Origin of the sequence: Arthrobacter sp. yr096 (assembly GCF_900108925.1) — a bacterium.
In the GTDB taxonomy this organism is placed as follows: domain Bacteria; phylum Actinomycetota; class Actinomycetes; order Actinomycetales; family Micrococcaceae; genus Arthrobacter.
The window spans coordinates 57,064-112,816 of the sequence record NZ_FNYI01000010.1; the positions used below are offsets into that span (position 1 = coordinate 57,064).

The following is a 55,753-nucleotide window of genomic DNA, read 5'->3' on the forward strand; positions in this document are numbered from 1 at the left end:
ATCCATATGTGGCAACACTCCTGCCCCAGCGACCCCGCCACATCCGGCGCCCAGTGGGGCAAATATTGTCAAAACCCGCAGGCGTTGACAGAAGTCGGCAGTATGCCTTCCGGTTCGCACCATCATTGGGGTGCGGCAGCCCTGGAAGGCCGGCGCCCTTATTCTGAAACCCGTTGTTCTGCTGCCACAACCAGGTGCCGTCCATTGTCATGGCGGGCCTACCGAGGATCACGTAATCCAGGCATGCCCAGCTCATACTGGCGGTCTTGGGAACAAAGTCACCGGACCGGATTCCGAATGTGGATCGGCTTCCGGCCATGTTCATTCTCTCACACCCCTGCACATTCCCAAGGTAGGGCGCTGTGTCGCGCAATGCCAGAGCGCAGCCGCGCCAAGGAACATCAGTCCTGCCGCGAAGCTGAGGGTGCCATCCAGCCTGCGGCGTTACAATCCTCCCAAGAGCCGTTTCCGGCCAGGCCGGGCCACTTGTTGAAAAGGACTACATCCGCGATGCCGAGCACCGCCAGGGGAAACCTGGCCAACCAAGCCCCCAGCCATGTGGAGGACCTGTCCACCCAGCCGCTGATCGGCCCCCTCCCCGGAGCTGTCCGGGACAAACCGTTTGCCTGGCTCCTGCTGATCACCGGCGTCATCGGGTGGCTGGCCTCCGGTGCCCTGGTGCTGGAGAAACTTGAAGTACTCAAGGATCCCAACCATGTGACCGTGTGCGATGTGAACCCCTGGGTTTCGTGTGGTGCTGTGATGCAGACGCCCCAAAGCTCCGTGTTCGGCTTCCCCAATATGTTTATTGGCATTGTCGCTTTTGCCATCATCATCACCACCGCCATGGGTATCCTCGCGGGTGCAAAGTTCTCACGGGGTTACTGGTGGGGCCTACAGGCCGGCGTGACGCTCGGCTTTGCCTTCGTCGTCTGGCTGTGGTCGCAGGCCCTCTACTCAATCCATGTGCTTTGCCCCTTCTGCATGGTGGTTTGGGCAGTCATGATCCCCCTTTTCGTCTGGGTGACCATCCGGAACCTCACCCACGGCGTCATCAAAGCGCCCTCCGGACTGGTCAAGCTGGTGTCCGGTTCCGGCTGGATCATCGTGGCGCTGCTCTACGTGGCCGTCATCGCCACCATCTTCTTCGCCTTCATTCACGTATTCGCCGGGACGTCCGGCTACTAAGACCGCGGGATGACAGAAAAGGCCAATGTTCGTCATGAACATTGGCCTTTTCTGCTATTCCAGTGAGGCGTAACTAGCTGGCGAACCAGATCTTGATCTCGCGCTCGGCCGAATCAACGGAATCCGAACCGTGCACCAGGTTCTGTTGGACTTTCAGGCCCCAGTCGCGGCCGAAGTCGCCACGGATGGTGCCCGGAGCCGCCGTCGTGGGATCTGTGGTTCCAGCCAGCGAGCGGAAGCCTTCGATCACGCGGTGGCCCTCGAAGACAGCGGCGATGACAGGCCCACTCAGCATGAACTCAACCAGCGGTTCGTAGAACGGCTTTCCCACGTGTTCTTCGTAGTGCTGCTCCAGCAGCTCACGGGTTGCGTTGACCTTCTTCAGCTCGGCCAGGGTGTAGCCCTTGGCTTCGATCCGGGCGAGGATGGTTCCGCCCAGGTTGCGGGCGACGCCGTCAGGCTTGACCAGGACAAGAGTCCGTTCAATGCTCACAGATGCTCCAATGCGATGTGTTCAGTGACTTACGTTCGGTGGTTTTCCCAGCCAGTTTACGGGGTTTGAGTGCCGGCCTCGTCACCGTGGGCAGCGTTCCATTCCGCCTGTTCACGGTCCCGCTGCGCCACCTCGCGGTCAATCCTTATGCCAGCCCTGATCCCGTACCACCAGCAGATGGCGAACAGGATGCCAACAATGAACATCGTCGGCTCAACGAAGCCCGTCAGGATCAGCACCAACTGCAAACCCCAGCCAAGGGCGATGCCCCACGGCTTGGACAGCACGGCGCAGGCGAGTACCAACACCACACTCAGTGCAATACCCACCCCGAGGATGATGCCCGGATCAACCTGGCCGCGCCTCAAACCAAAGACCGCCAGAGTGCCGAAGAAGGCCACGAAGGCTTCGAGCAGGAGCACGGTGGATGCGAACATCACTTTGGTGGACCGGCGCTTCTTGGGCATGCCCGGCCGCCATTCGCGCTGCGCCTTGGTCATCTTCGCCATACTAGGCACTCGCCTTTCCGAGCAGGATTCGGGCCTCGGCCACTACGGTGATGGAGCCGGTCACCAGGACGCCCCCAGCGAGGTCGTCGTTGGATTCCGCGTGCTCCACGGCCCATTCAAGGGCGTCATCAAGCTTCTCCGCGACGTGAACGTTGTCCTCGCCAAAGCCGAGGTCGACGGCGAGTTCAGCCAGTTCCGCTGCAGGAACGGCTCGCGCCGAATTGGATTGGGTGAAGCAGAATTCCCCGGCGAGGCCGCCCAGCGACTCCTTGAGGGTTTTCAGGATTTCCTCGGCGTCCTTTTCCCTCAGCACCCCGACAACCACCACGAGCTTGCTGAAGCTGAAGGCCTCCTGGATCGCTTCCGCGGAGACCCGGATCCCTTCAGGATTGTGGGCAGCATCCACGACAACCGTCGGTGCAGTCCGCACTACTTCCAGCCGGCCCGGGGACGTGACCGTGCCGAACGCTTCCTTGAGCACCTCGGCGTCGAGTTCTTTCTCTCCCCCACCGAAGAATGCTTCCAAGGCAGCCACAGCCACCGCGGCATTCTCCGCCTGGTGGGCGCCATGCAAGGGAAGCAGCAGGTCTTCGTAGCGTCCAGCCAGACCCTGGATGGTCAGAACCTGGCCACCCACGGCTACGCTCCGCGACTCCACGCCGAATTCAACGCCCTCGAACCGGAAAGGCACCTCCACTTCGCGGGCCTTCTCCAGGAGAACCTGAGCCGCGTCCACAGGCTGGGCCGCACTCACCAGGAACCCGCCCGGCTTGATGATGCCGGCCTTCTCATAGGCGATGTCCTCAGTGGTATCGCCCAGGAGGTCGGTGTGATCCAGCGAGATGGGCGTGATCACGGAGACCTGGCCGTCGCCGACGTTGGTGGCGTCAGTGATGCCGCCGAGGCCAACCTCCATCACAGCAACGTCAACAGGCTGGTCGGCGAAAACCGCGAAGCCCAGGATGGTCAGGCACTCAAAGTACGTCAGGCGCGGCTGGTTGTCGGCCACAAGCTCGTTATCCACGATCTCCAGGTACGGGCGGATTTCATCCCAGATCCGGACGAAGGTGGCGTCCGGCACCGGCTCACCGTCGATGCTGATGCGCTCAGTCACCTTGGAGAGGTGCGGGCTGGTGTACCGGCCTGTGCTCAGTCCATGGGCGCGCAGCCCGGCCTCGATCATGCGGGCCGTGGAGGTCTTTCCGTTGGTCCCCGTGATGTGGATGATGGGAAAAGCCTTGTTGGGCTCCCCCAGCACGTCCATGGCCCGGAACAGCGGAGCCAGGCGGGGCTCCATCTTGTTTTCCGGTGCGCGGCCCAGGAGTTCGGCGTAGACGCTTTCAACCGAGAATTCGTCAGTCATAATTCAGGCTCCTGCCTTTGCAACGGTGACCTGCGGCTCGTCGACGCTGGCCAGCAGGACCTCAAGTTCCAGCGTCAGCGTTTCCGTCTTGACGAGTTCTGCATTGGCTTCGAGGGCGTCGACGACGTCCTGGGCAGCCTCCACCGAGGTATGGATTCGGTCGCTGACGTTCAGGCCGGCGTCCTTTCGTGCCTGCTGAATAGCCCGAACCATGTCGCGCGCCAGACCCTCCGCAGCGAGTTCCGGAGTAACTTCCGTGTTCAGCACCACGAATCCGCCGCCCGGAAGCACCGCGACTGCTTTCTTGGCGGCAGCACCGCCGTCGGCCGCTTCTGCCACCACCGTTTCCAGCGTGTATTCCTGTGGCTCCAGTTCCAGGCCACCAGCCACCACCACCCCAGCATCACTGACGGACCAGTCGCCGGACTTTGAGCCCTTGATGGCCTGCTGCACATTCTTGCCGAGGCGCGGGCCCGCAGCACGGGCGTTCACTACCAGCTTCTGCTCGATGCCGAACTCCTCCGGCGAGGCAGTCGCGGCGTCCAACAGACGGACTGACCGCAGGTTCAGTTCATCAGCGACGACGCCGGCAAAGCCTTCCAGCGCATCTGCACCGGGTGCCACCACAGTCAGTTCCTGCAGCGGCAGGCGAACGCGCAGGTTCGCGGCCTTGCGCAGGCTGGAACCAGTGGAGCAGATCTGCTGGACCCGGTCCATCGCTTCAACCAGTTCAGGGTTGGAGGGGAACAGCGCAGCGTCCGGCCAGTCAGCCAAGTGCACCGACCGGCCACCCGTCAGTCCGCGCCAGATCTCTTCCGAGACAAGCGGCAGCAAGGAAGCAGACACACGGCACACAGCTTCGAGGGCCGTGTACAGGGCGTCGAAGGCGTCAACGTTCTCATCGAAGAAGCGCTGGCGGCTGCGGCGAACGTACCAATTGGTCAGCATGTCAAGGTAGCTGCGCAGTTCATCGCAAGCACCGGAGATGTCGTAGTTATCCAGGCTTTCAGTGACGTTGCGGACAAGATCACCTGTGTTGGCCAGGAGGTACTGGTCCAGCGTGTCGGAGTAGTCGTTGTAGCGCAGCTTCGCGTCGTATCCCGCGCCTCCGTTGGCAGCGTTCGTGTACAGCGTGAAGAAGCTGTAGACGTTCCACAGCGGCAGGATGACCTGGCGGACGCCGTCGCGGATGCCCTGTTCGGTCACCACCAGGTTGCCGCCGCGAAGGATAGGGCTGGACATGAGGAACCATCGCATGGCGTCGGAACCGTCGCGGTCCAGGACCTCGGACACGTCAGGGTAGTTGCGCAGGCTCTTGGACATCTTCTGGCCGTCGGAGCCCAGCACAATGCCATGGCTGATTACGTTGCGGAACGCCGGTCGGTCAAAGAGCGCGGTGGAGAGGATGTGGAGCATGTAGAACCAGCCACGGGTCTGGCCGATGTACTCCACGATGAAGTCCGCGGGGTTGTGGGTGTCGAACCACTCCTCGTTCTGGAACGGGTAGTGCACCTGTCCGTAGGGCATGGACCCGGAGTCGAACCACACGTCCAACACGTCTTCCACACGGCGCATGGTGGACTTGCCCGTGGGGTCGTCCGGGTTGGGACGTGTCAGCTCATCAATGAACGGGCGGTGCAGGTCCACCTGTCCTTCGTTGTTGACGGGCAGGCGGCCGAAGTCGGCCTCCATCTCGGCCAGCGAACCGTAGACGTCCGTGCGCGGGTATTCCGGATCATCGGATTGCCACACCGGGATGGGTGAACCCCAGTAGCGGTTGCGGCTGATGGACCAGTCGCGGGCGTTGTCCAGCCACTTGCCGAACTGGCCGTCCTTGACGTTGCCCGGGATCCAGTTGATTTCCTGGTTCAGCTCGGACATGCGGTCCTTGAACTTGGTGACCTCAACGTACCAAGAGGACACCGCACGGTAGATCAGCGGGTTCCGGCAGCGCCAGCAGTGCGGGTAGCTGTGCTCGTAGCTGGCCTGGCGGACCAAGCGGCCATCGGCGCGGAGCACCTGGGTGATGGGCTTGTTGGCGTCGAAGACTTGCAGGCCGACGATTGAGGCGAGCTCGCCGTGCGCAAACAGCGGAAGGAACTTGGCGCCCTCGTCCACGGACAACACCACGGGGATGCCAGCGTCTTCACAGACCTTCTGGTCATCCTCACCGTAGGCCGGAGCCTGGTGAACGATGCCCGTACCGTCCGTGGTGGTGACATAGTCGGCCACCAGGAAGCGCCAGGCGTTTTCCGTGCCGTATTTCTCGGCATCGGCAAAGTCATTCCAGAGCGGTTCGTACTCGAGCCCGGCCAACTCGGCGCCCGTGTGGGTGGACACCACAGCGGCAGTTGCGGCAGCGGCGTCGTCGTACCCCAGATCCTTGGCGTAGGACCCCACCAGGTCAGCTGCGAGCAGGAAGCTGCCCGTTACCGGCGCCTCAGCGGACGCAGCCTTGACGCCGTTGGGTCCGGCGGGCAGGACGGCATAGGAGATCTCAGGCCCGACGGCGAGCGCCAGGTTGGTGGGCAACGTCCAGGGCGTGGTGGTCCAGGCGAGCGCCTGGACGCCCTCAAGTGCCTTGGAGAGTTCGGAGTCTCCCGCCTTGATGGGGAACGTGACCGTGACGGTCTGGTCCTGGCGGTTCTTGTAGACGTCGTCATCCATGCGGAGCTCATGGTTGGACAGAGGGGTCTCGTCCTTCCAGCAATACGGCAGAACGCGGTAACCGTTGTACGTCAGGCCCTTCTCATGCAGCTGTTTGAAGGCCCAGAGTACCGACTCCATGTACTCGACGTTGAGGGTCTTGTAGTCGTTCTCGAAGTCCACCCAGCGGGCCTGGCGGGTGACGTAGGCCTTCCACTCGTTGGCGTACTTCATCACCGAGGCGCGGCAGGCGTCGTTGAATTTATCGATGCCCATGGCTTCGATCTGGGTCTTGTCCGTCATGCCCAGCTGCTTCATGGCTTCGAGCTCAGCAGGAAGGCCGTGCGTGTCCCAGCCGAAACGGCGCTCCACACGCTTGCCACGCTGGGTCTGGTAGCGGCCTACGAGGTCCTTGGCGTAGCCGGTGAGCAGGTGGCCGTAGTGCGGGAGGCCATTGGCGAAGGGAGGGCCATCGTAGAAGACGAACTCGTTGCTGCCGTCCTTGCCCGCATCGCGTTGGTCGATGCTGGCTTGGAAGGTACCGTCTTCATCCCAGTATTTGAGGATGCGCTCTTCGATTTCCGGGAACTTCACGGAGGCGGACACGCCATGCGTGCCGGACGAAGACGCTGAGGCCTTGGGGTAGTGGGTCATCTCATATCCTGTGATAGCTGGTTGACTGTCAGGATGCGAGGACGGCTTCTGTGCTGCCTGTCGGCTGCGCAGGTACCGCGGTACCACCTCACTTACCGGAACACAGGGTCCCGGCCTCTCATTACTGCTGTGACGGGCTTACCCGTCCGGGTCTAATGGGCGTTTTCCGCCATGCAGACGGTCAATGCTGTTCTTCCGGAAGCTCACCGGTGATGGCCGGGTCAAAGCTGGTTCTTCAAGTCTAGCGGCTGGTACCCAGCTTGCTCTACTTGCGGGTTCATCCCCTGGGTGGAGTGCTGCGGCCTTGGCGGTGAATAGACTCGACCCCATGACGCACCCATCTCCCGCCGTTCCGGAGTTACGCCCGGCAGGACGCCGTGCTTCCCTGGCATGGTCGGTGGCGGCTTTGCTGATGGCATTGCCCGTGGCGGGGGCGTCGATGTTCCGGGCAATCCCTGCGGAGTGGCCCCTGATCGTGGTGCAACTGTTGTCCTTCACACCCTGGATGGCGCTTCCTGCACTCGTCGCGTTGGTCCTCGCCGTGGCGGGACGCCGCCTCTGGGTGATCATCACGACGGCGGCCCTGCTGGCCGTCCAGCTGTTCTGGCTGTTTCCGCTGGACGCCGGACGACACCAAGCGCTGCCCGCCGGGACTGCGACTGTTTCCGTTAAAGTGATGAGCCTCAATACCGAGTATGGGGAGGCGGACGCGGCCGCCATCGTGAGGCTCGTGCGTGACAACGGCATTCAACTGCTGACCCTTCAGGAACATACGCAAGTGCTCGAGGACCGGCTCCGTTCCGAGGGCTTGGAGAAGACGTTGCCCCACCGCGTGAGCGAACCCAACGACGACGCGTCCGGCGGCGCGGTCTATTCAGTATTTCCGCTGGAAGCCGCGGGCCTGTTGCCTGATACACCGTTCCGGATGGACGTCACGCGGGTACTCCTCACGGACGCCGCTGCTGGTTCCACGGCCACCTTGAACCTCACCAACGTCCATGCACTTCCGCCAGTTGATCAACGCATCGCCCAGTGGCGGAGCGACCTCGTCAAGATAGCCCGCCAGGCCTCACGCCCGGGCAACCACCTGCTCATGGGTGACTACAACTCGACCTTCGATCACTCCGAGTTCAGGGATGTCCTGGACACAGCGCTGCCGGACGCAGCGCCGGGTGGCTCGAAGCTCGTTGATGTAGGTGCTGCTTCAGGCGGACGTTTCTCCCCCACCTGGCCAATGGAGGGTTTGCCGCTGCCCGGGATTGTGATCGACCACATCGTGACATCACCGCTGATCAGCAGCAGCGACTACGCGGTCCACCGGATTCCCGGCAGCGATCATGCGGCCATCATGGCCCGGCTGGTCATTCCCGCCGGCTAACACGTTGCTTCTCCGCTGGACCGTCGCTGGCTTGCAACGGCCCAGCGGGTCAGCATCGGGTTCAGCCTTCCTTGCGGACCAGTTTGTGGTTGGCCGCCTGGGCCACGGGACGCACAACAATCTGGTCCAGGTTGATGTGATGCGGCAGCGAAACAGAGTACGCCACCACCCCCGCCACATCCTCCGCGGTCAGGGGCTTCTCCACCCCGGCATAAACTTTCGCAGCCGCGTCCTTGTCACCCAGGCGGTTAAGCGCGAACTCCTCAGTGTGGACAAGGCCCGGAGCTACCTCGATGACGCGGACGTTATTGCCCACCTCTTCCAAGCGCAAAGCGTTTGTCATGGCGTGCTGGGCAAACTTTGCTGCGTTGTAGCCCGCACCTCCTTCGTAGGCAGACAGTCCGGCAGTCGACGTGAGGTTCAGGACGGTTCCTTCGCCGTTCTCCCGGAGCATAGGCAGGAAGGCGCGGGTGATCTTCATGGTGCCCAATACGTTCACCTGGTACATCCAGTCCCAGTCTTCAGTATCGGCGTTCGCGATGGTGTCTGCGCCCCGAGCACCGCCGGCGATGTTGATGAGGGTGTCCGCACCTCCGGCCTTGGTGACGGCCGCGAGCAAGGCGGCAACGTCGTCGTCGTTGGTGATGTCCGCGGGGAACGGCACTGCGCCGGTTTCGGCGCCCAGGGCCCCCAGCCTGTCAGCCCGGCGCGCTACGGCGAAGACTTTCCATCCGGTGGAGACCAAAGCCCTGACGGTGGCCTCGCCGATGCCCGTACTGGCCCCGGTAACAACGGCCGTCTTGTTCTGTCCTGAATTCTGTCCTGAAGGGGTGCTGTGCGCTGCCAAAGTCATGCCACCACCATATCCGGGGTGCCTATTCCTACCGCGGCAGGCTGTAACGCCAGGCCATGAAACAATTGATCCATGGCTGAATCAACGCAGGGTACAGACACGCCCGCCACCGCCCCCATTAACGTTCCCGACAAGCCGGCCCTTGAAGGCCTTGAGGCTGCCTTGACGCAGCGCTGGCTTGAAGAAGGAACCTACAAGTTCAACCCGGACACCACCCGGGAGCAGGTCTACTCGATCGACACTCCCCCGCCCACGGCATCCGGCTCGCTCCACGTGGGCCACATGTTCTCCTTCACCCAGACGGACGTCCAGGCGCGCTACATGCGTATGACCGGCAAGAACGTCTTCTACCCCATGGGTTGGGACGATAACGGTTTGCCTACCGAGCGCCGCGTCCAGAACTACTACGGCGTCCGCTGCGATCCCGCCATCCCCTACAAGGCTGACTACACGCCCCCGGCACAGCCGGCCAAAAACCAACGCGATTTCGACGTCGTTTCGCGCCAGAACTTCATCGAACTGTGTGAGGAACTCGCCGTCGAGGACGAGAAAGTCTTCGAAAACCTTTTCCAGACCCTCGGCCTGTCCGTGGACTGGGACCTGACCTACCGCACCATCGACGACACGTCCCGTGCGGTATCCCAGCGCGCCTTCCTGGCCAACCTTTCCGCTGGTGACGCCTACATGGCCGAGGCACCCACCCTGTGGGACGTGACCTTCCGTACCGCTGTGGCCCAAGCTGAGCTTGAGGACCGCGAAGTCGCCGGCGCCTACTACCGCTACCCCTTCTTCACCGAAGACGGCGAAAAGATCTTCATCGAAACCACGCGGCCGGAACTGCTCGCGGCGTGCGCGGCTCTGGTGGCAAACCCCGACGACGAGCGGTACCAGCCGCTGTTCGGCAAGACCGTCAAGTCACCCCTGTTCGATGTGGAGCTCGAGGTCAAGGCCCACCCGCTCGCCAAGGCGGACAAGGGCTCGGGTATCGCCATGGTGTGTACGTTCGGTGACCTGACCGACGTCACGTGGTGGCGTGAACTCCAGCTGCCTACCCGCGCCATCATGGGCCGCGACGGCCGCATCATTGCTGACACCCCGGAGTGGATCACCACCGAGGCCGGCAAGGAAGCCTATGCAGCGATCGCCGGCAAGACTGCGTTTTCCGCCAAGGAAGCCGTGGTTGAACTGCTTAAGGCAGCAGACCTGCTGGACGGCGAACCGAAGAAGATCACCCACCCGGTGAACTTCTTCGAAAAGGGCGACAAGCCCCTTGAGGTTGTCACCTCCCGTCAGTGGTACATCCGCAACGGTGGCCGCGACGAGGAACGCCGCGAACGCCTCATCGGCCGAGGCCAGGAAATCACCTTCCACCCGGCCTTCATGCGCTCACGCTACGAGAACTGGATCGCCGGCCTGAACGGTGACTGGCTCGTATCCCGCCAGCGCTTCTTCGGTGTGCCGATTCCCGTCTGGTATCCCTTGGATGCCCAGGGCAACCCGGACTACGACCACCCGATTCTTCCGTCGGACGAGATGCTGCCGGTGGACCCTGCCGCTGACGCTGCTCCCGGCTTTGAGGAGTCGCAGCGCGATCAGGCCAACGGCTTCACCGGCGACGCCGACGTGTTGGACACGTGGGCAACGTCCTCCCTGACCCCGCAGATTGTGGGTGGCTGGAGCCGCGACGAGGACCTGTTCGCCAAGGTCTACCCCTTCGACCTCCGTCCTCAGGGCCACGACATCATTCGCACCTGGCTGTTCTCCTCGGCCGTGCGCGCGGATGCCCTGCAGAAGAGCGCCCCGTGGAAGCACGCGGCAATCTCCGGCTGGATCCTTGACCCGGACCGCAAGAAGATGTCCAAATCCAAGGGCAACGTTGTGGTGCCCACGGATGTGCTGAACGAGTACGGTTCAGATGCTGTGCGTTACTGGGCAGCTTCGGCAAAGCTCGGCGCCGACACGGCCTACGAAATCGCCCAGATGAAGATCGGCCGCCGCCTGGCCATCAAGCTGCTGAACGCTTCGAAGTTTGTACTGAACCTCGGCGCTACTGAGAACTCGGTGGTGTCCAGCGACCTCTCGGTGCTGACCAACCCGTTGGACCGTGCGCTGCTCGCACAACTGTCCGACGTCGTTGCCCAGTCCACCAAGGCATTCGAGAACTACGACTACGCCCGTGCGCTCCAGATCACCGAGTCCTTCTTCTGGCAGTTCACGGACGACTACGTGGAGCTCATCAAGGACCGTGCCTACGGTGCCGCTGGCGACACCGAGCAGGCATCCGTCCTGGCCGCCTTGGCCACCACGCTGGATGCGCTTCTGCGCCTCTTCGCGCCGTTCCTGCCGTTCGCCACTGAGGAAGTCTGGGGATGGTGGCGCACCGGATCCGTCCACCGTGCAGACTGGCCCGCCGCGTTGGAAATCACTGATGGCGATACCACCATGCTCGGCACTGTCGGCGTAGCCCTCAGCGGTATCCGCAAGGCAAAGTCCGAAGCCAAGGTCAAGCAACGGACCGAAGTGCTGTCCGCGTCCATCACAGCGTCCGAGGTATTGGTAGCGCAGTTGAAGGCCGGCCTGGGCGACTTGAAGGCTGCCGCAAACGCCCAGGAGATCACCCTCCAGTCGGGCGAAGGCGATCTGACGGTCAGCGATGTTGTCCTGGCGCCCGTCGAGGAGACACCCGCGTCCTAGCAAGCCGCAGCTAAGAGTGCCCGTTTGTTTTTGGGCAAAGGGGAAGCCCCATCAGCGTTTTGCCGTTGGTGGGGCTTCGACTTTTCGGCTGTCTGGTGACGTCTTGACAGTCTGGCGGAATCCTTGGAATTTCAGGTCTTCCTACCTCGTCACTGGTAGCTTGCTTCCAACTTTGCCAAAGGCTGCGTTGGTTGCATATCACTGAATCTTTGGTTTCCGTGTCCCTCTTCTTTCGAAGTGGGTAAGAACCATTGTTGTCCTGCCGCGAACGAAGCACAAGGCCTTCGAAAGAACTACAATCCTGTAGTTTTCCTGCCAGGAAAGAGCTTCCTGTGGCAAAGTAATGTCCATGCCGGAACTCCCCGAAGTGCACGGCCTGTGCATATATTTGGACACCCAACTCCATGGAGCTGTGCTGACCGAGGTCCGCATCAACTCCTTCTCAGCACTCAAGACGGCCGATCCTCCCTACACAGCCCTGGAGGGCCGGACCATACGTGGGGCCAAGCGCTTGGGGAAGTTCGTTTGCGTTGACGTTGATGGCCTCTATTTTGTGTTCCACCTGGCGAAGGCCGGGTGGGTCCGGTACACAGAACACCCGTCATCGGCCGGGTTGCGCATGGGAAAAAGCAACATCTCGGCCAGGCTACTGCTTCACCGGCCCGCCGACGACGCCCACATCGGGGTGGACCTGACCGAGGCCGGAACAAAGAAGAGCCTGGCCATCTATGTGGTCAGGGATCCGATGGATGTGCCCGGCATAGCAACCTTGGGCCCGGAACCGCTCAGCCCCGACTTTGACCTCGGCGCGCTGGCGAAAATCCTCGGTTCCAGTTCCCAGCAGATTAAGGGACTCCTCAGGAGCCAAGGAGTCATCGCGGGCATTGGCAACGCCTACAGCGACGAAATCCTGCACGCCGCCAAAATATCCCCGTTCGCCACCGCGAAGTCCTTGGACCAAGCCACCGTGGCGCGGCTCTACGAAGCCATGCAGGAAATCCTGGTGGGCGCCGTCAACGCCGCGGCAGGCAAGCCATCCAGTGAGCTCAAGGACACCAAACGAAGCAACTTCCGGGTGCACGCAAGGACTGGCCTGCCGTGCCCGGTGTGTGGGGACACCGTCCGTGAGGTGTCCTTTGCGGACACCTCACTCCAGTACTGCGCCACATGCCAGACCAACGGGAAAATCCTGGCCGACCGGAGGACCTCACGGTTCCTGAAGTAGCTCTGGCCGTCTAGTTGAATTCAGGGCGCTCTGTGCGGCTGCGCTTCAACTCGAAGAAGTGCGGGTAGCCCGCCAGGGTCACGGTGGCATCCCAGATATTCCCGGCTTCTTCTCCACGCGGAATGCGGGTGAGGACCGGACCGAAGAACGCCGTGCCGTTGACGGCGACCACAGGAGTCCCAACGTCCTGGCCCACCAGCGAGATGCCGGCCTCGTGGCTTGAACGCAACTGGGCATCGTACTCATCCGAGTCGGCAAAACGGGCCAGATCAGCCGGAAGGCCGGTCTCGGCGAGGGCCTTCTGGATCACCGAAGCGCGGTCCTTGTTGCCCTCGTGGTGGATCTGCTCCCCCATGGCGTCGTACAGCGGCTTGACGTAACTGCTGCCGTGGAGTTCCTGGGCGGCGATGATGACGCGGACAGGACCCCAACTCTGGTCCATCAACGCCCGGTACTCCTCCGGAAGATCACGGCCTTCATTCAGGACGGAAAGGCTCATCACGTGCCATTCCGTTTCGATGCCACGGACCTGCTCAACCTCGCCGATCCAACGTGACGTAATCCACGCAAACGGGCAGGCGGGATCGAACCAGAAATCGGCTTTGTTAACGGTCTGTTCGGGCACAGGGAACTCCTCGGGAAAGGGTGGAAAAGCGGCATGAGGGGCAGCCCCAGCGGAGGCGTCCTGTCTACGCCAACAGGAAGCTAGGCCGACTTATTCCGGCGCTTGGCAACGACATCGTGGGCGATCATGGTGGGCTGGGACTTCTTTGACACGACGTCGGCCGTGATCACCACTGTGGCAATGTCATCCCTGCTGGGGAGGTCGAACATGACAGGGAGCAACACTTCCTCCATGATGGCCCGAAGGCCACGGGCCCCAGTGCCGCGTTCAAGGGCTTGGTCTGCGATCGAATCAAGAGCGTCGTCTTCGAATTGCAGATCCACTCCGTCCAACTGGAACATCTTCTGGTACTGCTTGACCAGTGCGTTCTTCGGAGTCGACAGAATTTGGATCAACGCTGGACGATCCAGGCTGGATACCGTCGTAATGACAGGGAGGCGACCAATGAACTCCGGAATGAGACCGAACTTCAGCAAGTCCTCAGGCATGACTTCGCCGTAGGTATCCACGTTGTCGCGTGCCTCGTTCAGGGGTGCGCCGAAGCCGATGCCCTTGCGCCCCGAACGCGACCCGATGATGTCTTCCAGGCCGGCAAAAGCGCCGGCCACGATGAAGAGCACGTTGGTGGTGTCGATCTGGATGAATTCCTGGTGCGGGTGCTTCCGCCCACCCTGCGGCGGCACGGACGCCACAGTGCCCTCAAGGATTTTCAGGAGTGCCTGCTGAACACCCTCGCCGGATACATCACGGGTGATGGACGGGTTTTCGCTCTTACGCGAGATCTTGTCGATCTCATCGATGTAGATGATCCCTTGCTCGGCCTTCTTGACGTCATAGTCAGCTGCCTGGATGAGCTTGAGCAGGATGTTTTCGACGTCTTCACCGACGTAGCCGGCTTCCGTCAGCGCCGTGGCATCCGCGACGGCAAATGGCACGTTGAGTCGACGGGCCAGAGTTTGGGCCAGATACGTCTTACCGCAGCCCGTGGGGCCAATCAGCAGGATGTTGGACTTGGCGATCTCCACATCCTCGTGCTGCGATCCCTCGCCCAGGCTGCCCGTCTTGGGGGCGTGTCCGGCTTGAATACGCTTGTAGTGGTTGTAGACCGCCACTGCCAGTGAGCGCTTGGCCGGCTCTTGTCCGATCACGTATTCCTGCAGGAAATCGAAAATCTCACGGGGCTTGGGCAGCTCGAAACTCCCCAGATCCGAGACTTCCGCGAGTTCCTCTTCAATGATCTCGTTGCAAAGCTCGATGCACTCATCGCAGATGTACACACCGGGCCCGGCAATCAGCTTCCGTACCTGCTTTTGGCTCTTTCCGCAGAAAGAGCACTTCAGCAGATCGGTGCTCTCGCCAATCCGAGCCATGTGGGAATCCCTTCGTTGCATGCGGGTGATGCGGCTCCGCGCCGTACTCAAGTGTGCGGCCAAGCCGCGGGCGGCACCACCGTGACAACATCCACTCTAGGTCACAATGGGCTGCTTGGGTGGAAACAGAACGCCGGTGCGGTCCATATTTCGCGAACCGCACCGGCGTTGAATTCCGTGCGTTACCGGGCGATTGCCTGGGGCTTGATCTTGCGGGAGTCCAGAACCTGGTCGATAAGACCGTAGCTCAAGGCATCAGCCGCAGTCAGGATCTTGTCACGCTCGATGTCGTTGTTAACCTGCTCGGACGTACGGCCCGAGTGGTGGGCCAGCGTGTCCTCAAGCCAAGTGCGCATGCGCATCACTTCGGCCGCCTGGATCTCAAGGTCGGATGCCTGGCCACCCTGGCCACCGGAGAGGGCCGGCTGGTGGATCAGGACGCGTGCGTTCGGCAAGGCCAGACGCTTGCCGGGAGTACCGGCTGCGAGCAGGACTGCCGCGGCGCTGGCCGCCTGACCCAAGCACACCGTCTGGATCTCCGGGCGGATGTACTGCATGGTGTCGTAGATTGCCGTCATGGCAGTGAAGGAACCGCCGGGCGAGTTGATGTAAAGGGTGATGTCGCGGTCCGGATCCGTTGATTCAAGGACCAGCAGCTGGGCCATGATGTCATCGGCGGATGCGTCGTCAACCTGGACGCCAAGGAAGATGATGCGGTCCTCGAACAGCTTGGTGTACGGGTCCTGGCGCTTGAAGCCGTAGGGCGTGCGCTCTTCGAACTGGGGCAGGACGTAGCGGCTGGACGGGAGGTTACCGGCAGACCATCCGAAGTTGTAGTTCATGTTCTTTACTCCTGGGGTTTCAGTGGTTCTTGGTGCCGGTTAGTTGTCGGAGTTCGACTGGTTGGCTGTTCCGCCGCCACCAGCAACCGAACCCGCGTGCGCCGAGATCTTGTCGAAGAAGCCGTACTCCAAAGCCTCAGCGGCTGTGAACCACTTGTCGCGGTCATTGTCCTTGAGGATGGTTTCCACGGACTGGCCAGTCTGCTCTGCCGTGAGTTCCGCCATGACCTTCTTCATGTGCAGGATCAGTTCCGCCTGGATCTTGATGTCCGACGCCGTGCCGCCAATGCCGCCGGAAGGCTGGTGCATCAGGATACGGGCGTTGGGCGTCGCGTAACGCTTACCCTTGGTGCCCGAGGAAAGCAGGAACTGCCCCATGGACGCTGCCAGGCCGGTTGCCACGGTGACGACGTCGTTCGGGATGAACTGCATGGTGTCGTAGATGGCCATACCGGCCGTCACGGACCCGCCCGGCGAGTTGATGTACAGGTAGATGTCCTTCTCCGGGTCCTCGGCCGAGAGGAGGAGGAGCTGGGAGCAGATGGCGTTGGCGTTCTCGTCACGCACTTCAGAGCCGAGCCAAATAATGCGCTCTTTCAGCAGGCGGTTGTAGATGTAGTTGTCCTGGGCTGCGGGATCGACAGTTGCCATCCGGGGAGCCTCTGATTGCTGTGACATAAGTACTTACCTCTCGCTGGTGCCAGTGACCTCACTGAACTTCACTACTTGGACACTAACCGTTTTCATGGGCGATTTGTTCGCCGGAATCGCGCTGTTCGCTGACGGCGCACGTCTGCGTTCAGCACCCAGGTTCACCGTTAAAGCAAACCGACCCCGGATCAGGAGATCCGGGGTCGGTTGGAGTCGTTGACTAGAACTTCACTGCTGCGGGGTCGTCGCTCGCGACGGCATCCGCTTCATCCGTGGCTTCAACTGCTGCGGCTTCTTCGGCAGCTGCTTCGCCTGCGGGGCGGACGAAGTCGGTGAGGTCAACCTTGTTGCCCTCGGAGTCGACAACCTCGGCCTGGCCCAGGACAACTGCCAGGGCCTTACGACGGCGGACCTCGGAAACCATCATGGGTACCTGGCCGCTCTGGTCAATGATCTGAGCGAACTGGTTGGGATCCATGCCGTACTGGCTTGCCGTGGTGACGATGTAGTCGATCAGCTCGTTCTGGCTGACGTCCACTTCTTCCTTGTCCGCGATGGCGTCCAGGATGATTTCGTTCTGGAATGCACGCTCGGTGTTGGCCTTGACCTCGGCGCGGTGTTCCTCGGTGTCGTGGTCACCTTCGCCGTGTGCGTTCTCCGGGTTGAAGTGGGCTTCGATCTGCTCTTCAACCACCGAGTCCGGAACAGGAACCTCAACCAGCTCAACGAGCTTGTCCAGGACCTTGTCGCGGGCCTCAACACCCTGCTCAACGACCTTGGAGTCGGCAGCCTGCTTGGCGAGGTCCTCGCGGAGCTCGGTGAGGGTGTCGAACTCGGAAGCGAGCTGTGCGAAGTCGTCGTTCGCCTCGGGAAGTTCGCGCTCCTTGACGGCCTTGACGACAACCTTCACCTGAGCGGCTTCACCGGCGTGGTCGCCACCAACCAGCGTGGTGTCGAAAATGGCTTCTTCGTCGGCAGACAGGCCCGTTACGGCTTCGTCCAAGCCTTCGAGCATGGTGCCGGCGCCAACCTGGTAGGACAGGCCGGCAGCGGAATCGATTTCTTCGCCGTCGATCGTGGCGGTGATGTCGATGGTCAGGAAGTCATCGTTCTTCGCAGGACGCTCAACGGACTTCAGCGTGCCGAAACGGCCGCGCAGTTCATCAAGGGCCTTATCGACGTCAGCTTCGGAAGATTCCGCAGCTGCAACCTCAACCTTGATGCCGGCGTAGTCCGGCAGTTCGATCTCGGGACGAACGTCAATCTCAACCTGGAACTTGAGTTCGCCGTCGGTTGCGGACGGGTCCGGAACCTCGGTGATTTCAACTTCAGGACGGCTCAGGGGGCGAACGCCGGTTTCCTGAACTGCAGCCTGGTACCAGCCGTTGAGGCCATCATTGATGGCGGTCTCCAGAACGTAGCCACGGCCAACGCGCTGGTCGATGAGCTTGGAGGGAACTTTGCCCTTGCGGAATCCGGGAACCTGGATCTGCGAAGCAACGGTCTTGTACGCGGCATCGATGCTCGGCTTCAGTTCCTCAAAGGGAACCTCAACGTTGAGCTTGACCCGCGTTGCGGTGAGGTTCTCGACAGCGCTCTTCACAGTCTAAGTACTCCTGATTTTGTGGGTATGGGGTTCTGTCGCGTCCCTGAAGCGGACACAAACACAGAGTCGGGGTGACAGGATTTGAACCTGCGACTTCCTGCTCCCAAAGCAGGCGCTCTAGCCAAGCTGAGCTACACCCCGAATGCACAGGACAGTCTACGGGCAAGCGAGCCAGGAATGCACATTTGACACCGCCGCCGGAATTAGGTTTAGTTGTACCCGGCTTCAACAGCCACCGGGAAGTTGTCCTAAGTCGGGATAATCCTCCTGGGGACGTAGCTTAATGGTAAAGCCTCAGTCTTCCAAACTGATTACGCGGGTTCGATTCCCGTCGTCCCCTCCACGAATGAAGGGCCCCGATCCGAGGATCGGGGCCCTTTTGGTTTCCAGGAAAAGCTTCTACGTGGAGCTGTTACGCCTGGCAGCCTGGGCACCAGTACAGCTTGCGTGCACCAATTTCGGCCATTCCCACCTTCGTTCCGCAGGCCCGGCACGGCATGCCGTTCCGCTTATAGACGAAGTGGGCATCGGCGTCGGGCGCTGTTCTGCCGTCACCGGACCACAGGGCCGGCGGTGTCGTAACAATCCGTCCGTCACGGACGCCGTCGGACATGGTGTTTACGGTGTCTTCCCAGAGACCTGCAGCGGTTTCCGCATCAATGCTGCTTCCTGGCGTCCACGGATCCACTCCTTGCCGGAACAGCACCTCGGCCCGGTAGATGTTCCCCACACCCGCCAGCACGGACTGGTCCATCAACAGCAGGCCGACGGCGGTCTTGCGTCGCCGCAGCCGCCGAATGAACTCATCCCGGTCCCCCGGGCGGTTGTGCAGCGGATCCGGACCGAGCCGCGCCAGCACGGCTGCCGCTTCAGCAGCACTAATCGCGGCGCATGTGGTGGCACCGCGGAGATCGGCCCAGCCATGGTCGGAGACCAGCCTGACGCGCACGGCGCCCACGGGGGCGGGAGGCCCGGTGTACTCGTCGCTTGCTTTAGCGGAGCCGCTTTCCCGCTCGCCGATGCGGCGCGGGGCACCAATGCTTGAGGCGCCCGTAAAAGAGCTATCGCCGCCAAAGCTCCATGCGCCATACAAACCGAGGTGGACGTGAAGGTACAGCCCGTGATCGAAGCGCAGGAAGAACTGCTTACCGTGAGCCATGGCATCCACCATGGTGTGCCCCGTCAGCAGCCCGGCGCCGGCCGCGAACCGCCCCTGCGGGCTGGAAACGTCCAAGCGCTGGCCGCCAAAAACATCCTGGAATTGGCGGGCCAGCCTATGGACCGAATGCCCCTCGGGCACTACTCGACGATCTCGCCGGTGGTTTCGTACACAGCGATCTTCCCGATGCGGCGTACGTGCCGTTCGTCGTTGCTGAAGGGTTCCTGGAGGAAGGCCTCGATGAGTTCGGTGGCTTCCTCCACGCTGTGCTGGCGACCTCCAACGGCCACCACATTGGCATCGTTGTGTTCGCGGGCCAGCTTTGCGGTGGAGAGGTTCCAGGCCAACGCAGCGCGGACTCCCTTGACCTTGTTGGCGGCGATCTGCTCGCCATTCCCCGAACCACCCAGCACGATGCCCAGTGCGTGTACGCCAGCCTCCTGATCGGCCACCACAGCAGCGCCGGCGTTGATGCAGAAGGACGGGTAATCATCCAAGGCGTCGTATTCCTTGGGTCCGTGATCCACCACTTCGTAGCCCTTGGCGGTGAGGTGGCTGACCAAGTGGGCACTCAGTTCCATGCCGGCGTGATCTGTAGCGATATGGACGCGGGGTGTAGTCACAGGAAGTCCGTTCTTTCTGGCGCGCGGGTATGCCATGTGGCCTGACGCGGCGATGAGGGATGCGCTACCTAGGGTACCGCTACCCGGGTTGTTGGGAGTGCCCGTCGTCATGGGCCCGATGGGCCGCCCGGTTCAGGATTCCGGCGAGTTTATCCGCGGATGCCTGCGTGCCGGCGCTCAGCGCCACCCGTCCACCGTTAAGTTTCCTTACGACGACGGCGGGGCCGCTGCCGACGAGCATGGCCGTGGCGTCATCATGGTGCCGCCAGCCCCACCCACCATAATCGGCGGCCTTCACTTCCGCGGGGGCGGCCGCGGCGATCTCCACGGCGGGGACGGTCAGAACCCGGACTATGCCGCCGGCGAACACCTGCAGCCCGCCCCTGTCTGCACGCACCCTGGCAAACAAGAACCCGGCCCCGACCAATGCTGCCACGGCAACCAAGGCTCCGAGCCACGGCACTGCCACTGCTATTAACGCGGCCGGGAACACAGCGGACACGATGATCATGATGAACACCGAGCTGCGCGCATGCACCCACATCCTGAGCGTGTCGCTGGCCAGGTCAGGATCCTCAAGGAGCCGGAGTTCGGCCTCGAGCGCGGCATCATCCTCCCGGGTCCACCGCGGATCGGGCTTGAAGGCGAACATCATGACAATCCCCAGCGCCAAGGCTGCCCCGCTGCCCATGGCCAGAACTACCGGGTCAACATGTGTTCCGCGGGCATCCGCCACCCCGGATTGCCCCACAAGGCCCGCGGCCAACACCGTCGTCATGAAGAGACTCACCATCAGGCCCAAACCCATCATGACGCGCCGCATGATGACGGGCCGGGACAACGACACTGACTGGAGAAACGCTGCCCAGCCACAGAAGACGATGAGGGCCGCCCCACCGGCCACGTAGGCGGCGAACGGCGCGAAGGAGGTGCCGCCGTCGGCGTTCCACATGACGGCAACAGGGTTTGGAAGGCTGTTGCGCAGCATCTGGGCGCACACCACAAAGCCGACGGCGAGGAGCAGCGGAAAGGCAACCGCAAACCTCAGCGCGCGGAAATCAACAGTGTCCCGGAAGGATCCCATAATCCAACGCTACTCCGTGGGACGACACTGTGGTGTGCGCTCCTTGCCTTCACGGGCTGGAGTGAAAGAATGGCTTCACACCAGCGACCGGCCGTGATCGGCCGGCGATTCAAAAATCTTCGGAGGCACCACTTGCCAGGCCTGAACCTCACGCGCGACGAAGCCGCGAACCGCGCCGCACTGCTCAACGTCGAGTCCTATAACGTCACCCTGGATCTAACCAAGGGACCGGACGTCTTCGGATCAACCACCGTGGTGAAGTTCTCGGCCGCGCCGGGATCGTCCACGTTTATCGACGCCATCACCCATGCCGTTCACAGTGTGACCCTCAACGGCACAGAGCTGGATCCCGCCGAGGTCTCGGACGGTGTCCGCATTCGGCTCCCTGAGTTGGCGGCTGAGAATGAACTCACAGTCGTGGCTGACACGCCCTATATGAACACCGGAGAGGGCCTGCACCGGTTCGTGGACCCCGTTGACGGCGAGGTCTACCTGTATACCCAGTTCGAGGTTCCTGATTCCCGGCGCATGTTCGCCGTCTTTGAGCAGCCCGACCTGAAAGCAACCTTCACCTTCACGGTCACGGCGCCGTCGCACTGGGACGTCATCTCCAACTCCCCCACTCCTGTCCCTGTTGAAGCTCCCGCCGGGGAGGACGGCGGCGCCCGCTCCGTGTGGGAATTCGCACCCACTCCGCGCTTGTCCTCCTATGTCACGGCCCTGATCGCAGGACCGTACCAGTCAGTTCGCTCGGAGGTCACCAGCTCCGACGGCCGGGTCATCCCGCTGGGCGTTTTTGCCCGGAAGTCGCTCATGCAGTACCTCGACGCTGACAACATCTTCGAACTGACCCGCCAGGGATTCGACTTCTTCGAGGCCCAGTTTGGCTGCCCCTACCCGTTCGAAAAGTACGATCAGCTCTTCGTCCCGGAATTCAACGCCGGAGCCATGGAAAACGCCGGCGCCGTGACCATCCTGGAAGGCTACGTCTTCCGCGGCAAGGTCACCGGCGCGCAGATCGAGCGCCGTGCCATCACCGTCCTGCACGAACTGGCACACATGTGGTTCGGGGACCTGGTGACCATGCGCTGGTGGAACGACCTCTGGCTCAACGAGTCCTTCGCGGAATACATGTCACACCTGGCGGCCGTGGAGAACACCGAGTTCGACCGCGCCTGGACCACGTTCGCCTCGGTGGAGAAGTCCTGGGCTTACAAGCAGGACCAGCTGCCCACGACCCACCCGATCTTCGCCGAGATCAACAATCTCGAAGACGTGGAGGTGAATTTCGACGGCATCACCTATGCCAAGGGAGCCTCCGTGCTCCGCCAGCTGGTGGCCTGGGTAGGCCCGCAACAGTTCATGGCCGGTGTCCGTACGTACTTCGCCAAGCACGCCTGGAAGAACACCGAACTCGCAGACCTCATGGTGGAGCTCGAAGCCGCGTCCGGCCGTGACCTGGACGTGTGGGGCAAACTCTGGCTCGAAACTGCCGGCGTGAACACGCTGGCTCCCGAATTGGACGTGGCAGATGACGGCACCATCACAGGTTTCGCGATTCTCCAGACCGCCATCGAAGAACAGCCCACTCTCCGTCCGCACCGCCTGGCCGTTGGCTTCTATACCCTCTCCGGCGAGGGCAAGCTGGAACGCACCCACCGCGAGGAACTCGACGTCGACGGTCCCCGCACCGAGGTACCCGCTCTGGTGGGCAAACCACGTCCGGACCTGATCCTGCTCAATGATGACGACCTCGCCTACGCCAAGGTCCGCCTGGACGAGCATTCGCTCGCCACCGCCACAGCCCACCTGAAGGACTTCGCTGCGAGCCTGCCCCGCACCCTGGTGTGGGGTTCGGCGTGGGACGCAGCACGCGACGGCGAAACCCCGGCCCGTGGCTACGTGGACCTGATCCTGGCCAACATCGCGCACGAAACGGATTCCTCGGTCATCCTGGTCCAGCTACGGCAGCTCGCCACCACCTTGACGTACTACGTGGCGGCGGAACACAAGCTGGACACCACCATCGCAGCAGCCGACAAGCTCTGGGAACTCGCCTCCTCCGTGGAAGGCGGCTCGGACGCCCAACTGCAATTCGCGAAGTCCTACGCGCAGCTCGCGCGCAGCGGCGGTCAGCTGCACCGCATCCAGGCTCTTCTGGACGGCACGGAAACACTGGAAGGCCTCAGCATCGATCAGGACATGCGGTGGGAGCTCCTGACCGCGCTGGTGGCTGGTGGACGCCAGGGCCAGGAACGCATCGACGCGGAACTCGCGCGCGACAACACGTCCAACGGTCAGAACGCGGCAGCCCAAGCGAAAGCTGCTATTCCCACCCCGGAAGCCAAGGCAGCTGCCTGGGACGCAATCGTGGTCCAGGGTGAACTCTCCAACGCCTTGCAGTCCTCCGCTGTGGCCGGCTTCATGCGGGTCCCTGACACTTCCCTGCTGGAGCCCTACGCGGAGAAGTATTTTGAGGCAGTCCCCGGAATCGTCAAGGAGCGCACCCACGCATTGGCCCAGCAGATCGTGGTGGGACTCTACCCCGCCCAACTCACCACCCAGGCCACTGTGGACCGCACCGATGAGTTCCTCGCAGGACTCCCCGAAGACAGCGCGGCCCTGCGCCGCATGATGCTGGAGAACCGTGACGGCGTAGCGCGGGCCTTGCGCGCCCGCGCCGCTGACTCCCAGGCTGACTGAGTCGTCAGGCCCATGCGGACGGCCGGTTCTTCGTCACTAGACTGTTCGCATGGGCCTCAACGAACACCATTACTCCCTTACTGTGCGCTGGACCGGAAACCTTGGCGAGGGTACGGCAGCCTACAAGGGATACTCACGCGACCACGACGTTGAGATCAGCGGGCTTCCGACGTTGAAAGGGTCCGCAGATCCCACCTTCCACGGGGATCGGACACGCTACAACCCCGAGCAACTACTGCTTGCCGCACTTTCGCAGTGCCACATGCTGTCTTTCCTGCATGTAGCAGTCAAGCATGGGGTGGTAGTGACCTCTTATGAGGACAACGCCGAAGGACTCATGAAACTCAACCGCGACGGAAGCGGGCAATTCGAGAGCGTTACCCTGAAACCCACGGTCGCCATCGCCGATCCCGCCCACGCCCACCTCGTGCCGCAGCTTCACCACGAAGCCAACCAGGTCTGCTTCATCGCACGCAGCGTTAACTTCCCGGTACTCCACGAACCCATCACGACGACGGCCGCAGCCTAGCGCTGCTGTTCCCGCCAGAGCGCCACGAGCTTTCGTTCTCTATCCCGGCTCAGGCCGGCTTTGCGTTCTCTTTCCAAACCCCTCTGTTGCTCATACGCTAGCGTCGCCGCCAGCGTTTCCTGCCACGGACGCAGGGTCATCCCCGCATTCCGGGCCGCCCGGTTCGAGCGGGCCTGGAATCCCTCGTGGCCCGGGGGAAGCCACAATGGCAGTGAATCCGGCCCGGACCAGTAGTCCACGCCTTGCTCCACGAGCCAGTCTTCGGTGGGGCGGACGGTGTCCTCTGCCGCAGTTCCAACCAACCGTTGGGATGCGGAGATGTAGTCATCGAACTTCACCACATCCCCCAACGCGTTGTACGTCCCCGTCAGCCCTTGTTCGGCGGACCGCAGGATCCATGCAGCGAGGTCCCGGACGTCAATGATCTGGGTTGCAGCGTCAGGAATGTCCGGGACCAGCACGGTCTCAGAGTTCACTGCGAACCGGGCGGGCCAGTAGCCGTATCTGTCAGAGCCGTCCCCTGGGCCGCCTATGAGCCCGGCCCGGACGATGTGCGTCTTCTCCCCCACCAGGGCAAGGGTCATGTCTTCGATCGCTGACTTGGACTCCCCATACGTTTCCGGGGTACCTGGCCGCCCCTCGGGCAATGGCTCCAGCAACGCAGCACTCTCATCCGCGCCAGGAACTGTGTTGTCTGCGTACACGGAGCAGCTGGAGATGAATGTCCAGTGCCCTGCAACATGACCCAGCACGTCCAAGGCCTCGCGGGCCTGGACGGGATCGCGGGACACATCGATCACTGAATCCCAGGGGCCACCAACCTCCGCGAAGGCCGCGGCACCCATGGAGCGGTCGCCCCTGACCCAGGTGACGCCGTCGGGCGGGCTGGCCGACGTACCGCGGGCCAAACACGTGACGCTATGCCCGGAGGCAACGGCCTGCCTGGCGATTTCAGCTGACAGGAAGGCGGTACCGCCCAGGACCAGGATGCGCATACCGTCACGCTACGGCGCTAGGGTTGTACGTGGACAGAGTGTTCCGCGCCCGGCGAACACGGGCCGACGACAAGGAGTTATTCCACCTTGACCTCCATCCCCCTGGCGGAAGCCATCAATATCGAACCCGAAAAAATCGACCTCATGTCCATCCTGATCACAGTGGGCGTAGGCCTGGCAGTGTGGATCGTGGCACGGTTTATCATCCTGCGTATTACGCGAAGGGTGTCCGCGGGAAGTTCGTTCTTCAAGAAGCCGCATTTCAAGTGGGTACAACCAGCCATCCGCGCGCTTGACCACGAACGCAGGTCCCAGCGCGCCGAGACCATCGGCTCACTGCTGACCAGCCTGGTGAGCGTTGTGGTAGTGGTCATCGTGATCATCTACGTCCTCAAGTACATGAACGTGGACGTTGCTCCGCTGCTGACCAGCGTAGGCATTTTGGGTGTCGCCATTGGTTTCGGCGCCCAGCAATTGATCCGCGACTTCCTCGCGGGAATCTTCATCACCATTGAAGACCAATACGGCATTGGTGATGTGATTGTCACCAGCGAAGTGATTGGTACCGTTGAATCCGTGGGCCTGCGCATCACGCGCGTCCGAGCGGAAGACGGAGCCATCTGGTACCTCCGGAACGGCGAAATCCTCCGCGTGGGAAACCGGTCCCAAGGCGACTACGTGCCTCTGGACACACCGGACACCAATGATGAACCCGGGGCGGCTGCAGCAGCGGCCCCCGTCACAGCAGGCGCACCGCGAGTCACCAAAGCCGAGGAGAAGTCCAATGAGTAGCACCACAGGCGGGGAAGCCCAAGCACCCCAGTCCGGTCCTCGACGACAACTGATGCAGAACGATCCGTTCAGCCAGCCCGCCTATACGGACAGTTTCTACGCGGCTGTCGGGGGCCATCAGACCTTCGTGAAGCTGATTGACGTGTTTTACGACGGCGTGGCCACCGATCCGCTCCTGCGCCCCATGTATCCCGAAGAGGACCTACGTCCGGCAAAACGCCGCTTCCTCATGTTCCTGGAGCAGTATTGGGGTGGTCCCACCACCTACGGCGAGGAAAGGGGCCACCCTCGACTGCGTATGCGCCACATGCCGTTCCAGGTGACCCCGGAGGCCAAGGACCGATGGCTGTTCCATATGCGGACCGCTGTTGATTCCCTGGAGTTGTCACCGCTCCACGAGGGCACCCTGTGGGACTACATGGAGCGGGCGGCGCTGACCATGGTCAACAGTCCTTCTGCGGGCCCCAGCGCTTAAGACTGGAAACCCAGCCCCAGGCCAGCGCCAGTCCGCACCAGTACATGGCCGCGGGGTCCGCTCAGGCGGAACCAACGGCCGTTCCGGAAGACCTGCTGCCCGGCATCGCCCAGGAAACCCAGGGCAAACGCGGCGAACGCCGCTCCGGCAGGCAGCTCGCCCGCACCGGGAAGGTCCCGGCCCCAGACAGCGGCCCTCGCACTGTTGACCACTGCGGCCCCCGCCAAGGTGGGAATCGCGCCAGCCACCTCGGCAATGCCGGCCTCTACCGCTAACTTGAGATCGGCGTCGAGCACCGTTCCCTGGGGTTCCCAACCGGACCGCGGCGCGCCAACACCGGCCCACGACTCGGAAACGGTCGACGGCGGAATAGGCAGTTCCACGTCATCGGCGCCAGAGCGTGCCAAACGATCCAGGACGGACGCGAGGGTGACGGTGACGTCTGCCTGCGCGGGCTCAGCGAGGGCCATGGTCCTCAAACCAAGGATGGTCGGGGTGGACTCGCCAAGGATGCGGGGCCTCAGCACACACACATAAGCGGCCAGCACGTTGCCGGCGGCCTGGAGTCTGATGGCGCCGTCGTCGATGCTCTTTGCCCGGGTGACGAAAGTCCGCAAGTCAGCGAGGTCACGGGGATCGGCGAAGCGGAAGGACTGGGTCAAGACGTCTGTCACATCATCGACTCTACCGGCATGTCCCCGGTTGAGAGGGGTCGGGGCGGCGTCTAAAGTCGAACCATGACTGAGACGAACGCTGGCCTTGAGGTGGAAGCACCCGTAGAGGACCCCATGGAAGTGCTGATCGGCCTGCTGGATCTTGGCGACTTTGACGGTGCCCGGACCAACGAGGACATCTTTCTGGGGCCATCCCAAAAGCAACCCCGGCACCGCGTTTTTGGTGGACAGGTTTTGGCGCAGTCAATGATGGCGGGCATGAGGACCGTTGAGCCGGACCGGGTGGCCCACTCGATGCACGGCTATTTCCTGCGCCCAGGTGACGCGAACAAGCCGATCACGTTCGGCGTGGAAAGGCTGCGGGACGGCCGTTCCTTCTCCGCCCGCAGGGTCCATGCCTACCAGGACGGCGTCCCGATTCTCTCGATGATCGCATCATTCCAAGTGGAGGACAGCGGCCTGGACCATCAGGCCACCATGCCAGAGGGCATCCCTGATCCGGAGTCCCTGCCCAGCACTGCGGAACTGTTGTCCCACTTTGACCACCCCATGGCTCGCCACATGTCCTCGGAGCGGCCTTTTGATGTCCGCCACATTGATCCGGCCCTCTACGTTTCTCCGCCCAAGGAGCACGTGGCCACCAACGCGGTCTGGATGAAAACCATGGGCCCGCTGCCGGATGACCCCAACCTTCACCGGGCAGCCCTTGCCTATGCGAGCGACTACACCCTCCTGGAGCCTATTCTGCGCAAGCATGGCCTTGCTTGGATGACACCGGGCATGAGCGTTGCCAGCCTGGATCACGCCATGTGGTGGCACCGCCCGGTACGTGTTGACGAATGGATGCTCTACGTCCAGGAGTCCCCCAGCGCCCAAGGTGCCCGAGGACTGGCCACGGGCCGCATCTTTAACCGCGACGGCGTTCACGTCGCCACAGTGGCGCAAGAGGGCATGGTCCGGATTCCATAACCTTCGCTGCACATCAAAGAGGCCGGTCCCTGATGGGACCGGCCTCTCTGTGTTCAAGCCTTGGTGCTAGTCGCGGGTCAGGCGGCGGTGCGTCACGCGGTGCGGCTTGGCGGCATCGGGGCCAAGGCGCTCCACCTTGTTCTCCTCGTAGGAGTCGAAGTTGCCTTCGAACCAGTACCACTTGGAGGGGTTCTCGTCATCACCTTCGTAGGCAAGGATGTGCGTGGCTACGCGGTCCAGGAACCAGCGATCGTGCGATACCACGACTGCGCAACCCGGGAATTCGAGCAGGGCATTTTCGAGGCTGCTCAGGGTTTCGACGTCGAGGTCGTTAGTGGGTTCGTCAAGTAGCAGGAGGTTGCCACCCTGCTTGAGCGTCAGGGCCAGGTTGAGGCGGTTACGCTCACCACCGGAGAGGACACCGGCCTTCTTCTGCTGATCCGGTCCCTTGAAACCAAACGCCGAGACATAGGCCCGCGAAGGCATTTCGACCTGGCCGACCTGAATGAAGTCATGACCTTCCGAGACAACTTCCCAAAGGGACTTGTTGGGGTCAATGCCGCCACGCGACTGGTCCACGTAGGAGATCTTCACGGACTCGCCGATCTTGAGCTCGCCGTCGTCCAGCGGCTCCATGCCCACGATCGTCTTGAACAAAGTGGACTTACCAACACCGTTCGGGCCGATGACACCCACGATGCCGTTACGGGGCAGCGAGAAGGAGAGATCCTCAATCAAAACGCGATCATCGAACCCCTTCTTCAGATTCTTGGCCTCAATGACCAAGGAACCCAGGCGCGGTCCCGGCGGAATCTGGATCTCTTCGAAGTCCAGCTTGCGGGTGCGCTCGGCCTCGGCGGCCATTTCCTCATAGCGGGCGAGACGGGCCTTGGACTTGGTCTGGCGGCCCTTGGCGTTGGAGCGCACCCACTCAAGTTCTTCAGTAAGGCGCTTGGACAGCTTTGCGTCCTTCTTGCCCTGCACCTCGAGACGGGCTTTCTTCTTCTCCAGGTAGGTGGAGTAGTTGCCCTCGTACGGGTAAAGGTGACCGCGGTCAACTTCTGCGATCCACTCAGCAACGTGGTCCAGGAAGTACCGGTCGTGGGTCACTGCAAGGACAGCGCCGGGGTACTGGGAGAGGTGCTGCTCAAGCCACAGTACGCTCTCAGCGTCAAGGTGGTTGGTGGGCTCGTCGAGGAGCAGGAGGTCGGGCTTCTGGAGGAGAAGCTTGCACAGCGCCACGCGGCGACGCTCGCCACCGGAGAGCACGGTGACGTCGGACTCAGCTGGCGGGCAGCGCAGTGCGTCCATGGCCTGCTCGAGCTGGGAATCGATATCCCAGGCATCGGCAGCGTCAATGGCTTCCTGCAGCTTGCCCATTTCGTCCAGGAGCGTGTCGTAGTCCGCATCCGGGTTGGCCATTTCTTCGGAAATCTCATTAAAGCGCTGGATCTTGCCGTAGATCTCGCCTACACCTTCCTGGACGTTGCCCAGGACAGTCTTTTCCTCGTTCAGCGGCGGTTCCTGCAGGAGGATGCCCACGGTGTAGCCGGGGCTGAGGCGGGCTTCGCCGTTTGACGGCGTGTCCAGCCCGGCCATGATCTTCAGGATGGTGGACTTACCAGCACCATTCGGTCCCACGACGCCAATCTTCGCGCCAGGGTAGAACGACATGCTGACATCGTCCAGAATAAGTTTGTCGCCAACGGCCTTGCGAGCCTTGGTCATCGTGTAAATGAATTCCGCCATGCCCTTAAATCTAATGGCTAGGCGTCCTTAACTCACATTCGGGCGGCGCGGTGTCCTACCGGGCGTCACCCACGAAGCATTTTCCGGTGGTCAGCACCGGCAGGACTGTCACCACTACGCCACCATCACGGATCTGACCCACGACGCAGCTTTCCCCGGTCAGGGCAGATGCCTCCATGGCGTCCACGTCGAGGCCGGTTGGGGTCCGGCTCACGGACACCTCAACGTTGGCCTTTGGAATGCCGGCACTGACCAGCGCTGCGCGCAGAGCTTCGCGATCCGGTTTGGGATTGTTGGCCACGAGCTTCTTCAGCGTGCTTTCCACTGTGGATGTTGCTGCGGCAACGGCGGGATCCACACTGGCCGTTGCCTCCGGACTCGTTGAAGGTGCCGGTGAGGCAGCCTGGCTGGCTGGAGCTGCAGGCGATGCCGTGCACGCCGTCAGAGCCAATGCCGCGGCGAGCATCAGCAAAGTCCCAGCGGTACAAACCCGCACTGCCGACGCTGACGCGCCGTTTTCCGGTGCCATTATCCTGCTCATCACCTAGCCATTGTGCCATTCACACGGGAGGCTTACCGGGGTAGCGTTTTCACACGCGGGTTGGCAACGACCGACGAGATGGGAGCGTACATAATGCGTGGACATTCCGGGGACGCCGTAGCGTCCCAAACGATCGCGGCCTCGCCTGACAGCGTTTGGGCGGCACTGACTGATCCTGCACAGATCCGGCAGTACTTCCTGGGAACCAACGTCACCACCTCGTGGCGCGTCGGCGAGCCCATAACGTACTCGGGCGAATACAACGGCAAGCCCTACCAGGATAAGGGCACAATTCTGGCCTTCGATCCCCCCGGTTTGCTGAAAACGACCCACTTCAGCCCGACCTCCGGGCTCCCTGACGTTCCCGGGAATTATCACGTCGTGGAGTACAGGGTGGCCGAGGCGGCTGAGGGGACAACGGTGACGATCATCCAAGGCAACAATTCCAGTGATGGTGAAGTGGAACAGTCTGCAGCCACGTGGCGCTTGGTACTACAGAACCTCAAGGAATTTCTTGAGTCGAGACCTTAATGGCCACCCCTCCTGGACCTGTCCAGGAGGGGTGACGTTGTGCCCCAGGAGGGAATCGAACCCCCGACCGGCGGATTAGAAGGCCGCTGCTCTATCCCCTGAGCTACTGGGGCGGACACTGACACCATCAGCCTTGAGGGCCGCTGGCGCCACAAAGAGTTTACAGTGCGATCTGCCCGGAGCCTGCCATCTCCACACCGGCGCCTCTGTTCCTCCACAACCCGCGCGTTGAAGGAAGTTATGCACATAGCCGAACTCCGCACTCCCCCGACGGCCTTCCCTGGATGAAGCTGAAGGAGCCGGACCGGCATTTCCTACACCAAGAAGGACCACTGATGAATGACATGATCACCGTCCGGGGCTTTGTGGCCTCGGAGGTCAAGAGTTCCACTACGACGCGCGGCACGGCCACTGCGACGTTTCGGCTGGGGACTACGGAGCGACGCTACGACCGTACAAGCAACACGTGGGTGGACGGAAACACTAACTGGTACACGGTCCAGTCATTCCGCTACCTCGCCGGTCACGTAGGCTGCAGCGTGAAAAAGGGTCAACGCGTCCTCGTCGTGGGCAGGCTCCGACTGCGGCAATGGGAGCACGAAGGCCGCGTTTACCACGTAGCAGAAATCGACGCCGAATCCGTGGGCCATGATCTTATGTGGGGTTCTGCCAACTTCACCCGCATGAACGGCACCTCGGCTCCCGCTGATGTGGCACATTCCACCGACGTCTCTGCCCCCGTTGGCAGCCGGGAATGGGAGTCCGACGACGACGAACAGGCGCCGCCGGAAGACGAGACCGTGGCAGCCGATGTTGAAGATACTGACACCGCCAACCCGTTGATGGTCAACACCACAACGGGAGAACTGGTGGGCGCCTGAACCCTGAGCCGGGGATCCGGGCGCCTACAGTACCAGCTTTGTGGGCGTGCCTATTCTGGGTCCATGGCACACTACGATGCAGATTCAAGTGTTGAGACTGCCCCTGCCCACTGGGCGGCCGTTGAGGAATTGTTCGGAACCAAGGGCGAGCCCTCCCGGTGCTGGTGCCGGTGGTTCGCTCTTTCCAGCAAAGAATGGGCGTCTACATCGCAGGAGGATCGCAGGGAATCCTTGAAGTCAGCGTTCCAAGGGAGTCCGGCCCCAGGCGTCCTGGCGTTCCGGGACGGGGGTCCCATTGGCTGGTGCGCGGTGGAACCCCGGGTCAACTATCCCCGGCTCAAGCGATCCCGTGTCTTGAAGGGAACCCTCCAGGGTGAGGACAACAAGATCAGCCTCTGGGCAGTCACCTGTTTTGTCGTGGCACCGCAGCAAAGGCGCTCAGGAGTATCGGCGTCGCTGCTTTCGGCGGCGGTGGATCACGCCTTCAAAAACGGCGCCGACGTCATCGAAGCTTACCCAGTGGACACGGATCTCAGAACCAAAGCCACCGCCGCCGAGCTCTTTCACGGCACGCTGTCGCTTTTCCTTGCCGGCGGCTTCCACGTGGTATCCGAGTCTGTCCCCGGGCGGCCCGTCGTCAGGCTTTTAAAAGCCAGCACCGCTGACTAGGGCAGAGTCAGGATCATCGGACCATCCGCAGTGATGGCAACGGTATGTTCACTGTGAGCGGCCCTGCGTCCATTGGCAGACCTCAAGGTCCACTCGTCGTCGTCGTGGTAGTAGTCGTCCTTGCCGCCCAGTATCAGCATGGGCTCAATGGCGATGACCAAGCCCTCTTCAAGCTTCATTCCACGACCCGGCCTGCCGATATTGGGAACGGGAGGCTCCGCGTGCATGGTCCGGCCGATTCCGTGACCACCGTGATCAGCCAGCAATCCATAGCCGGCACGCCGGGCCTCGCCGCCAATGGCGTAGGCAAGGTCACCCATTTTGTTCCCGATACGGGCCGCCTCAATACCCCGGGCAAGGGCTGCCTCTGTAGCCGTGACCAGTTCCTGGTCCACAGGATCCGCGTTGCCAACTATGAAGCTGATGGCCGCATCGCCGCACCAGCCCTCCACGAACGCACCGCAATCAACACTGAGCAGATCACCGTCATTCAGTGCATAGCCGTTGGGGATTCCATGCACCACCGCGTCATTGACGCTGGCACAGATCACCCCAGGAAACGGCACGGCAGCCCAGCGGGGGTGGTAGTCCAAGAATGCGGGCTTTGCACTGGCAGCCGCAATCACGGTTGCCGCGACGTCGTCGAGCTCCTTGAGCGACACACCCACGGCAGCATGCTTCCGCACGGCCGCCAAGGCAGTGGCCACCACACGCCCGGCCTCGCGCATCAGCGCGATTTGATCAGGCGACTTCAGCATTGACATTGGGAACCCTTCGTTGCTTCCGGAGTGGCGATGCCGAGGCACAACGCCGCGGACATGCCCACTCTACGGCTGCCACGGAACTCGGGCGAGGGCGTTTCGGCAACAGTTCGAGTCCGATCCAGCAAGCCCCCGCCCTAGAGTTGTGGCATGACCACCAATGACCTCGTGCAGTCCATACGATCAACACTCCGTTCCGCGGGGGACGTTGAGCGGGCACGCGGAGCCCAGGCCTACATGAAGTCGGACATGCCGTCGCTGGGTGTCCGGGTTCCCGAGGTGCGGAAAATCGTCAAAGTGGTAGCCAAAGAGTTTCCTCCGTCGGCGCCGGTCGACTTGCGCCGGGCCGTCCTGCAATTGTGGCGGGAAGCTGAAGCCCGCGAGGAACGCTACGCTGCCATCGACCTGACGGGCCTGCGCATGGTCAAAGAAGACCTGGACATGGTGCCCGTTTATGAGGAGATTATTCGCACCGGAGCTTGGTGGGACCTGGTTGACGGGGTGTCTCACCGCATCTGTGCACTTCTCCTCGCCCACAGGGCAACCATGACTCCGCTGTTACTCCAGTGGGCTGAGGACCAAGACATGTGGATCCGCAGGGCCGCCATTACTGCCCAGTTGGGAGCCAAATCGGAAACCGATCCTCAGTTACTTGCGGCGGTGGTCACAGCAAATTTGGCAGACAAAGAGTTCTTCATCCGCAAAGCGATCGGTTGGGCGCTCCGCGAATTCAGCAAAACCGAGCCTGCTTGGGTCACAACTTTCGTGGCCGATCACGCGTCAGCCCTTAGCCCGCTATCCATCCGAGAGGCGACGCGGCTGATGCCGTCCCGATGACTCCGCTTAGATGATGGGGCGCAGACCAGGCTCGTCTCGCTTGCGGAACAAGCTCTTGGTCTTAGGGTCCACGAAGATCAAGTACACGGCGAAGAGAAGTGCGATGATGGCGGCCGCATTCCGCGCCAGCGTCAACGCAAGGCCGAGGTCTTCACTCTGAAGGTAGGGGAAGACGTCCAACTGATCCGAGATGGCGTAGACCATGAAGAAGGAGACCACGAAGTAGACGGCTTTGACCTGCCAGTCGTTCCGGATTCCGGTGACGGCAAACAGAGGTATGAGCCACACCACGTACCAGGACTGGATCATGGGCGCCAGTAGGACAATCGCGGCAAACGCGAGCGTCAACCGGCGCATCAAGCGGTCGTAGTCGCCGCGGAAGACCTGCCAGGCAATGGCTCCCACCATCAGCAGCTTGCCGGCGTCGTACACCCACTTGGCCATGCCCCAGCCATCCAGTCCGAAGACGTTGAAGATAGAGGCGACTACCAAGCCGATCAGCCCGATGGGCGCGTACCAGATCCACACACTGCCCGGTGCTGACAACCCGTTGATCCACCCGAAACCAAACCCGTTGACCAGGCTCAACGCGTAGAGAAGGCCGAAGCTCAGCCCAGCAGTCAGGAACCAGAATACGAACTTCCGTGGCCAGGAGGCTCCCTTCCCGGCCCACAGAAGCCCAATGAATGGCAGGAACACCACCGTAATGGGCTTGACGGAGATGGACAGTGTTACCAGCACGATCCCCAGGATGACGCGACGCGTGGCGCAGTAGTACAGGCCGGCCAGTGCGAGACCGATCATCAGGGCGTCGTTGTGGACACTGGCAATGAAGTTTGTCAGGAAGAGCGGATTGGCTGCCGTGAGCCACAATGCCCGGTGCGGATTGACTCCATGGAGTTCCGCAAGCTTTGGCACATAGATGATGCAGAGGACGATGCCCACCAAGGCAACAAGCCTGAACAGCATAATGCTGGCTTCAGGCTGGACGTTGGTCACCCAGACCACGAACTGTTCGATCCAAAGGAACACCTGCCCGTAGGGTACCGGCGCTTCGGTCCACATCTTGTCCGCGCCCAACTGGAAGTAATTGGGGAGCGCCGAAATCCCATTCTCATATGGGTTCAGGCCTTCAACCATCAACCGCCCTTGGCCTATGTAGGCATAGACGTCCCTGCTGAACAGGGGCACGGTGAACATCATGGGCAGGCCCCAGGCAGCCACGGCCTGCAGTGTTGCTTTGCGTGCCTCCAGCCCCCAGACCCTTACGCGTTGGCCCAACCGGAGCCAAGCCCGGACAAGGAGCATTCCGCCCACAGCCAGCAGGACTATGGAGAGCGCGACGCCAATGCCTTCAGTGCGCATCCAGATAAAGAGCGGCAGCCTCCGCAGTTCGGATACTGGAGCGAGCCAGCCCACTCCCAACGAACCGAACACCATGAACATCGAACCGATGAAACCGGCGATCAACGGCGAGCGTGCGTTATCTACCTCGCTGGCTGCAGCATCCGGCGTCGGCGCTGCTGTCCCTGCCTTCTGGGCGGCGGGTACTGGCACCGTCATGTGGTCGTCATCCAATCGTTCGCCCGGTGTGTTCGGGTTAAATTCAGCGTCTTTGGGGCTTTCCGCGGCAGGAAGAAACGACACTGCCGCGCTCAAAAATCGTACCATCGAAGCACTTGGAAGCGGCCGAAGGATAGGCTAGGCGCGTGCCTATTACTAATGAACGCATCGTCTGGATCGACTGCGAAATGACCGGCTTGGACCTCAACAACGACGCCCTGATCGAAGTCGCGGCGTTGGTGACCGATTCCGAACTCAACATCCTGGGCGACGGCGTCGACGTCGTGATTAAGCCGGACGATGCTGCACTGGAACAAATGAACGACTTCGTGCGGGACATGCATACCCGTTCGAAGTTGCTGGACGAGCTCCCCCACGGGAAGACCATGGCCGAAGCCGAAGCGCAGGTCCTCGAGTACATCGAGAAGTGGGTCCCGGATCCCCGCAAAGCGCCTCTCGGTGGAAATTCGGTAGGTACAGATCGGATGTTCCTCGCCAGGGACATGCCGAACATCGTGGAGCACCTCCACTACCGCGTGATCGATGTCAGCACCATCAAGGAGCTCTCACGCCGGTGGTTCCCGCGCGCTTACTTCCAGTCACCCGCCAAGCACGGTGGTCACCGCGCTCTGGGCGACATCAAGGATTCCATCGATGAACTCCGCTATTACCGCGAGGCCGTCTTCGTTGCCGCTCCGGGTCCGGACACGGCCACTGCCCAGCGCATATCCAAGGACGTCATTGCCACTGCGGAAACCCTCGGATCCAGCGAAGCGGTGTGATCTGCGCCATTTTTGAAGGTTTTTTTGCCAAAATCGGCAAAAGTGGACTTTGCACCCCAAAACAGCAGGTAAGCTATTTGTCGTTGCCTCGAAGGAAAGCCGGTCAAACGGACTGACCTAAAAAGGCACATGGTGGGCTTAGCTCAGTTGGCAGAGCGCCTGGTTGTGGTCCAGGAGGTCGCGGGTTCAACCCCCGTAGCTCACCCCACCGAGATTGGCTCCAGAGCCGGTTTCCACAAAGGCCGCACCGGTTATCCGGTGCGGCCTTTGCTTTTAACCGAAGGCGACCCTTGGCCTCCTCCGGATCTCTGCGACAGACAAAGGAAGAACTGACATGACCGTCCTGCCAGTCACTATCTGGGGCGAACCCGTCCTGCACCGCCGGGCGAGCGAAGTCGAGGTTTTCGACGACGAACTTCGCACCTTGATCGCTGACATGTTCGAAACCAACGATGCCGCCAACGGCGTTGGTCTCGCGGCACCACAAATTGGCGTGGGCAAGCGGATCTTTGTCTACAAGTACGCCAATGACGACGACGTTCCGGAGCAGGGCGTAGTGGTGAATCCAGTGCTGACCCTCTCCAAAGTCTCCGGAGCACTGCCGGACCCGGACGAGGACGTGGAAGGCTGCCTGTCATTTCCTGGCGAGTACTACCCCCTGCAGCGCGCTGAATGGACCCGGGTCCAAGGCTTTGATGGCCACGGAAACCCGGTGGACTTCGAAGCAACCGGCTGGTTCGCCCGGATCCTGCAGCACGAGTTCGATCACCTGGACGGCAAGCTGTATGTGAACCGTCTGGTAGACAGGTATTCAAAGAAGGCGCTGAAGCAGGCCAAGAAGAAGGGCTGGGGAGTGCCTGGCCTGACGTGGATGCCCGGCGTCGATCCCGATCCGTTCGGACACTAGAACCATGTCCACCAAGCCTCACGCCGAACTCTTCAAGCTCCTGGGTATCACCGGCCCCGATGCCGCGGAGTGCGCCAACCTCCTGGCAACCCCTCCCGGGCGGGCTGCCCTTGCGGCGATGTCTGCCATGCAGGAACGGCTCGGAACGTTCCCCCTGGTCAGCATCAAGGACGATGACGCCCGTGAGGCTGACTGGATCGAAGCCCTGCTCCGCTTTGCTCCCACGGTCCACGAATACCACGTGGAGCTCGGCATCAGCCCGGCGGTTTCGGCCGCATCCTTGGCTGACGTGGGATTGCAGCTCAGGATCAACCGGCGTGTCCACGGCGACTTTGGACTTGACACCTGGAGCTGGCTGACCCTGCACATGGCTGGAAATCTCTTCCGGCTTGGCCGGCTGCAGTTCCACTTGGTCCAGTCCCCGAATGAAATCCCCGCCTCGGACGTCAGCGGCATCATCGAGCACAGCTCGTCGTGGGTATTGGGGGTCCACATTCCTGAAGACGGCGGCCTCTCCCCCGCTTTGGTGGACGACAGTTTCTCTGAGGCGCGGGTTTTCTTTTCCACGCACTTTGCGGACAAGCCAGCACCCGTGGCCACGTGCGACTCGTGGATGCTTGATCCCTACCTTGCAGAGCGCCTGCCGGCCAGCAACATCGCTTCTTTCTCCCGCCGCTTCACCCTGGATCGCTGTACTGATGCTCCTACTGATGCCGTGTACTTTACGTTCCGCCAAAGGGGGCTGGATGATCTGGACAAGCTCCCCCGCGATACGTCACTTCAGCGCGTCGTCCTGGAGAGGATCGACGACGGCGGAACCTGGCAACTGGGGCACGGTCACCTCGCGTTGTAAATAGTCTGCTGTCCTGGACAGGAGGCGAGAACACCTTTCATGGCGTCCTTTTCGGCTTGTGTCACCCACAGCTTGTACGCTGCCTTCACCGAGATTTGGCGTGCCACGTAGTGACATCGGAAATTCTTGTTACCCGGCAGCCAGGTCGCTGCGTCACCAGCGCCCTTCTTGACGTTCGCAGGACCATCAGCAGCGATCAGGTTCAGCGGATCATTGGCGAATGTTTGACGCTGTTGGGCCGTGAGTTGCTGAGCACCTTTTTGCCAAGCGTCCGCAAGAGCCACCACATGGTCGATTTGAACTGCCGAACTGGTGTCCTGGCCCCTCTGGAACGTTACTTCCGCGCCGGTGTAGGGTTCGTGAAAAGTGCCACCGGCAACCTTGCAGGAGGAGCCTTCGGTAAACACTACTGCCGCAAGGTCCCGCCGGAGGATGTCGTTGCGGGTGTCGCAGCCATTGCGGTCAGCGTCCGCCCACGCTTGCCCGAAGGCGGCCCTGTCGTAATCAGTTTTGGCGGCACGACCCTTGACGGGGATCCGTTCCAGAGCCTCGCTGGCATTTTCGGCAGCGACGGGCGCGGCTCCGCGAAGGGGCTTCATCCAGCCCTGGTTGAAGACCGGAGCTTCGCTTGGCCCGGCTACCCAAGGATCCGCGGCGTTGAATTGGCCTGTGGTGAAGTACCAGGCCAGCCCCGCTACGACGGTGGCGGCCACCAGAGCAATGATGGCCCAGGCCTGACGGGACCGGCGGCGGGCGCGTTTGTAGGCTGACCAGGTGATACTCAAGAGACTCCATCCAGTGGGGCAGACAATGTCCTACGAGCGTAGAACAAGGCCCCGACAGTATGAGCCGGTATCCACAGTGTGTAGGAGAAGTCACACTGCCGCGGAGGAGCGCCTAGTTGGTTACTGCTCCCGCATGACCCGTTGCAGATCCTCCGCTGCCACCGCAAGGAGTCCCCGCAGTTGCTCAACCCGCTGGTCAGTGACGTCACCAGCAGCGTTGCCCGCTACCGCTTGGTCCAGGAGTTTCTGGGCTTGTTTGTGATTTGCCCGGGCAACATCCAGCGCATGTTCCAAGGTGGTTTCGTGCTCCAGAGTCGATTCATTTTCCATGAACCCATTTTGGTCAGGTTTCCCGGCTGATGCCAGTGACTCAGCCGGGAAACCGTCGAATACTTCGGAGTGCTTAGGCGTCAGCCGTTTCCAGCACAGCGATGGGTGCCACGACGTCGCGTGCCGGGAATGATGGCGGGTTTACGCCGGCCATTTCTTCCATGACGCGGACAACCTGGCAGGAGTAGCCGAACTCGTTGTCGTACCAGACGTAGAGTACGAGGTTTTTGTCGTTGGAGATGGTGGCGAGGCCGTCCACGATGCCTGCCCGGCGTGAGCCAACGAAGTCCGTGGAAACAACATCGGGCGAGTCGATGTAATCGATCTGCTTGCGCAGCTCCGAGTGCAGGGACATCTCGCGCAGGTAGTCATTGACCTCGTCCCGGGTGGTGCCGTTCTCAAGGTTCAGGTTGAGGATGGCCATGGAAACATCCGGGGTAGGAACACGGATCGCGTTACCGGTCAGTTTGCCCTGCAGCTCGGGCAGTGCCTTGGCCACAGCCTTGGCGGCACCGGTCTCCGTGATGACCATGTTCAGCGCCGCCGAACGTCCGCGGCGATCACCCTTGTGGAAGTTATCGATCAGGTTCTGGTCATTGGTGAACGAGTGCACCGTTTCCACGTGGCCGTGGATGATGCCGAACTTGTCATTGATGGCCTTGAGCACCGGCGTGATGGCGTTCGTGGTGCAGGACGCCGCAGTGACGATCGTGTCCTCATCGGAGATATCCCCGTGGTTGATGCCATGCACAATGTTCTTCAGCTCGCCCTTGCCCGGAGCGGTGAGCAGCACCCGTGCTGCGCCCTTGCTCTGCAGGTGCTGGGCCAGGCCCTCGGCGTCGCGCCAGCGGCCGGTGTTGTCCACTACCAACGCGTCCTTGATGCCATAAGCGGTGTAATCCACCGTGGCAGGGTTGTCCGAGTAAATGACCTGGATCTGTACGCCGTTGGCGGTGATGGTGTTGGCCTCCTCATCCACCCGGATGGTTCCCTCAAAGGAGCCGTGCACAGAGTCACGGCGCAGCAAGCTCGCGCGCTTGACGAGGTCATTGTCAGCGCCCTTGCGGACCACAATCGCGCGAAGCCGCAGCCCGTGGCCGCCGCCGGCCTTCTCAATCAGGATGCGCGCCAGAAGACGGCCGATACGGCCAAAACCATACAGCACGACGTCGGTGCTGGTGCGGTCATCAGCGCCCCGCTTGCCCACGATCCCGGCGAGCTCGGCGCGCAGGTACTCATCCAGGGAGGCGCCGTTGCCTTCGGCCCGGAACTTCTCGGTCAAACGCGCAATATCAATCGCGGCGGCGCCGAGTTCCAGCTTGGAGAGCGCGTTCAGCAAAGGAGCGGTTTCTTCGAGCAGAAGCTCGGTGTTGCTCATCCGGCGCGCGAAGCGGTGCGCCTTGAGGATGTTCATGGTGGACTTATTGATCAGGCTCCGGCCATGGATGCTGGTGACCACATTGTTTTCCCGGTACAACCGGCCGATCACCGGAATCATGGCCTCGGCGAGAGCCTCCCGGCCCATCCACTTATCAAGACAAGAATCTGACGTCTGGCTCACAGAACTACCTTCCTTGGGTCAACCACATACGTCCTCGTATGTAGATGGCAGCGGCCGCCCGGAGTAATCCTGCGGCACATGCGCCGGCGGGCTTCGGTCCACCCACAGCGCCTTGAACGAGAGCAAAGAAAATCCGCCGGCTGCGAACGCAGTCCCGGCGGCAGAACATCTACGTTCAGTAACCATTCTAGGGCGGAAGGAAGGGGCATAGGCATCCGATGGGCGTGAAATCACTCACACGCAGGTAATCCCGGCAGTCATAAATGGATGGGTCGACCGATACGCCGGGTTCTGTCATCCTGTGCCGTTACCGGCAAAGGAGTAGCGGCCATCCATCTACGAACGCCGTTGCCGACGCCCTCCAGCAGCCTACCCGGACACTCGGGCGGGCAGCCCTCAAACGTGTCCTGTCTGGCCTTGCTCCGGGTGGGGTTTACCTAGCCTCCCCGGTCACCCAGGGAGCTGGTGGTCTCTTACACCACCGTTTCACCCTTACCTGCTGCATGGTGATGCAAACACCACTAAGCGCAGGCGGTCTGTTCTCTGTGGCACTGGCCTGCGGGTTACCCCGAGTGGGCGTTACCCACCACCCTGCCCTGCGGAGCCCGGACGTTCCTCGAGTCACTTTCGTGGCGCGCGGCCGCCTGGTCGACCCATCCGCCGTCCAGTCTACCGGCGTTGGGAGCGCTCAAAGTCCCCGGTAATATCGACTGGTGCTGATTCTGCTTCCGCCTTCCGAAGGCAAGACCCCCGCCGCCAAAGGTTCCGCCGTCAACTGGGAGTCACTGAGCTTTCCTGAACTGAACCCCTTCAGGGCGAAAGTGTTGGAGTCTTTGGGAACGGTGAGCGCGCACGAGGACGCTCTCGCACTGCTGGGCGTCGGCGCCTCCCTGCGGGACGACGTCGAACGTAACACGCGGCTGCACGCAGAGCCGGCCGCGCCGGCCCACCAGGTCTATTCGGGAGTTCTCTACGACGCCCTGGGCTACAACAGCATGACGGCAACGCAGCGCCGCAAGGCGACCGAGTCCATCCTGGTGGTCTCCGCCCTGTGGGGCGCCATTGGTTTTGGCGACCACGTACCGGCCTATCGCCTGTCCATGGGAACCGCACTTCCCGACGTCGGACGCCTCGCCTCGTATTGGAAGCCGAACCTTAACGCGGCCCTCGCCAATCGCGCTGAGGGCGAGCTTCTGGTGGATTGCCGATCGAGCACCTACGCCGCCGCTTGGACTCCCCCGGCCGTCCAGACCGTCAATGTCAACGTTTTCAACGAAGCAAATGGAAAGCGCACAGTGGTGAGCCATTTCGCCAAGCACACCAGAGGCGAGTTGGCGCGGCATCTATTGACAAGGCGTGGCAAAGCGCCGGCAACCCCGGATCAACTCCTGAAGGCTGCGCGCGAAGTCTGGACCACAGAGCTGGTTGAGGGCACAGCCCGCAAGCCACACGCCCTCAACATCATTCTGTCCAGCTAGGCCCAGCCAAGCAGGTCCGGGCCAACCTCACGTGGCCTGGCTCAGTTCCACTCTGCCGAACGGACCAGGATCACGCCTGAATCCGGGCAAAAGACAATGTCGTCGTCGGCAGCAGCCTTGACCTCCGCAAGGTCACCGGGGCTGAGCATCATGCCCGAGCCTTCGGACTTGCCATGGAACAGCCTGGCAGCACCGACTCCGCGCTTGGCGATCGTCTTTTCGTAGACGGCCAGCACTGCAGCCTCGAGCGTCTCGGCAAACGACGCCCGCTGGCCCCGAACCACCGTTTCTTCGGCCGCAATTTCCGCAATGGCTTCATCGAGTTCAGCTCGGATACTGCCGAAGGAACCCTGGATGTCGTCCACGATCGCCTGCTGGGCGGCCTGCCGCTCGCGGAGCGTATCCAGACGCTCCAGAATCTCCAGCTCGACGTCCTCGAGGTCGGAGCGGCGCTTGTTGAGCGAGGCGATGTCGTTCTGCAGCGCAACCAGGTCCTTGGACAGGCCGGTGCCGCTGTTGAGCCTGGTCTCGTCGCGTTCGATGCGGGTAGCCACCTGCTCGACGTCGGCCTCTGCGCGGCGCAATTCAGCCTCTGCGTCGTGTACCGCGACTTTCGCCGCACCCAGTTCGCCGTTCGCCACGCTCAGGGCGTCAGTCAGGTCAGTGATGCGGGGATCTGTTTCCAGGACCCGCCGGCGGCCGGCCAGCGACTTCAGCTTGGCATCCAGTCCCTGCAGTTCAAGCAATTTCAATTGTTCTGCCGGTGCTGCTTTCGCCACGCTTACCTCCGCTTGTCGCTGCCGGAACCGGGTATCAGTCACGGCCGGACCGCCTCTATGTGTCGAGGCGGTCCATGTCCTTCTAGACTCTAGTCCCCGCCGGGAGTGAGTATGAAGTCCCAGGGATCGCTGTTGGTGCTGCTGACGCGGATCTCGACGTCGTAGCCCTGGTCAGCAAGGACGTTGCCCAGCGCTTCAGCGGCTGCGGGCAACCACAGCCACTCACTCGCGAAGTGGGAAACGTCGATGAGATACGGGCGCCCGTTGATGGCACTTTCCCGCGCTTCCGAGGCCGGGTGGTGGCGCATGTCCGCAGTAACGTAGACGTCTGCGTGGCTGGCTCGAACAGCGTCAAAAAGGCTGTCGCCTGCCCCGCCGCAGACGGCAATTCGCCGCACCAGCCCGTCCTTGTCGCCGGCCACCCGGACGCCACCGGCAACTGCAGGCAGCATTTCGAAGACGCGGGCAGCGAAATCTCCCAGGGTGATGAGCTCCGGAAGGTCGCCAACCCTGCCAATACCTTCTTCCGGCAAGCCGTTGGCAGCAGTTGTCAATGGAGCCACATTTTCCAATCCGAAGGCATCGGCCAGCACGTCCGAGACCCCACCAACGGCTGAGTCCCCGTTGGTGTGGACGGTCAACAGCCCGGTACCGGACTCGATCAACCGGTGGACGGCCAGGCCCTTCGCTGATGTGGCGGCCACTGAATTCACACTTTTAAGAAGCAAGGGGTGGTGTGTAATCAGCAGATCCGCTCCCCATTCAACGGCCTCGTCAATGACGGCCAAGGTGGGATCTACAGCAAAAAGGACTTTGGTGACGGGGACATTGGGGCGACCGACCACCAGGCCTACTTCGTCCCAGTCTTCAGCCAAGGACTCCGGCCAGAGCTCTTCCACAGCCAGCAACACCTGACCGAGCGTGGGATCCCCACTGGCTTCAACTGTTTCGTCGTTTTCTGTTTCGTCATCTTCGACGGAATCCGCATCAGAAATGTCAGTGTTTACTGCTTCCATACTCTTATTCTTCCCTACTGGGCTGGATCGGGCGGTTTCGGCGCCTGCCATACCTGCCGGGTGCCGTAATTCTCCCGTAAGGTGAAGCGGGAATCATCAAGCCCTGCGATCCATTGAAGAGAACATGAAAACATTCGTACTTGGCGGTGGCTGCTTCTGGTGCCTGGACGCCGTTTACCAAAAGACCCGCGGTGTCAGCTCGGTGGTCTCCGGCTACACCGGCGGCCACGTCCGCAATCCCGACTACTACGAGGTCTGCTCAGGAACCACCGGCCATGCGGAAGTCGTGGCAGTGACCTTCGACGAATCCATGGTCCCGGAGGAAGTCATTCTTGACATGTTCTTCGCCCTTCACGATCCCACCACGTTGAACCGCCAGGGCTACGACGTCGGAACCCAATACCGGTCGTCCATGTTCTACACCACCACCGAGGAAAAGGTGCTGTTTGAGGAAGCCATCGAGCGCGCCCAAGCACTCTGGTCCGACCCCATTGTGACCGAGGTCAGCCGCCTTCCGGAGTTCCATGAGGCTGAGGAAGTCCACCAGAATTACTACGCCAAATTCCCGTACCAGGGGTATTGCCAAGTGATCATTAACCCCAAGCTGGCCAAGGCCAGGAAATATTACTCTGCATGGCTTACTGCTTAGCGGTGTTTCGTCCCGGCTGGCTAGGCTGACCTCAGCATTCCCTCTTCAGAGATAGGCGTAACTTTCATGGCAAGGATCTACGACGACGTCACGCAGCTGGTCGGTCGCACTCCGCTGGTCCGTTTGAACCGGCTTACCGAAGGCCTCGACGCGACCGTTGCGGTAAAGCTCGAGTTCTACAACCCGGCCAACAGCGTCAAGGACCGCATCGGGGTGGCCATTATTGATGCTGCCGAGAAGTCCGGCGCCTTGAAGCCCGGTGGAACGATCGTTGAAGGCACCTCCGGCAACACTGGAATCGCCTTGGCACTGGTCGGTGCAGCACGCGGTTATAAGGTCATCCTGACCATGCCTGAGACAATGTCCACCGAGCGCCGCGTCATGCTGCGGGCCTACGGGGCGGAGATTGTCCTGACCCCCGGTTCCGAGGGCATGCGCGGAGCAGTGGAGAAGGCACAGGAAATCGTTGCCAACACCGAGAACTCCATCTGGGCCCAGCAGTTCGCCAATGAGGCCAACCCTGCCATTCACCGCGCCACCACGGCCGAGGAAGTCTGGGAAGACACCGACGGCGAAGTGGACATCTTTGTTGCCGGCGTAGGCACCGGCGGCACCATCACCGGTGTTGGCCAGGTACTTAAGGAACGCAAGCCTGGCGTCCAGATTGTGGCCATCGAGCCCAAGGACTCCGCGATCCTCAACGGTGGAGCTCCCGGCCCCCACAAGATCCAGGGAATCGGTGCCAACTTTGTCCCCGAAATCCTGGACACCAACGTCTACGACGAAGTCCTGGACGCCACGCTGGAAGATTCAGTTCGCGTTGCCCGTGATCTCGGTGCCCGCGAAGGCATCCTCGGCGGCATCTCCTCCGGCGCAATCGTCTGGGGTGCCCTTGAGCTGGCCAAGCGTCCTGAGAACGCAGGCAAGCTGATCGTTGCAGTCGTCTGCGACTTTGGAGAGCGCTACATCTCCACTGTGTTGTTCGACGACATCCGCGGCTAGCACTTGGTCCGCACGCCTTCATTTCCTGTAGAAAGGTCTTTGTGAGCTTCTTCGCAAGGCTTAAGGAAGACCTCGATGCCGCCCGGTCACACGACCCGGCGGCTCGAGGCTCTTTTGAGAACTTTTTCGCCTACTCCGGACTGCACGCCATTTGGGCTCATCGGCTGACGCATCGGTTGTGGCAGAATCCGGCACTCCGTTTTCCTGCGCGCCTGATCTCCCAACTGGCCAGGTTCCTGACCGGCATTGAAATCCATCCAGGCGCTACCATTGGCCGACGGTTCTTCATCGACCACGGCATGGGCGTCGTGATCGGCGAGACATCCGAGATCGGCGAGGACGTGATGATCTATCACGGCGTGACACTCGGTGGACGTTCTCTGGCCAAGGTCAAGCGGCACCCCACCATTGGCGACCGCGTCACCATCGGCGCCGGCGCCAAGGTCCTGGGTCCCATCACCATCGGTGCGGATAGTGCCGTTGGCGCCAATGCCGTGGTGGTAAAGGATGCGCCACCGGAGTCGATCATCACGGGAATTCCCGCAACGTGGCGCCACCGCGACGCGAAGTCGGAGAGAAAGCCCGCCGTAGATCCGGCCGAGTATTACATCGAGTACCGGATCTAACCCGTAAACCGCTGATAGGCGCTCCAGAGCACCGCGTCAAACAGCCGGTCCGGGAGCACCCTGCGAAGCGCCAGGACGCTCCAGGCTCCCCTGCCCACCGGGTAGCGGGTCCTGGGGCGTTTGGCCGTTGCTGCACGGACAATTGTTGCTGCCACCACTCGCGCCGGTGTGGAAAGTATTTGACCCGACGTCGATGCCAGGGCGGCTGCCATCACGTGTGCCTGCTCCCTGTAGGGCCCTTCCGCGGATGCCTCCAGTAATCCTTGGCCTGCGACTGTCCCCCATTCGGTATCCGTCCCTGCAGGTTCGACAATCACGACGTCCACCCCGTGTGGTTTCAGTTCGAGCCGCAGCGAATCGCTCATGCCCTCCACGGCAAACTTGGTTCCGTGATACCAAGCCCCCAGGGGCTCGTACATTTTGCCGCCGATGGACGAGATATTGATGATGCGGCCCGCACCCGCCTGACGCATGGCGGGGATGACCAGTTGGGTCATCCGGGCCATGCCGATCACATTGACCTCGAACTGGCGCCTGCCTTCCGCGATGGGCACCTCTTCCAGGGAACCATAGGAGCCGTAACCGGCGTTGTTCACCAGGACGTCAATGCGGCCATGGGCTGCCTCGATGAAGGCGACGGCGGATGCCATGGACTCTTCCACAGTGACGTCCAGGGACAGCACTGTGATGCCATGGGATTTCAGGGGTTCCATCTTCTGAACCCGTCGTGCGCCGGCGTACACGGTGAAACCCGCGGCACTGAGGGCGATGGCAGTTTCGAAACCGATTCCCGTGGACGCCCCCGTCACAAGGGCAATGCGTGACGTCATGGCAGTTGTTCCTTACTGGAGCGGGAGCACCGTCACCTGTATACGGCAAAGGCCGGTTCTTCCCAGAGTAACTGGGAAGCACCGGCCTTGAGCGTAATGCTGCTAGTGGGTGTCGACGGCCGAGATCTCGGACTTGTCTTCGCCCCACAGGGTGTGGAATGTGCCTTCAGTGTCTACGCGACCGTAGGTGTGTGCGCCGAAGAGGTCGCGCTGGCCCTGGATGAGGGCAGCGGCAACACGCTTGCGGCGGAGGCCGTCGTAGTACGCCAGGGAGGACGAGAACACCGGTACCGGGATACCCAGCTGAACAGCCGTAGCCACAACGCGGCGCCATGCCGGAAGGGCCTCGGCGATCGCCTTGGTGAAGGCCGGAGCGAACAGCAGGTTGGCGGGCTTCTCTTCGGCAGCGTAGGCCTTGGTGATGTCCTTGAGCAGCTCCGCACGGATGATGCAGCCTGCGCGCCACAGGGAAGCGATCTCGTCCAGCTTCAGGTCCCAGCCGTATTCCTTGGCAGCGGAGGTCAGCATATCCAGGCCCTGGGCGTAGGAGACCAGCTTGGAGGCGTACAGTGCCTGGCGGACGTCCTCGACGAAGGTCTCGGGGATTTCCACGGACGCTTCTTCACCGGCCAACAGTTCCTGGCCAAGCTTGCGCTGCTCGGTCTGGGAGGACAGCGCGCGGGCAAAAACGGACTCGGCGATGCCGGAGACCGGCGAACCGAGCTCCAGTGCGGAGATGACCGTCCAACGGCCCGTGCCCTTCTGGCCAGCAGCGTCCACCACGACGTCCACGAACGGCTTGCCCGTCTTGGCGTCAACGTGACCCAGGACCTCAGCGGAGATTTCGATCAGGAAGGAGGACAGATCGCCCTTGTTCCATTCGGCGAAAATCTTGGACTGCTCGGCCGGCTCAATGCCTGCGCCTGAACGGAGGAGGTCGAACGCTTCGCCAATGACCTGCATGTCGGCGTATTCGATGCCGTTGTGGACCATCTTGACGAAGTGGCCTGCGCCGTCGGTACCAACCCAAGCGCAGCACGGTTCGCCGTCAACCTTGGCCGAGATCTTCTCCAGCAGCGGGCCGAGGGCGTCGTAGGACTCCCTGGAACCACCGGGCATGATGGAGGGACCGTTCAGGGCGCCTTCTTCGCCGCCGGAAACACCGACGCCAACAAAGTGGAGGTCCTTCTTGGCCAGCGCAGCTTCGCGACGACGGGTGTCCTCGTAGTGCGAGTTGCCGGCATCGATAATGATGTCGCCGGCCTCGAGCAGCGGCTCGAGCTGCTCGATGACGTTGTCAACGGGAGCTCCGGCCTTGACCATGATGAGGACGCGGCGGGGCTTCTCAAGGGAGTCGACGAGTTCCTGCAGCGTTTCGGTGCGGATGAAATCGCCGTCCGTGCCGTGCTTTTCCAGCAGGGCGTCAGTCTTTTCCACGGAGCGGTTGTGGAGAGCCACGGTGAAGCCGTTGCGGGCAAGGTTGCGGGCCAAGTTGGCGCCCATCACCGCAAGGCCGGTGACACCGATGTGTGCTGACATCAAAACTCCAATTCGTTCGTGTACAAACAGTCCCCGTTCCCCTATGGGGGCACGCAGGAAGCGATTTCATAACCAGGGGCTGTAATAAACCATACGTATTTAAACCTTGGGCGGGAAAGCGGCGCCCACGTTGTGGAACAGCGCCGCGTCATAAACAGTCTATGATGACCGGCCGACGCAACCGACTCGCGGGTGGCGCCCTGACACGTGGTCCCACGCGCCGCACTCCCCGCCCCATTATGCTTACCTCTATGTCAACCAGCCTCCACCACCGCGCCGTTGAGCATTTGGGAACCCGGATTGTCGGTGGTGCTCTTCCTACCGGCCACGTCATGTTGGCGGAGCACCTGGAAGACGAACTTAACGTGTCCCGTTCCGTGGTCCGCGAAGCCGTCCGGGTACTGCAATCACTAGGGCTTGTGGAAACCATCAAACGGGTGGGTATCCGTGTCCTCCCCGCCCACCGATGGAATCCGTTCGACCCCTTGGTGATTCGTTGGCGACTGGCCGGTGAGGGCCGTGGCGCCCAGTTGCGATCGCTCGCGGAGCTGCGTTCCGCCGTCGAGCCTGTTGCCGCAGAACTTGCTGCCGGAAACGCTCCGGAAAGCCTCCGGCAGGAGTTGGTGGGCATTTCGCTGGCCATGAAGGAGTCCGGCGATGCCGGCGATATGGCCAGGTTCCTTGAATTGGATATCCGGTTCCATGCGTTGGTGTTGTCCGGCTCGGGTAACGAGATGTTCGCCAACCTGATTGGCCAGGTCACCGAGACCCTCACCGGGCGTACTGTGCATGGCCTCATGCCCGAACACCCCCAACAGCAGGCGCTTCAATGGCACATGGACGTGGCCCATGCGATCGACGCCGGCGATGGTCCCCTCGCCCGCGAATCCGCTGCCAAGATCATGCGGCAGACCATCGCGGAGCTGGCACCCAGCTGGGATGACCAGCCCCGCGTCTTTGTCCCCGTTTCCAGGAACTAGCCAGCCGGATTAGTCCTGGAAGTTCAGCAGAACCTTTCCGGACTCAGCCGAGTTCTTCGCCACGTCAAAGGCCTCAAGGCCGTGTGCGAGGTCGAATTCGTGCGTCACCACGGGATCCACAAACAATGAACCGTCGGCCAAAGCCTCGATGACCTGGTCGATTTCGTCGTTAAACCGGAAAGATCCCAGCAGTTCGAGCTCGCGCGTGATGGCGAGGGAGATGAACACGGGCTGGGGGCCGGACGGCAGCAGTCCCACCATCACCACTTTGCCCCCGCGGGCAGCACCCTTGATGGCCGAGGCAAGGCCGTAATGGCTGCCCGATGATTCAATGACGACGTCGGCCTCCACGGCTGCAATGGCGTCCGCTGCATCGCCCTTCAGGACGGCATCCGCACCGACGGCACGTGCGATCTCCAGCGGCTTGTCATGCATGTCCACGGCGACTATGCGGGCTGCTCCGGCGCGCTTCAGCACGGCAACCGCCAGCGCCCCAATGGGTCCGCTGCCGATCACGAGGGCCGTCTTTCCCTTGACGTCGCCCGCGCGCGCGACGGCATGCCAAGCAACGCTGGCCGGTTCAACCAGCGCGGCCGTACGCAGAGCCAGGCCTTCCGGCAGCGTCCGGAGCATGCGGGAGGGCAGGTTGGCGTAGCGACTGAACGCACCATCCGTATGCGGATACCGCGCGGCGCTTCCCAAGTACGTGCAACCCGGGGATAGGTTGGGCCGGTCCTCGGGGTATCTGGCGTCGCCGGGGGCGGGCGTGGCGGGGTGAACGGCCACGGGCGTTCCTGCGGCCGGGCCGGAACCGTCGGCCGCTTGCTGGAGAACCACACCGACGATTTCGTGGCCCAGGACCATGGGCTCCTTGAGGATGGACTCCCCTGCTGCGCCATGCAACCAGTAGTGGAGGTCCGATCCGCAGATGCCGCCATAGGCAATCTCCACGATGGATTCGTTGGAGGCGGGCTCCGTCAGCGGGATGTCCTCAATGCGCAGGTCACCCTTGCCGTGGGCCACCACAGCAGGACCTGAGGAAGGAAGTGTGATGCTCATCAGACCACCACCGTCATTCCGCCGTCGACGAAGATCGTCTGGCCGTTGACGAAGTTGGACGCCTGGGACGCGAGCCACACCGTAGGTCCGGCAAGGTCGGCGACAGTGCCCCAACGGTTGGCCGGGGTGCGGCCAAGGATCCATGAATTGAAGTCGGCGTCGTCCACCAGGTTCTGGGTCATTTCCGTGTGGATGTATCCCGGCGCGATCCCGTTGATCTGCAAGCCCGACGCAGCCCACTCGGCCGTCATGGCGCGGGTCAGGTTACGGAGTCCGCCCTTGGCCGCCACGTAAGGGGCGATGGTGGGGCGGGCCAGGTCAGTCTGGACCGAACAGATGTTGATGATCTTGCCTTGCCCTCTGGGAATCATGTGCCTGGCGGCTTCGCGGCCCACCAGGAAGGCACTGGTGAGGTCCGTGTTAATGACGCGGTCCCAGTCCTTGACGTCCAGATCAAGCATGGGCACACGATGTTGGATCCCGGCGTTGTTAACCAGGATGTCCAGCGGTCCCACGTTCTGCTCGATCCATGCCACCCCGTCAGCGGCTGCTGCGGCGTCGGTGACATCGAAAGCACGGCTGCGGACCCGGCCTTCCGGGTAGTCGGCGGCCATGGACTGCTGGGCGGCATCAAGCCGCTCAGCGTTGATGCCGTTGAGCACCACTATTGCTCCGGCGTCGGCTAGGCCCCTGGCCAGGGCGTTGCCGATCCCCCGGCTTGAACCAGTGACCAGGGCAACCCGCCCGGTCAGATCGAAAAGTCCACTCATAGTTTGTTCTTCATTCCTTCAGGGTTGAGGCCGGGTCACTTGCTGACTGACGTCGCGGCTGGTGTCCGGCTCAGGTTGGCGATGGTTTGGCGGACGACTGCGAGGTCTTGATCGCCCAGCCCTTGGCGCTTGAGTTCGGCGTAGAGCCCTATGGCGGCCGTGGCGAGCGGTACGGCCGATCCAACAGCTTCCGCGCTGTCCAGGACAAAGCCAAGATCCTTGTGCATGAACTTGGCCGGCCCCGTGGGTGCATAGTCCTTGGCAGCCAGGCGTGGGCCAACGTTCTCCAGCACCCTGCTTCCGGCCAGGCCGCCTGAAAGGACCTCGAAGAGTGCCCCTACGTCCATACCGGAGCGTTCGGCGAGTTCGGCCGCTTCAGCGAGTGCCGCCGTCGTGGTTCCGACGATGAGTTGGTTGCAGGCCTTGGCGAGCGATCCCGATCCAAGCGGCCCCATGCGCCGCACGGTGGTGCCCATGGTTTCGAAGAGCGGCCTGAGACCATCAAAGTCCGGCTCAGCGGCACCGACCATGATGGCAAGCGTTCCGCTTTTCGCGCCCGCCGTCCCCCCGCTGACCGGTGCGTCCACCACCGCAGCGTTACCGCCGCTGGCCTGACGAACGGTCTCGCCAAAACGCTGGACTGCCGTTGGAGAGACGCTGCTCATCACGACGACGGCGGTACCTGGCTTGGGCGGCTCGCTTCGCCAGGATTCGAGCAGCGCTGCGGACGCTTCTTCAATGAACGGCAGGTCAGGGAGCATGAAGATGATGGCATCTTCATCACGGAGGTCGGCCACCGCAGCTGCGCGACCGACGCCGGCGAGGCCCGCGAAGGCGGTATCCGAGCGGTTCCAAGCGATGACACCCCAGCCAGCCTTGGCGATGTTGGCAGCCATGGGCGCCCCCATGAGTCCAAGGCCCACAAAGCCCACACGTTTGCTGGTCATGTTGGGTAACACCTCACTTCTTCGTGGTCATGTAAGCAAATTCTGTTCAATATCCTAGCCGTCATTCAGTATGATGAACACTATGACGACTGATGAACTTACCATCGCCATCGCTGTACCGCTCGAAGCAGAGCACGTAGAGCTGATCCGCGCTGTAGATCCCTCCGTAACAGTTCTCTACGATCCCGAGCTGCTGCCCCCAGAGCGCTTCCCCGCCGATCACGCCGGCGACCCGGATTTCAAGCGGACACCCGAGCAGGAAGAACGCTACTGGGCCATGCTGAACCGCGCCCGGATCCTGTACGGCTTCCCCAACGAAAGCCCGGCCGGACTCGCGCGCATCGCGGCCAGCAACCCGCACCTGCAATGGATTCACGCCATGGCGGCCGGCGCCGGTGGAGCCGTCAAAGCTTCCGGACTGGACACTGAAACCCTTCGGAAGTTCCGCGTCACCACATCTGCCGGCGTTCACGCACTGCCCCTGGCTGAGTTCTCTGCCTTCGGTATCCTCAACGGCTTCAAGCGCACCGCGGAGATGGCACAGGATCAGGCCGCCAAGTTCTGGCCGGAATTGCGGACGCCCACCAAACTCGCCAACGGCTCCAGAGTTGTCATCGCCGGCCTCGGTGAAATCGGCATGGAAACGGCCAGGATCGCGCGCGCCCTGGGCATGAAGGTCAGTGGCACCAAGCGCAACGTCGAAGAGATCGAAGGCATCGAGCAGGTGACTGGCAACGATGGCCTCCCCGGCCTGCTCGCTGATGCCGACGCCGTCGTCAACACACTGCCCGGCACTCCGTACACGGAAAAGCTGTTCAATAAGGACATTTTCTCCGCGATGAAGCCGGGGACCGTGTTCGTAAACGTGGGTCGCGGAACCGTGGTGGATGAGGAAGCACTCCTCGAAGCCTTGGACAACGGCCAGGTCTCTTACGCCTGCCTTGATGTCTTCGCAGTAGAACCGCTCCCCCAGGACAGCCCCCTCTGGAGCCACCCCAGGGTGTTGGTCTCGCCGCACACCTCTGCCTTGAGTTCAGCGGAGAACCGCCTCATCGCGGAGCGGTTCTGCAGCAACCTGCGGGCGTTCCTGAGCGGCGGCGAATTGCCTCACTTGGTTGATCCTGTCCACTTCTACTAGGCAGCTGCCACCCAGCGGTGGCGTTCATCCGTTCCGCGCAATGGGCACGGCCAAGGGCAACCCTGGCCGTGCCCATTGTCGTAAAGCGTGCAGTAGCATCGCCTCATGAAACCCGTGGAGAACCCACAACCAAGTGTCGTGCGGCTGTTTCCGGACTACGGTGACACGGTGCTCTGGCTCAACCTTCCCATCGACTATGAACTCACAGGCCTCCCGGGAGACCTGGTGGACGAGCTTCGCGCGTGGGAACTGTCTTACTACGCGTCTTTGACTCCGGAAATCAAATGGAAGTCGGCGGCTCTGGCTACGCGGTTCACCGAGGAGGGCAACCGCCTGGCCCAGCGCGTGGCGGACGAACTCGGCCCGGGCTTCGAGATTGAGTTCAGGTCTTACGAAGAAGGCGTACCCACCCGCCGGTTCCGGGGTATTGCAGCCGCCAATGCCACGGCGGTTGCCGCATTCACTGCACTGGTGACGGAATCACGGGACGAACGGTTAAGAATCTCCGACGCCGTTGCGTCTTCCGGACAAGGCGGAATCACGGGGTGGTACGCCTATGCGCCCCGGTCAGGCAGTGTATTCGAGTCACCCCCAGCCGGGCAGGAATAGCCAGCATCCCTCCCGCTCAGGCCCACACAAGAACAGCGCGGCACTCTCCACGTGGAGGGTGCCGCGCTGCGCTGCCGTGAATACTGCTGCCGTGCGTAGTGAGGAAGTTACTTGGCGTCTTCCGTGCTGACGAGGTCGCGTCCCGCCGTCTCCGGGGTGAAGAACGTGGTCACGAAGGAGATCAGGGCCAGCACCAGTGAGTAGATGGCGAGGACCAGCCATGAGTGGTTCGTGGCAGCCAACATGAGGGCACCCAGCAGAGGTGCCAGTCCACCGGCCAGGACCGCTGAGATTTCGCGGCTCATGGCCACTCCCGTGAAACGGTACTGGGATCCGAAAAGCTCCGGCAGCAGCGGGCACTGAGGGCCCAGCATCGACTGAACGCCGATGGCGATGCCAACCGCCATGACAACCCACACCAAGGTGACGTTGCCAAGGGTCACCAGATAAAACGCGGGGACGGCGATGATCGCCTGGAACAGTGCACCGTAGCGGTACACAGGGACACGGCCGTATCGATCCGACAATGCACCGAAGGTCACCACCATGACAGCCGCGAAGCCTGCCGCGATCAGGAGCCCCACCGGACCAATGGAGTTGTTTCCAGCAAAGACGCCGGCGGGCATGCTCATGAAGGACACCAGAAGCGCGGAGTAGATCGACGAGTTGCCGTTCTCGCCCATGCGGAGACCGATACCAATCAGCACATTCTTCTTGGAGTGCTTCCACAGGGCACCGATCGGGTTCTTTACCACGTTCTTGTGCTTCTCCAACTCCTGGAACGCAGGAGTTTCCTTGAGCTTGAGACGAATAAAGATGGCAACGGCAATCAGGATGAAGCTGGCCAGGAACGGCACACGCCATAGCCAACCCTGTAGTACGGACTTGTCTGCCAGCGTAATGAGGGCAAAGGTTCCCGCACCGAGGAGAGTACCCAGCTGGATCCCCACAAACGGCAACGACGCAAAGAAACCACGACGGCGGCGCGGTGCCACTTCAGAGATAAGAGTGGTTGCTCCAGCCTGTTCAGCTCCAGCGCCAAGGCCCTGGATGATCCGCAACGTCACCAACAGCACCGCACCCAGCATTCCCGCTTGCTCGAACGTGGGAAGCAAGCCGATGGCAAAGCTTGCCGTTCCCATCAACGCGATGGTCAGGATCAGGACCATCTTCCGGCCGAAGCGGTCTCCAATGTAACCAAAAATCAGTCCACCGAAAGGTCGAGCCGCGAATCCCACACCGTAGGTGGCGAAAGATGCAATCAGGGCACCGTCAGGGCCCAGGGGCGAAAAGAACAACGGCCCAAAGATCAGGGCGGACGCCAGGCCATAAATGTAGAAGTCGTAGTACTCCAGGGCCGAACCGACGGAACTTGCCAGCGTAGCCCGCCGAAGTTGTTCCGGCTCAACTACAGCGTCGTCAGCCTCGGCTGCGAGCTTTGCATTAGTACGAGTTATCACAAGCACTCCCTCAAAATCACC

At 61.9% G+C, this 55,753-nt stretch carries 55 protein-coding genes, 4 tRNA genes and 1 other RNA gene (1 of these 60 cut by a window edge); 26 read left to right on the top strand and 34 right to left on the bottom strand.

Annotated features, from left to right (window positions below; genetic code table 11):
• Positions 1–6 carry the 5' end (the start) of an Rne/Rng family ribonuclease gene (locus BMY91_RS20175; protein ID WP_256212848.1) on the bottom strand. Its footprint begins 3,180 nt before the window's first position, so only the first 6 of its 3,186 coding nucleotides appear in the window; the start codon lies at positions 4–6; the stop codon falls past the left edge of the window.
• Positions 7–510: 504 nt separating this feature from the next.
• On the opposite strand from BMY91_RS20175, the gene BMY91_RS20180 reads away from it, so the two are divergent.
• Complete coding sequence (locus tag BMY91_RS20180; protein ID WP_090825176.1) at positions 511–1,188, top strand: vitamin K epoxide reductase family protein; 678 nt, start codon at positions 511–513, stop codon at positions 1,186–1,188.
• A 73-nt stretch (positions 1,189–1,261) separates the two neighbouring features.
• Here BMY91_RS20180 and ndk read toward each other — a convergent pair whose 3' ends face one another.
• Genes ndk through ileS form a run of 4 tightly spaced genes read right to left on the bottom strand, consistent with a single transcriptional unit; the run spans position 1,262 to position 6,853 of the window.
• On the bottom strand, positions 1,262–1,681 hold the full coding sequence (gene ndk / locus BMY91_RS20185; RefSeq protein WP_090825186.1) for a nucleoside-diphosphate kinase: 420 nt from the start codon (positions 1,679–1,681) through the stop codon (positions 1,262–1,264).
• Between the two features lie 56 nt (positions 1,682–1,737).
• Positions 1,738–2,190, bottom strand: coding sequence for a DUF4233 domain-containing protein (locus tag BMY91_RS20190; protein ID WP_090825188.1), 453 nt, complete (start codon positions 2,188–2,190; stop codon positions 1,738–1,740).
• Between the two features lies 1 nt (position 2,191).
• Positions 2,192–3,553 carry a bifunctional folylpolyglutamate synthase/dihydrofolate synthase gene (locus BMY91_RS20195; protein WP_090825190.1) on the bottom strand — a complete coding sequence of 454 codons (1,362 nt, stop codon included), beginning with the start codon at positions 3,551–3,553 and terminating at the stop codon, positions 2,192–2,194.
• 3 nt (positions 3,554–3,556) lie between these two features.
• Entirely contained in the window at positions 3,557–6,853 is a 3,297-nt protein-coding gene (ileS, locus tag BMY91_RS20200; protein WP_090825192.1) for an isoleucine--tRNA ligase, read from the bottom strand.
• A gap of 328 nt (positions 6,854–7,181) precedes the next feature.
• On the opposite strand from ileS, the gene BMY91_RS20205 reads away from it, so the two are divergent.
• Positions 7,182–8,231 carry an endonuclease/exonuclease/phosphatase family protein gene (locus BMY91_RS20205; protein ID WP_090825194.1) on the top strand — a complete coding sequence of 350 codons (1,050 nt, stop codon included), beginning with the start codon at positions 7,182–7,184 and terminating at the stop codon, positions 8,229–8,231.
• 61 nt (positions 8,232–8,292) lie between these two features.
• Here the strand turns inward: BMY91_RS20205 and BMY91_RS20210 are convergent, their stop codons facing one another.
• A complete protein-coding gene (locus BMY91_RS20210; protein WP_090825197.1) occupies positions 8,293–9,084 on the bottom strand; it encodes an SDR family oxidoreductase in 792 nt (263 codons plus the stop codon).
• Positions 9,085–9,156: 72 nt separating this feature from the next.
• On the opposite strand from BMY91_RS20210, the gene valS reads away from it, so the two are divergent.
• Together valS and BMY91_RS20220 are read left to right on the top strand one after the other, a co-directional pair.
• The gene (gene valS, locus BMY91_RS20215) at positions 9,157–11,778 is read left to right on the top strand and encodes a valine--tRNA ligase (RefSeq protein WP_090825199.1); all 2,622 of its coding nucleotides are present in this window, start codon (positions 9,157–9,159) and stop codon (positions 11,776–11,778) included.
• A gap of 349 nt (positions 11,779–12,127) precedes the next feature.
• Positions 12,128–13,003, top strand: coding sequence for an Fpg/Nei family DNA glycosylase (locus BMY91_RS20220; protein WP_177179973.1), 876 nt, complete (start codon positions 12,128–12,130; stop codon positions 13,001–13,003).
• Positions 13,004–13,013: 10 nt separating this feature from the next.
• On the opposite strand, the gene BMY91_RS20225 is transcribed toward BMY91_RS20220, so the two are convergent.
• The 6 genes from BMY91_RS20225 to BMY91_RS20250 all read right to left on the bottom strand — a co-directional run bounded on the left by BMY91_RS20225 (position 13,014) and on the right by BMY91_RS20250 (position 18,238).
• Positions 13,014–13,628 carry a mycothiol-dependent nitroreductase Rv2466c family protein gene (locus BMY91_RS20225; protein ID WP_090825203.1) on the bottom strand — a complete coding sequence of 205 codons (615 nt, stop codon included), beginning with the start codon at positions 13,626–13,628 and terminating at the stop codon, positions 13,014–13,016.
• 80 nt (positions 13,629–13,708) lie between these two features.
• On the bottom strand, positions 13,709–14,998 hold the full coding sequence (gene clpX, locus BMY91_RS20230; RefSeq protein ID WP_090825205.1) for an ATP-dependent Clp protease ATP-binding subunit ClpX: 1,290 nt from the start codon (positions 14,996–14,998) through the stop codon (positions 13,709–13,711).
• Between the two features lie 182 nt (positions 14,999–15,180).
• On the bottom strand, positions 15,181–15,840 hold the full coding sequence (locus tag BMY91_RS20235) for an ATP-dependent Clp protease proteolytic subunit (protein WP_011775058.1): 660 nt from the start codon (positions 15,838–15,840) through the stop codon (positions 15,181–15,183).
• A gap of 39 nt (positions 15,841–15,879) precedes the next feature.
• On the bottom strand, positions 15,880–16,491 hold the full coding sequence (locus BMY91_RS20240; protein WP_090825208.1) for an ATP-dependent Clp protease proteolytic subunit: 612 nt from the start codon (positions 16,489–16,491) through the stop codon (positions 15,880–15,882).
• Positions 16,492–16,711: 220 nt separating this feature from the next.
• A complete protein-coding gene (gene tig / locus BMY91_RS20245; protein ID WP_090825210.1) occupies positions 16,712–18,094 on the bottom strand; it encodes a trigger factor in 1,383 nt (460 codons plus the stop codon).
• Between the two features lie 69 nt (positions 18,095–18,163).
• Positions 18,164–18,238 (bottom strand) — tRNA-Pro (locus BMY91_RS20250).
• Between the two features lie 128 nt (positions 18,239–18,366).
• Here BMY91_RS20250 and BMY91_RS20255 point away from each other — a divergent pair.
• Positions 18,367–18,440: transfer RNA gene (locus BMY91_RS20255), tRNA-Gly, on the top strand.
• 69 nt (positions 18,441–18,509) lie between these two features.
• Here the strand turns inward: BMY91_RS20255 and BMY91_RS20260 are convergent.
• The 3 genes from BMY91_RS20260 to BMY91_RS20270 form a co-directional block, all read right to left on the bottom strand.
• Positions 18,510–19,397 carry an Fpg/Nei family DNA glycosylase gene (locus tag BMY91_RS20260; protein ID WP_090825212.1) on the bottom strand — a complete coding sequence of 296 codons (888 nt, stop codon included), beginning with the start codon at positions 19,395–19,397 and terminating at the stop codon, positions 18,510–18,512.
• A complete protein-coding gene (locus BMY91_RS20265; RefSeq protein WP_371261066.1) occupies positions 19,397–19,879 on the bottom strand; it encodes a ribose-5-phosphate isomerase in 483 nt (160 codons plus the stop codon). Before BMY91_RS20265 ends, BMY91_RS20260 begins: the two co-directional genes overlap by 1 nt.
• 79 nt (positions 19,880–19,958) lie before the next feature.
• Entirely contained in the window at positions 19,959–20,963 is a 1,005-nt protein-coding gene (locus BMY91_RS20270) for a hypothetical protein (protein WP_090825216.1), read from the bottom strand.
• Positions 20,964–21,095: 132 nt separating this feature from the next.
• Between BMY91_RS20270 and pepN the strand changes: the two genes are divergently transcribed.
• Both pepN and BMY91_RS20280 read left to right on the top strand, forming a co-directional pair.
• Entirely contained in the window at positions 21,096–23,666 is a 2,571-nt protein-coding gene (pepN, locus tag BMY91_RS20275) for an aminopeptidase N (RefSeq protein WP_090825306.1), read from the top strand.
• Between the two features lie 49 nt (positions 23,667–23,715).
• Entirely contained in the window at positions 23,716–24,195 is a 480-nt protein-coding gene (locus BMY91_RS20280; protein ID WP_090825218.1) for an OsmC family protein, read from the top strand.
• Here the strand turns inward: BMY91_RS20280 and BMY91_RS20285 are convergent.
• On the bottom strand, positions 24,192–25,190 hold the full coding sequence (locus tag BMY91_RS20285) for a Rossmann-fold NAD(P)-binding domain-containing protein (RefSeq protein ID WP_090825220.1): 999 nt from the start codon (positions 25,188–25,190) through the stop codon (positions 24,192–24,194). The genes BMY91_RS20280 and BMY91_RS20285 overlap by 4 nt on opposite strands.
• Before the next feature lie 87 nt (positions 25,191–25,277).
• Between BMY91_RS20285 and BMY91_RS20290 the strand changes: the two genes are divergently transcribed.
• Together BMY91_RS20290 and BMY91_RS20295 are read left to right on the top strand one after the other, a co-directional pair.
• Entirely contained in the window at positions 25,278–25,982 is a 705-nt protein-coding gene (locus BMY91_RS20290; RefSeq protein WP_090825222.1) for a mechanosensitive ion channel family protein, read from the top strand.
• Complete coding sequence (locus tag BMY91_RS20295) at positions 25,975–26,457, top strand: globin (RefSeq protein ID WP_090825224.1); 483 nt, start codon at positions 25,975–25,977, stop codon at positions 26,455–26,457. The genes BMY91_RS20290 and BMY91_RS20295 overlap by 8 nt, the downstream gene beginning before the upstream one ends.
• Here the strand turns inward: BMY91_RS20295 and BMY91_RS20300 are convergent.
• Positions 26,454–27,131: a DUF8185 domain-containing protein gene (locus tag BMY91_RS20300; protein ID WP_090825226.1), complete on the bottom strand. Its 678-nt coding sequence runs from the start codon at positions 27,129–27,131 to the stop codon at positions 26,454–26,456. The two genes, BMY91_RS20295 and BMY91_RS20300, sit on opposite strands and share 4 nt — an antisense overlap.
• Before the next feature lie 63 nt (positions 27,132–27,194).
• Between BMY91_RS20300 and BMY91_RS20305 the strand changes: the two genes are divergently transcribed.
• Positions 27,195–28,100: an acyl-CoA thioesterase gene (locus BMY91_RS20305; protein WP_090825227.1), complete on the top strand. Its 906-nt coding sequence runs from the start codon at positions 27,195–27,197 to the stop codon at positions 28,098–28,100.
• Between the two features lie 66 nt (positions 28,101–28,166).
• Here the strand turns inward: BMY91_RS20305 and ettA are convergent, their stop codons facing one another.
• Positions 28,167–29,849, bottom strand: a complete 1,683-nt coding sequence (ettA, locus tag BMY91_RS20310) for an energy-dependent translational throttle protein EttA (RefSeq protein ID WP_090825230.1) — start codon at positions 29,847–29,849, stop codon at positions 28,167–28,169.
• A gap of 55 nt (positions 29,850–29,904) precedes the next feature.
• Positions 29,905–30,174, bottom strand: coding sequence for a DUF6993 domain-containing protein (locus BMY91_RS20315; protein WP_256212849.1), 270 nt, complete (start codon positions 30,172–30,174; stop codon positions 29,905–29,907).
• Here BMY91_RS20315 and BMY91_RS20320 point away from each other — a divergent pair.
• A complete protein-coding gene (locus tag BMY91_RS20320; protein WP_090825232.1) occupies positions 30,164–30,397 on the top strand; it encodes a hypothetical protein in 234 nt (77 codons plus the stop codon). The two genes, BMY91_RS20315 and BMY91_RS20320, sit on opposite strands and share 11 nt — an antisense overlap.
• An 86-nt stretch (positions 30,398–30,483) precedes the next feature.
• A complete protein-coding gene (locus tag BMY91_RS20325) occupies positions 30,484–30,921 on the top strand; it encodes an SRPBCC family protein (protein ID WP_090825234.1) in 438 nt (145 codons plus the stop codon).
• Between the two features lie 40 nt (positions 30,922–30,961).
• Here BMY91_RS20325 and BMY91_RS20330 read toward each other — a convergent pair.
• A tRNA-Arg gene (locus tag BMY91_RS20330) sits at positions 30,962–31,034 on the bottom strand.
• 222 nt (positions 31,035–31,256) lie between these two features.
• On the opposite strand from BMY91_RS20330, the gene BMY91_RS20335 reads away from it, so the two are divergent.
• A complete protein-coding gene (locus BMY91_RS20335; RefSeq protein ID WP_090825236.1) occupies positions 31,257–31,802 on the top strand; it encodes a single-stranded DNA-binding protein in 546 nt (181 codons plus the stop codon).
• 63 nt (positions 31,803–31,865) lie between these two features.
• Positions 31,866–32,471 carry a GNAT family N-acetyltransferase gene (locus BMY91_RS20340; RefSeq protein WP_090825238.1) on the top strand — a complete coding sequence of 202 codons (606 nt, stop codon included), beginning with the start codon at positions 31,866–31,868 and terminating at the stop codon, positions 32,469–32,471.
• Here BMY91_RS20340 and map read toward each other — a convergent pair.
• On the bottom strand, positions 32,468–33,235 hold the full coding sequence (gene map / locus BMY91_RS20345; RefSeq protein ID WP_090825240.1) for a type I methionyl aminopeptidase: 768 nt from the start codon (positions 33,233–33,235) through the stop codon (positions 32,468–32,470). The genes BMY91_RS20340 and map overlap by 4 nt on opposite strands.
• A 147-nt stretch (positions 33,236–33,382) precedes the next feature.
• Between map and BMY91_RS20350 the strand changes: the two genes are divergently transcribed.
• Positions 33,383–34,069: a DNA alkylation repair protein gene (locus BMY91_RS20350; protein ID WP_090825243.1), complete on the top strand. Its 687-nt coding sequence runs from the start codon at positions 33,383–33,385 to the stop codon at positions 34,067–34,069.
• Positions 34,070–34,075: 6 nt separating this feature from the next.
• Here the strand turns inward: BMY91_RS20350 and mptB are convergent, their stop codons facing one another.
• Positions 34,076–35,632, bottom strand: coding sequence for a polyprenol phosphomannose-dependent alpha 1,6 mannosyltransferase MptB (gene mptB, locus BMY91_RS20355; protein ID WP_175538599.1), 1,557 nt, complete (start codon positions 35,630–35,632; stop codon positions 34,076–34,078).
• A gap of 146 nt (positions 35,633–35,778) precedes the next feature.
• Here mptB and orn point away from each other — a divergent pair, with 146 nt between their 5' ends.
• The 4 genes from orn (at position 35,779) to BMY91_RS20375 (ending at position 38,174) form a co-directional block, all read left to right on the top strand.
• Positions 35,779–36,414: an oligoribonuclease gene (orn, locus tag BMY91_RS20360; protein ID WP_090825245.1), complete on the top strand. Its 636-nt coding sequence runs from the start codon at positions 35,779–35,781 to the stop codon at positions 36,412–36,414.
• A gap of 132 nt (positions 36,415–36,546) precedes the next feature.
• A tRNA-His gene (locus BMY91_RS20365) sits at positions 36,547–36,622 on the top strand.
• 126 nt (positions 36,623–36,748) lie between these two features.
• Positions 36,749–37,321: a peptide deformylase gene (gene def / locus BMY91_RS20370; RefSeq protein ID WP_090825247.1), complete on the top strand. Its 573-nt coding sequence runs from the start codon at positions 36,749–36,751 to the stop codon at positions 37,319–37,321.
• 4 nt (positions 37,322–37,325) lie between these two features.
• Positions 37,326–38,174 (top strand): acyltransferase domain-containing protein, encoded by an 849-nt coding sequence (locus tag BMY91_RS20375; protein WP_090825249.1) that lies wholly within the window; start codon positions 37,326–37,328, stop codon positions 38,172–38,174.
• On the opposite strand, the gene BMY91_RS20380 is transcribed toward BMY91_RS20375, so the two are convergent.
• From BMY91_RS20380 to rnpB, 4 genes are all read right to left on the bottom strand, one after another.
• The gene (locus BMY91_RS20380) at positions 38,159–38,959 is read right to left on the bottom strand and encodes an HNH endonuclease family protein (protein WP_090825251.1); all 801 of its coding nucleotides are present in this window, start codon (positions 38,957–38,959) and stop codon (positions 38,159–38,161) included. The two genes, BMY91_RS20375 and BMY91_RS20380, sit on opposite strands and share 16 nt — an antisense overlap.
• 120 nt (positions 38,960–39,079) lie before the next feature.
• The gene (locus tag BMY91_RS20385; protein ID WP_090825253.1) at positions 39,080–39,289 is read right to left on the bottom strand and encodes a hypothetical protein; all 210 of its coding nucleotides are present in this window, start codon (positions 39,287–39,289) and stop codon (positions 39,080–39,082) included.
• Between the two features lie 73 nt (positions 39,290–39,362).
• Positions 39,363–40,850 carry a glyceraldehyde-3-phosphate dehydrogenase gene (locus BMY91_RS20390; RefSeq protein ID WP_090825255.1) on the bottom strand — a complete coding sequence of 496 codons (1,488 nt, stop codon included), beginning with the start codon at positions 40,848–40,850 and terminating at the stop codon, positions 39,363–39,365.
• A gap of 264 nt (positions 40,851–41,114) precedes the next feature.
• Positions 41,115–41,506, bottom strand: an RNA gene (gene rnpB, locus BMY91_RS20395) — RNase P RNA component class A.
• 57 nt (positions 41,507–41,563) lie between these two features.
• Here rnpB and BMY91_RS20400 point away from each other — a divergent pair.
• Positions 41,564–42,328 (top strand): YaaA family protein, encoded by a 765-nt coding sequence (locus tag BMY91_RS20400; RefSeq protein WP_090825257.1) that lies wholly within the window; start codon positions 41,564–41,566, stop codon positions 42,326–42,328.
• A gap of 41 nt (positions 42,329–42,369) precedes the next feature.
• On the opposite strand, the gene BMY91_RS20405 is transcribed toward BMY91_RS20400, so the two are convergent.
• A complete protein-coding gene (locus BMY91_RS20405) occupies positions 42,370–43,107 on the bottom strand; it encodes a zinc ribbon domain-containing protein (protein ID WP_090825259.1) in 738 nt (245 codons plus the stop codon).
• An 89-nt stretch (positions 43,108–43,196) separates the two neighbouring features.
• A complete protein-coding gene (locus BMY91_RS20410) occupies positions 43,197–44,123 on the bottom strand; it encodes a Nif3-like dinuclear metal center hexameric protein (RefSeq protein ID WP_090825261.1) in 927 nt (308 codons plus the stop codon).
• 124 nt (positions 44,124–44,247) lie between these two features.
• On the opposite strand from BMY91_RS20410, the gene msrA reads away from it, so the two are divergent.
• From msrA to epsC, 3 genes are all read left to right on the top strand, one after another.
• Positions 44,248–44,772, top strand: a complete 525-nt coding sequence (gene msrA / locus BMY91_RS20415) for a peptide-methionine (S)-S-oxide reductase MsrA (protein ID WP_090825263.1) — start codon at positions 44,248–44,250, stop codon at positions 44,770–44,772.
• A gap of 66 nt (positions 44,773–44,838) precedes the next feature.
• A complete protein-coding gene (gene cysK, locus BMY91_RS20420; protein WP_062069167.1) occupies positions 44,839–45,774 on the top strand; it encodes a cysteine synthase A in 936 nt (311 codons plus the stop codon).
• A gap of 41 nt (positions 45,775–45,815) precedes the next feature.
• Entirely contained in the window at positions 45,816–46,400 is a 585-nt protein-coding gene (gene epsC / locus BMY91_RS20425; protein ID WP_090825265.1) for a serine O-acetyltransferase EpsC, read from the top strand.
• On the opposite strand, the gene BMY91_RS20430 is transcribed toward epsC, so the two are convergent.
• A complete protein-coding gene (locus tag BMY91_RS20430; RefSeq protein ID WP_090825266.1) occupies positions 46,397–47,230 on the bottom strand; it encodes an oxidoreductase in 834 nt (277 codons plus the stop codon). The two genes, epsC and BMY91_RS20430, sit on opposite strands and share 4 nt — an antisense overlap.
• A 102-nt stretch (positions 47,231–47,332) precedes the next feature.
• Entirely contained in the window at positions 47,333–48,769 is a 1,437-nt protein-coding gene (gene gndA, locus BMY91_RS20435; protein WP_090825269.1) for an NADP-dependent phosphogluconate dehydrogenase, read from the bottom strand.
• A gap of 251 nt (positions 48,770–49,020) precedes the next feature.
• On the opposite strand from gndA, the gene BMY91_RS20440 reads away from it, so the two are divergent.
• Positions 49,021–49,749 (top strand): FadR/GntR family transcriptional regulator, encoded by a 729-nt coding sequence (locus BMY91_RS20440; protein ID WP_090825271.1) that lies wholly within the window; start codon positions 49,021–49,023, stop codon positions 49,747–49,749.
• Positions 49,750–49,758: 9 nt separating this feature from the next.
• Here the strand turns inward: BMY91_RS20440 and BMY91_RS20445 are convergent, their stop codons facing one another.
• From BMY91_RS20445 to BMY91_RS20455, 3 genes are read right to left on the bottom strand one after another with little or no spacing between them, the layout of a single operon-like run.
• Positions 49,759–50,808 carry an L-idonate 5-dehydrogenase gene (locus tag BMY91_RS20445; RefSeq protein ID WP_090825273.1) on the bottom strand — a complete coding sequence of 350 codons (1,050 nt, stop codon included), beginning with the start codon at positions 50,806–50,808 and terminating at the stop codon, positions 49,759–49,761.
• On the bottom strand, positions 50,808–51,578 hold the full coding sequence (locus BMY91_RS20450) for an SDR family oxidoreductase (RefSeq protein ID WP_090825275.1): 771 nt from the start codon (positions 51,576–51,578) through the stop codon (positions 50,808–50,810). Before BMY91_RS20450 ends, BMY91_RS20445 begins: the two co-directional genes overlap by 1 nt.
• Before the next feature lie 35 nt (positions 51,579–51,613).
• Complete coding sequence (locus BMY91_RS20455) at positions 51,614–52,525, bottom strand: NAD(P)-dependent oxidoreductase (RefSeq protein WP_090825277.1); 912 nt, start codon at positions 52,523–52,525, stop codon at positions 51,614–51,616.
• A 70-nt stretch (positions 52,526–52,595) separates the two neighbouring features.
• Between BMY91_RS20455 and BMY91_RS20460 the strand changes: the two genes are divergently transcribed.
• Both BMY91_RS20460 and BMY91_RS20465 read left to right on the top strand, forming a co-directional pair.
• The gene (locus BMY91_RS20460) at positions 52,596–53,663 is read left to right on the top strand and encodes a D-2-hydroxyacid dehydrogenase (protein WP_090825279.1); all 1,068 of its coding nucleotides are present in this window, start codon (positions 52,596–52,598) and stop codon (positions 53,661–53,663) included.
• Between the two features lie 105 nt (positions 53,664–53,768).
• Positions 53,769–54,272, top strand: a complete 504-nt coding sequence (locus tag BMY91_RS20465) for a hypothetical protein (protein WP_143054089.1) — start codon at positions 53,769–53,771, stop codon at positions 54,270–54,272.
• Between the two features lie 107 nt (positions 54,273–54,379).
• On the opposite strand, the gene BMY91_RS20470 is transcribed toward BMY91_RS20465, so the two are convergent.
• Positions 54,380–55,738: an MFS transporter gene (locus BMY91_RS20470; protein WP_090825284.1), complete on the bottom strand. Its 1,359-nt coding sequence runs from the start codon at positions 55,736–55,738 to the stop codon at positions 54,380–54,382.
• Positions 55,739–55,753: the final 15 nt, after the last annotated feature.

Excerpts from the sequence above, each read along its gene's own strand:
- BMY91_RS20180 (WP_090825176.1), top strand. The coding sequence starts at position 511 with ATGCCGAGCACCGCCAGGGGAAACCTGGCCAACCAAGCCCCCAGCCAT.
- BMY91_RS20190 (WP_090825188.1), bottom strand. The coding sequence starts at position 2,190 with ATGGCGAAGATGACCAAGGCGCAGCGCGAATGGCGGCCGGGCATGCCC.
- BMY91_RS20195 (WP_090825190.1), bottom strand. The coding sequence starts at position 3,553 with ATGACTGACGAATTCTCGGTTGAAAGCGTCTACGCCGAACTCCTGGGC.
- ileS (WP_090825192.1), bottom strand. The coding sequence starts at position 6,853 with ATGACCCACTACCCCAAGGCCTCAGCGTCTTCGTCCGGCACGCATGGC.
- BMY91_RS20205 (WP_090825194.1), top strand. The coding sequence starts at position 7,182 with ATGACGCACCCATCTCCCGCCGTTCCGGAGTTACGCCCGGCAGGACGC.
- BMY91_RS20210 (WP_090825197.1), bottom strand. The coding sequence starts at position 9,084 with ATGACTTTGGCAGCGCACAGCACCCCTTCAGGACAGAATTCAGGACAG.
- valS (WP_090825199.1), top strand. The coding sequence starts at position 9,157 with ATGGCTGAATCAACGCAGGGTACAGACACGCCCGCCACCGCCCCCATT.
- BMY91_RS20220 (WP_177179973.1), top strand. The coding sequence starts at position 12,128 with ATGCCGGAACTCCCCGAAGTGCACGGCCTGTGCATATATTTGGACACC.
- clpX (WP_090825205.1), bottom strand. The coding sequence starts at position 14,998 with ATGGCTCGGATTGGCGAGAGCACCGATCTGCTGAAGTGCTCTTTCTGC.
- BMY91_RS20235 (WP_011775058.1), bottom strand. The coding sequence starts at position 15,840 with ATGAACTACAACTTCGGATGGTCTGCCGGTAACCTCCCGTCCAGCCGC.
- BMY91_RS20240 (WP_090825208.1), bottom strand. The coding sequence starts at position 16,491 with ATGGCAACTGTCGATCCCGCAGCCCAGGACAACTACATCTACAACCGC.
- BMY91_RS20270 (WP_090825216.1), bottom strand. The coding sequence starts at position 20,963 with ATGGGATCCTTCCGGGACACTGTTGATTTCCGCGCGCTGAGGTTTGCG.
- BMY91_RS20280 (WP_090825218.1), top strand. The coding sequence starts at position 23,716 with ATGGGCCTCAACGAACACCATTACTCCCTTACTGTGCGCTGGACCGGA.
- BMY91_RS20285 (WP_090825220.1), bottom strand. The coding sequence starts at position 25,190 with ATGCGCATCCTGGTCCTGGGCGGTACCGCCTTCCTGTCAGCTGAAATC.
- BMY91_RS20295 (WP_090825224.1), top strand. The coding sequence starts at position 25,975 with ATGAGTAGCACCACAGGCGGGGAAGCCCAAGCACCCCAGTCCGGTCCT.
- BMY91_RS20305 (WP_090825227.1), top strand. The coding sequence starts at position 27,195 with ATGACTGAGACGAACGCTGGCCTTGAGGTGGAAGCACCCGTAGAGGAC.
- ettA (WP_090825230.1), bottom strand. The coding sequence starts at position 29,849 with ATGGCGGAATTCATTTACACGATGACCAAGGCTCGCAAGGCCGTTGGC.
- BMY91_RS20325 (WP_090825234.1), top strand. The coding sequence starts at position 30,484 with ATGCGTGGACATTCCGGGGACGCCGTAGCGTCCCAAACGATCGCGGCC.
- BMY91_RS20335 (WP_090825236.1), top strand. The coding sequence starts at position 31,257 with ATGAATGACATGATCACCGTCCGGGGCTTTGTGGCCTCGGAGGTCAAG.
- BMY91_RS20340 (WP_090825238.1), top strand. The coding sequence starts at position 31,866 with ATGGCACACTACGATGCAGATTCAAGTGTTGAGACTGCCCCTGCCCAC.
- map (WP_090825240.1), bottom strand. The coding sequence starts at position 33,235 with ATGTCAATGCTGAAGTCGCCTGATCAAATCGCGCTGATGCGCGAGGCC.
- BMY91_RS20350 (WP_090825243.1), top strand. The coding sequence starts at position 33,383 with ATGACCACCAATGACCTCGTGCAGTCCATACGATCAACACTCCGTTCC.
- mptB (WP_175538599.1), bottom strand. The coding sequence starts at position 35,632 with ATGACGGTGCCAGTACCCGCCGCCCAGAAGGCAGGGACAGCAGCGCCG.
- def (WP_090825247.1), top strand. The coding sequence starts at position 36,749 with ATGACCGTCCTGCCAGTCACTATCTGGGGCGAACCCGTCCTGCACCGC.
- BMY91_RS20375 (WP_090825249.1), top strand. The coding sequence starts at position 37,326 with ATGTCCACCAAGCCTCACGCCGAACTCTTCAAGCTCCTGGGTATCACC.
- BMY91_RS20385 (WP_090825253.1), bottom strand. The coding sequence starts at position 39,289 with ATGGAAAATGAATCGACTCTGGAGCACGAAACCACCTTGGAACATGCG.
- BMY91_RS20410 (WP_090825261.1), bottom strand. The coding sequence starts at position 44,123 with ATGGAAGCAGTAAACACTGACATTTCTGATGCGGATTCCGTCGAAGAT.
- msrA (WP_090825263.1), top strand. The coding sequence starts at position 44,248 with ATGAAAACATTCGTACTTGGCGGTGGCTGCTTCTGGTGCCTGGACGCC.
- cysK (WP_062069167.1), top strand. The coding sequence starts at position 44,839 with ATGGCAAGGATCTACGACGACGTCACGCAGCTGGTCGGTCGCACTCCG.
- BMY91_RS20430 (WP_090825266.1), bottom strand. The coding sequence starts at position 47,230 with ATGACGTCACGCATTGCCCTTGTGACGGGGGCGTCCACGGGAATCGGT.
- gndA (WP_090825269.1), bottom strand. The coding sequence starts at position 48,769 with ATGTCAGCACACATCGGTGTCACCGGCCTTGCGGTGATGGGCGCCAAC.
- BMY91_RS20440 (WP_090825271.1), top strand. The coding sequence starts at position 49,021 with ATGTCAACCAGCCTCCACCACCGCGCCGTTGAGCATTTGGGAACCCGG.
- BMY91_RS20445 (WP_090825273.1), bottom strand. The coding sequence starts at position 50,808 with ATGAGCATCACACTTCCTTCCTCAGGTCCTGCTGTGGTGGCCCACGGC.
- BMY91_RS20450 (WP_090825275.1), bottom strand. The coding sequence starts at position 51,578 with ATGAGTGGACTTTTCGATCTGACCGGGCGGGTTGCCCTGGTCACTGGT.
- BMY91_RS20455 (WP_090825277.1), bottom strand. The coding sequence starts at position 52,525 with ATGACCAGCAAACGTGTGGGCTTTGTGGGCCTTGGACTCATGGGGGCG.
- BMY91_RS20460 (WP_090825279.1), top strand. The coding sequence starts at position 52,596 with ATGATGAACACTATGACGACTGATGAACTTACCATCGCCATCGCTGTA.
- BMY91_RS20465 (WP_143054089.1), top strand. The coding sequence starts at position 53,769 with ATGAAACCCGTGGAGAACCCACAACCAAGTGTCGTGCGGCTGTTTCCG.